Below are 41,297 nucleotides of genomic sequence, written 5' to 3' on the forward strand. Positions count from 1 at the left end.
TCCGGTGTCTCGGGACCGGCTACGGGCTACGCCCTCCGCCAATCCCGAGACACCGGATTCTCATCTTGATCGTCGCGCTCTCTCATCCAGATCGCCGCGCGACAGGAGACGGACTTCAGCATCCTCGATAGCCTGACGATATTCCGCCAGGACAATATGATGGGCAGGATGGTCGAACTGCAAAACAGCCAGCCACCGGTAATGAGCACGCGTCCATGGCTTGCGCCCGGTGTAGACCCGCCCGTGACGCAGTAGGAAGGACTGGAGCTGCTGCCGAGCCCGCTTCAGCGCCTCACCCGCCGCTTCGCGAGCCCTCACCAGATCGCGCGCCGCTTCATGCGCTGCGTCGGGAACCCATACCGCAGTCAGCTCGCCGGCGCGATGTAGTCGCGCCAAGCTCACCGCGTCGCGGCGATTGGTCTTAACCCGGTCGCCCGGCCGCTTCGGCACCAACGATGGAGCCACCACCACACACTCATGGCCGAGCTCGATGATCTGGCGATGGAGATCGTACCCTGTGGGGCCAGCCTCGTAACAAAAGTGAAGCTTCGACCCGCGCTTCTCCAGCTTCGCCACCAAGCCTGCAACCGATGCTGGTTCAGACGAAATGTCGCCGTGAAACCGGACATCACCGGTTCGCTCGCCATCTGCCACCGCAACGGAAATCTTTAACTTCGACGTATCGAGTCCGATAAAAAGTTCACTATATTCGTCCATGGCTCGTCCTCGCCTATGCTTGGGGCAAGGCTCTGGACCATCCAGAGCAACCCCCGATTTCAGCATATTGCGAGGGCGGGCTTTTCTCATCCCGCGAACATACAGTCTAAATGACGCTCCATCAGCCTTAGGTTGCTGCACGACGTCCAGAGCTGCCGACAAACTGGCGCGCCAAATTGCGCGGAGAGCTGCAGACCTGCTCCATAGCGACGCCAAGCGCAGCCTTGTACTTGATCCCAGGCGCGCTCTCGAGCAGCCGGGCGGCGTCCTCTATGCTGACGACCTCGCTCATCTTGTGCGGACGGCGCATCGCCACCAGGCCGCGCACAAGATCGCGCCGCCTGAGAGTGACCGTATGGTGATCCCGGCACAACACTCCATGGCTGTTCCTCTCATGATGCTTGGGGCCGGTCACTCGGACCTCATTTTCAACACCATCATTCTGAGGAACAGCCACTCAGGTGGCATCAGCAAGAGACGCCGGCCCATTAGGGCATCTAATCCCGAACGGCTTTCCAACTCGACGTTGACGCGGAGCCAGCGGAGTCAGCCGAATCAGGGAACCAGGACCAAGGAGCCAACCGTTTCACCGCTCTCCAGTTCAACGTGCGCTTGCTTCACTTCGGATAAAGGATAAACGAGATGATTTCCAAGCTTAAAGACACCTGCCTGAATGGCGGCCATCGCATCGCGGGCGCGGGCTTGGTATTCGTCAACATGCTCATTGAAGGTACCGCCGCTGAACTTCGTGAGATAGAGCCCCTCAAACTGAAGATCGACCGGCGCGATCGGTTCCATCATCCCCGACGCCTGGCCGAACGAGACCATGAGACCGTAGCGGCGGATGGCTGCCAGCGACCTGTGAAACAGGGCGATGCCGACACCGTCGTAGCAGACGTCGACGCCTTTTCCGCCTGTCAACTCGCGTGTACGGGCGACGAAATCTTCCTCCGTGTGCACAATCACATGTGCACAGCCGTTGGAGATAGCCCGCTCCACCTTATCGCCGGCGCTCACCGTACCGATCACGGTGGCACCCAGATGCTTTGCCCATTGTGACAGGATCGAGCCCACGCCGCCGGCGGCCGCGTGCAGCAGAATGGTCTCGCCGGGCTTCACGACATGGCACTGGCGGATCATACCCTGCACGGTGATGGTGCGGTAAAGGAGGGCGGCGGCGTCGACGTCGCTGATTCCTTCCGGGATATGGAAGCAGCGATCGGCGGGGAACAGCCGCGCTTCCGTGTAGGCGCCCCAGGTATAGGTCGCGGTGGCATAGCCAATGCGGTCGCCGACCTTGAAGCCGGTCACGCCTTCGCCAATCGCCTCGACATAGCCTACCGCCTCAAGGCCAGGCGAGAAGGGCATGGGGAGCTTTTCCTGGGAGTGGGGCGGTGCGGTGCCGCGGCGATAATGGACGTCGGCGAAATTCAGGCCAATGGCTGTCTGCCGCAGGAGAAGCTCGCCGGGACCGGGTCTACCAGGGTCGATGTCGACCATTTCCATGACCTCGGGGCCGCCGAGGGTGCTAACAAGAACTGTCCTTGCCACGATATTCTCCTTTGTCAGTTCAGAATGGGGGTAGCGACGAGTATGGGAGGGCCGCCTTCCGACAGCACCTCCCAATTCAAGGTGACCCGACTACCGGACCGCGGTGCTCCCGGGCGGTCGGGCGCATGGACATGCGCCTGAAGACGGGAGCCGCAGTCCAGCGCGACCATCGCGATTCCGTAGGGTAGCCGACCGGCGAATGCCTTCTGAAAGGGCCGGCGATAGATGACGCTCGCCAGCACCGTGCCGTGTGGATCGACTTCACGCCATTCAACAGCGCGGCCGGCGGGGTAGGGACTGATCGGGCTTGGCGGCCAGAAGGCCGCTCCCGTGGCCGCGCAATGGGGCAGGATCAAACGACCTTCGGCTGCGCCGTCCCAGAAAGGACGGTTGAGATCGTTGACAATGGGATCGGCGCTCTCGCTCATGCCTTCAGTTCCGTTCCAGCACCAGAGCGTCGCCGCCGATGGTAGCCCACATAGCGGTACGCGCCTTTTGGACCTGACGCGCGCCGGCCTCGCCGCGCAATTGCGTCACCAGCTCACGCACCTGGCCCCAGCCGTTGAGCTGCGCATGCGAGAGCTGGCCGCCGTTGAGATTCGTCGGCCGTTCACCGCCAAGGCCGATGCGCCCGTCCTGTATCCAGTCGAGTCCCTCTCCGGCGCCGCAGAAGCCGAAATCCTCGAAGGTATAGAGCGCGAGCGGCGAGAGGCTGTCATAAACGCCGAGCACGTCGATCCGCTCGGGCGTTACGCCCGCCATTCGATAGGCGGGATGGCCCCGCGCCTCGCGCATGTTCAGGCGCTTGCCCGATTGCTGGCCGACGCCAAGGCCAAGGGGACCGAAAATATAGCTCTCGCGGCTCGCGCGCACGCCCTGCACGCCTGTTATGGCGACGGGTCGCTGCGCGACGGTGGCGAGTCCTGCTTGCGAAATGATGAGGCATACCGCACCGTCGCCCACCAGCGAACAGTCGAACAGGCGGATGGGATCGATGATCGGACGGCAGGCGAGATAATCTTCCTGCGTCATGGGATCGCGCGCCACGGCGTCCGGAGTCAGGCGGGCATGCGCGCGGAACGCCACAGGAATCGCCCCAAGAAGCTCGCGATCCTTGCCATAGGTGCGACAGTAGAGGTCGAGCGCCATTGCCGCACCCGCGACGGGAGAGGCCATGCCGATATGGCCTTCCTCTCCATGCGGGCCGCCATTCTCGCGGAACTGCTCGTAAAAGAAGGGATTGTTTGCTTCCCCGATCCGGCCGAGATCGCTGTTCTTCATGGCAAGGATACAGGCGACGCGGGTGGCAAGCCCGCTTGCAACAGCCATGGCGGCGTGGGTGATGACAGTGGCGGTGAAGCGCCCGTGCGGCCAAGTCTGGCTGGCGTAGCGCACGTCGAGACCAAGTGTCAGCGCGAGCGTGTCATAGTCCGCTCCGCGCGGTGAGCCGATTTGTACACACAGCCCGTCTATTGCGCCGCGCTCCAGCCCCGCATCGTCGAGCGCGCCCATCAACGCGTCGCCCGCCATGGAGAGGACCGATCGCTGCGGATCCCGCTCAAGGCTGCTCGCGCCGACGCCGACGATTGAGGCCTTGCCGGACAGCGTCATGTGATACCGAGCTCGGCGCGCGCCGTTTCCGCCAGCTTCACCTTGGCGATCTTGCCAGAGGCGAGGCGCGGCAAGTTCTCTTCGCTGTGGAAGAAGATGTGATGCGGAACCTTGAAAGAGGCGGCACTCTCTTTGACGAAAGCCTTGAGACTATCTTCCGAAACGTTCTGGAACCGGTCGACGAAAGCGACGATAAGTTCCCCGCGCACGGCATCGGCGACGCCAACCACATGCGCGTCGCGGACATCGGGATGGGTCACGAGTAGCTGCTCCACCTCCGCCGGCGAGATGTTAATCCCGCCCGATTTTATGACATCCTTGAGACGCGAGTGGAAAATCATCCGCCCCTCCGCATCAATGGAGCCGAGGTCGCCCGTGTCGAAGAAGCTGTCGGGGCGCAGCGCCTTGCTGGTCTCAACGGGATTATCGAAATAACCGGGCGTCGTGTGGCCGCGCACTAGGATGAGACCAGTCTCGCCTTGGGCAAGGGGGCGGCTGCTGTCGGGATCGACGATCAGCAACTCCATGCCGGGGAGAGGACGGCCATTGGTTGCCATCTTGACGTCGAGCGGGTCGTCCACCTCGCCTACCGTGGCATTGCCGTACGTCTCGGTAAGGCCATAAGCCGGTACGGCGCCGGTGATGCCCATCTCCACGAGGGTCAAGCGCTTATACTCTGCACCGAGCCCCGCATTGCCCTTCTTGAGCGTACCGATCCGCGCCTGCCGATAGTCGGCCTGGTCGATGATCGCACGGCTCATATTGCCCGTACCGTAATAGACGGTGGCGCCCGCGCGCTCGATCACCTCGATGGCGCGGCCCGCTTCGAAGGCATCCATCAGGACGAGCGAAGCGCCGGCCGTCAGCGTGGCGGGTAGCGCGTTGGTCGCGCCCAGAGCATAAAAGAGAGGCGTACCGAGGAACACGCGGTCTTCCGGCCCGATGGCGCGCCGCTGGCCGAGATCAAATCCGTTCTCCACCACGCCGCGGTGGCGCAACATTGCGCCCTTCGGATCGGCAGTGCTCCCGGAGGTGTATAGAATATAGGCGATGCTTTCCGGATCGACGGCGGGCAGCGGCGCACCGATGGCGTCGCCCCGGCCAAGGAAATCCTCCCAGCCGATCGTACCAGGCACGGCCTCCCCCATCAGAATGACGGAGCGCAGGGCTGGCATGTGGGCGCTCCGGATCGCGCCGGGCGGGCTTTCCGTCAGCTCGGGCACGATCGCGCTAAACATCGCGCCGTAGTCGGTCTTGAGGAAATGGCGCACCGCAATGACCATACTGACGCCGCAATGGCGCATGGTCCAGGCCAGCTCATTTTGTTTGTACCAGCTATTGAAGGGTACAAAAATTGCGCCGGCGGCCGAGGCGGCCAGTGCAACGACGACCCACTCGGGCGCGTTGCCGATCATCGCAGCAACCCTGTCGCCAGGGCGCACTCCCCCTGCAACCATGGCACGCGCCGCCCGGCTTGCCTGTTCGAGCAGATCGGCATAGCCAATGGATTGCCCATTATAGAAGATCGCCGGATGGCCGGGATCGGCGACAGCCTTTTCGGCGACCACCTCGTACAATGTCGTGGCAATGGGACGGGTGATCATTGGCCGTTGCTCCGCGTTGCTCCGCGGCGCGGCTGTCCCGCCAGATCGTCCGCGAGATTCCAATAATCGGTCATCCCGGCGATTTCGGCCAATTCGGGCCGCATGCGCTCTAGGAGGGCGTCGGGTTGTTCTATCCGGCCAGACGCGTGAAAGCCGGTCCACAGTGCCGACACCGTTTCCGCGATGGCGGCAATAGTATTGAAGGGATAGACCGCAATGACAAAACCGGCCGCTGCCAACGCTGCCCTGTCGGGCACCGGCGGCACGACCCCGCCGATCCATACCAGCGGTACGCCGGGAAGCGCGCGCCGCGCCTCGGACATTTGCTCCGGACCGAGATCCAGGATCATTACGGCATCGGCACCCGCACTATGATAAACGCGTGCGCGCACGAGCGCCTCGTCCAGGCCCGAGCCGCGGAGTGCGTCTGTGCGCGCAATTAACAGGAAGTCCGTATCGAGCCGCGCCTCGACCGCAGCACGCAGCCGCTGCTGCATTTCCGCAATCGGCACCATGCCCCCCTCGCCCCGATGGTAATCTGGGCTCTTAGGGTAGGGTTGGTCATCGATATGAAGAGCGGCAGCACCGGTGTGTTCGATTTCACGCACGGACCGCAGAACATGGAGCGGCGATCCGAATCCGGCTCCGCCGTCAACAATCAGTGGCAACCCGGTCGCCAGCACAATGGCGCTTGCATGGGCGCAGGTTTCCGTCAGTGTGACTATCGGCTGCCCCTTGGCAAAGCTCAGCCCGACCGCGTTCCCCCCAAGGTAGAGAACGTCAAACCCTGCGCGGGCGATAAGCCGTGCGGTGAACGGATCGCAGGCGCCGGGCGCCGCGATCATCCCGCTAGCCATGGCCGCGCGCAATCGCGCTGCCGACGTCATCACGCCGACGCGCCTCGCCGGTCCAGGACGATGTCGAACTGACCGCGATAGCCGTCGCCGTCCACCTCCAGCGCCACGATGAGATCGTCCGATACCGCGCCCTCGACATAGTCAGTTTTGAGGAAGTCGGACGTCGGCATGAAGATCTGGGTGGTGAGAAGGACGCGTCCATCGATGCTGGCCTTCAGGTGAATATGCGCGGCTCGCGTGTTGTGCTTCCCCATGGCGCGGAAAAGCTCCCCGATCGGGTCATTGTCATGTTCCGAGTAATCGTTGGGCAAGACCGTGTGCACGACATATCGCCCGTCCGCATCGGTGGTCACGATGCCACGAAGATGGTTGCCGGCCCGGTCGTACGTTCCGTTGGAATCGGCCTGCCAGAAATCCAGCCGAGCGCCCGGCAGGGGCTCTCCCGTCTCCACATCGCGCACCCGTCCCGTCATGAGGAGGGAGGGCATGCCCGCCGGCGCGCCACCTTCGCAGAGCACGCCGTCCGCGCGATGGGGATGAGCGCGGTGATAGGGGCCCTCCAGATTCTGCCGCGTGCCCCTGCTGGAGCCGCCCGTCGCGTCGACGCTGGTCATCGCCAGTGCCACGTCTATCAGGCTGCGGCACATGGAGGACTGGCCGAGGCGGTTCAGATAGTCACCCGCCGTGTGCAGCTCGCGCTGCGTGATCGAAAAATCCCGCACGACCTGCTTCATGTCGGATACGATCCGCTGCCAGATCGCGTTCAACCGCGCCTGTTCATCCATGCCGGTCATTGTCTATCCTCTCCTTCTTTCCATGGCGCCAAGACAATTCGGCCAGTTTCCGTGGCGGCCTCGACCAGGAAATGAGCCTCGGCGACATCGGCCAGCGGCATAACGCGCGCGATGCGGGGCGTGACGATACCTGCGGCCGCCATCTTCACGGCATCTTCCAGTTGGGCACGGCTGACGCTGCCGACGCCCAGGAGCTGCGCGCGCTTGAAGAAGATGCGTGCCGGATTGATGCTGATTTCCTGGTCGGTGAGTTGGCCAACGAAGCAATAGCGACCATGCGGCGCCAGCGCATCGAAAGCGGGCTGGAATGCTTGGCTCCCGACCGTGTCGATTACGACGTCGACACCTTCGCCCCCCAGCATGTCGCGCAGTTCGCGGCCATAGTTTTCCCCTACGCGTTGAATGACGACGTGATGCGCACCGGCTTCGCGAAGGGCGTCGGCCTTTGTCTCGCTGCGGGTGACCGCATAGACAATGGCGCCGGCGTGACGGGCGATCTGCACGGCAGGAAAGCCCACGCCGCCGGTCGCGCCGGTCACCAGAACAGCTTCGCCTACTTGGACATGCGCCGTGTCGCGCACGGCGTTCAGCGCGACGCCCGCGCCGGGCCCGAGCACGCACGCAACCTCGAACGGCATGTCGTTCGGGATGGCCACCGCCGCATCCTGGGCGAGCGCCACATACTGGGCATAGCCGCCCTTGACGACGCGGCGCTGCCGGCAGGTGGTCTCTCGCCCCGTTCGGCAATAGCGGCACTGACCGCAACTCGAGAATGCCTTGGTGCACACGCGGTCGCCGACGGCGAACCGTTCGACGCCGCCGCCTATTGCCTCCACCGTGCCCGCAATTTCTATTCCCAAGATGGAGGGGAAGGTCACGTCGCGTCGATAGGTCCCGTTGCGCTCCACCACGTCGCGGTAGGATACTCCGCAGGCTCCAACCTTCACGATGATCTCCCCTGGAAGCAGGGGCGGAAAGGGAACTTCCTCGATCGTCAGGACAGACGGCGGGCCAGGTTCATGGACGACAGCAGCGAGCACTTTCAATCTCAATTCAACGTGGGAATTGCCACCTGATAGGCAAGCCGCTCTCAGCTTCCCACCAGGAAAGCTCGCGGGCCGCTGCAATCCATACAAACGGGTGCACTACTCCAATATTTGTGTTGAGGGCTCCTAGCCCGCGGCAAATCCCGCGTCAGAGCGGTTCCAATCAAGTTCAAGCGCGCCAGTTCTTGATCGGCTGCAGCTCAGTTTTCGAGTCGCCGAGTGCGTCCACTATCCGCACCAGATATGGCCGCGCACATGTAGAAGCGTGCCTCAAGGATGTCGGTGATCAAATTCCGTTACGCGGATTGGATACCAAATCTCGGTATACGCAGGAGCCGATCCAAACTTACAGCGGGCGTCGGCGATGTGGACCGCAACGCGTTTGACGGATATTCCCCCGCCGTGGTCCACCCCGCACCTCCGCGAGATCGCCGGAATGCGTGTCCCTTGCTTCGACCCTATCGGTTCACTGCGACTCAGGAACGCCGGGCACGGAAGCAATGCCATTTTTGAAAAGCAGACTTGCTGCCTCGAACAAGGTTTGCTCCCCTCCCGGCGCCGCAATCAGTTGAACACCGAGAGGCAGCGGCCCCGAATGCGCTAACGGAAGAACAATACTGGGCAATCCCATCAAACTAATGGGTTGGGTGTAGATCCCCAGATGGCTTCGCGCCGGCGTTCGGACACCATCGAATTCGATGAAGGGATCTTCGATCAGCGGCGCAAATCCGGGCGCGGCAGGCGTGATGAACACGTCGCAATGCTCGAACAGCTGTTGGGCTCGCGTACGGATCCATGTCTGAAATCGTATGGCCTGGAGGTAATCGTCTGCCGGCATCAGGAGTCCAGCCAGTAACCTGTCTCGCGTTGTCGCCCCATAGATCCCAGGATCATGAACGAGGCTGGCTCGATGCAGATTCGCCCCTTCTGCCGCGATGATCAGCGAAGCGGCCGCGCGCGCGAGGTCCACATGCTTAAGATCGAGACTCACACGCCCAAATTCTTCCCAAACGGGCTTCATGGCTGCGCGCATCGGATCTTCGACATTCTGGTCGAACCAGCCTTTCAGCCGGCCAAAGCGAAGTGGACCGCGCGGCACGGCGCTTCGTTCCGGCGCACCGTCGCGAAGAACATCGCGAACAAGTACAACGTCGTCGATTTGGCGAGCCACCGGGCCAACCACATCAAGGCTTTCCACTAAGGACTGCGTTCCCTCATTCGGGAAATCGCCATAAGTAGGAGCCAGTCCAATGACGCCACACAAGGCGGCCGGAATGCGGATTGAGCCATTGATATCCGACGCAAGGGAAATCGGCACTGTTTCGTTGGCAACCGCAACCGCCGAGCCACCGCAAGCACCGCCCGCCAGGCGATCTTTGTCATGGGGATTGGGCGTGGTGCCATAATGCGCGTTGACCGTGACAAACCCGTAAGTGAATTCGTCCATATTCTGCCGGCCGACCAGCACTGCCCCCGCCGCCTCAAGCAGCATGATCGCTTTGGCGTCCCGGTGCGCGAACGGCCCCTCCGCGCTGAGTCGAGAACCCGCCGTTGTGGGCTGCAAGGCGACGTCGAAATGATCTGCGACGCCGAACGGCACACCCGCGAGCCGCCCCGGATCCAGGCCCGCCTGGACAATCTTGTCGACGGCCTCGGCGCGAAGGAGCGCGCGCTCCCGAAAAATCTTTATGAAACCGCTGTCGGGCGAGCCGATACGCTCAATATGCGCCAGAGCGCTTGCGCAAATTTCGACGGCCTGGACGCGTCCTGCACGAACAGCGTTCGCGATGTCGACAGCGCTTTGGCGATGGAGTTCAGCCATAACGCCCTTCCATCATCCAATGATGGCTCTTGGCGTCAAACTGATCAAGTGTTGCCGCATGAACCTGCAATACGACCAGATTGCGGATAATTCCTTCTAGAAGTTCATCATTCACGTCGAGACCAGCCTCTTGAAGCCGTGCCTTTCCCGTTTTGACTGTCGGGCGGCTTCTCTCACCGCGGCTCAGCACGCCCATGGGGATTCTCCATAAGATAGAACAAACAAGTGCTGATCAGCGCTTCATCATTTCGCCTAAGGCACCCTAGTCGTTGGGCAGCCGGTGGTCCAAGGGATTTTCCTTTCTCCGGCTTCGCCCGCTTTTAGCGAGGCTCTTTGAGAGGACCTTGAAAACGGAAGCCGGCCTTGTGCGGAATGGGATGGGCGTGAAATTCACGGGACGATGGAGGCGAACAAGGCGTCGGCAACAAACCCGTGCCCCGTGCGGCTCTGGCAAAGTTCAAGCACTGCTACGGAGCAACACGGGAAAGATGCGAACAGGCAACAATGCAACGTCGATCGGACGCTCCACCCTGGGCAGTCCGGCTGCGACCATAAAAAGGAGGCACGGGTGCGCCGCGCCTCCCGTTTTACTGCAGAAAGATTGCTTCAGTCGTGCGGACGCAGCGGCGTGTCCTTATGGTTTACGTCGATGCTGACGGGCATCCAGTCAGCCAGATCCCGCGCCTGCGCGCTCAATTGATGGCCATGGTAGTAGATGGCGTCGCTGCCCAGCAGCAGACACATTGGCGGTTTCTCGGCGTCGGCGGCGCGCAGAATTGCGGCTGCCGCCCGCGCCGGATCGCCAGCCTCTGCACCGGCGCCGGCGTTCATTGTGTCCCAAGCGAAGCCCGCGGTGTCGGCATAGTCATCAATAATCGTCCCGCTGCGGGTCAGCGCATGATTGAAGTCCGTCCGGAAGGCTCCGGGCGCGACATTGGTCACGTTGATGCCGAGTCCGGCCACCTCCTGCGCCAGCGTCTTTCCAATCGCCTCAAGCGCGTGTTTGCTCGCACAATAATAGCCATTCCCCATCCAGGCGGCGATCCCGCTGATCGATGTGATGTTGAAGATGTGCCCCGCGCGGCGCCTTCGCATATGCGGCAATACCGCCTGCAACACGGAGACCGCGCCGAAAAAGTTCACCTCCATCTGCGCGCGGATTTCGTCCAAATCCGCTTCCTCAATCCCACCAGCAAGACAATAGCCCGCATTGTTCACGAGCCGGTCAATCCCACCTGTCTCTGCATCGGCCTCATTGACGACGCGCTTGACCGCGACCGCGTCACGCACGTCAAGCAGCCGGCCGCGCGCCTGCCCCGGGGCCAACGCCTCAAAACGGCGCAAATCCTCGTCTTTGCGGACGGTGCCGACCACAATGTCTCCATGCGCGAGAGCCGCCTGCGCAATGGCACGGCCAAAGCCGCTACTGACCCCGGTAATGAACCAGTTTTTTGATGCAACCATGTTCGCTGCCTCCTTTCTGAATGTTGGACCGGGAGTGCTTAAAAGGGCTTGTCCCCCTTGGCCCAAAGCCGGTAGGCCACGCGGTAGCTATTGGCATCGTCATATTTGGTGCCGGTGTGGAGCGTGCAGCGATTGTCCCACACCAACACGTCGCCCACTTTCCATTCGTGACGATAGACAAAGCGATCCTGCGTCACGAACGCGATCAATTCGTCGATCAGCGCGTCCGCCTCGGCCTTTTCCATTCCGACGATGTCCTTGACCGTGCCCGTGCTGACCCAAAGAGCTTTGCGACCGTCTGCGGGATGTGTGCGGATCAGGGGATGAAAAACATCGGGATTTTCGGCTTCCAGTTCCGGGCTCAACTTCATCCGCCCGAACTCCCGGGTTTCCATGAAGTATTTGTAGCTGTGATGAAGGACAAGCTTGTCGAGCTTCTGCTTCATTTCTTCGCTCAGCGCGTCATACGCCGCGCAAAGATCGGCGAGCAGCGTGTCCCCGCCCCCCGAGGGCACCTCGATCGAATAGAGCATCGTGCACTTCACCGGCTCTTCCTTGTAGGAATAGTCGGTATGCCAGCCCACGCCGTCATAGTGAGAACCCTTACGTCCACCGACCTCGCGATTGGACAGGATATAGATGTTCGGGTAGCCCTCGAGCGTGAATTCCTTGAGGGTATGCTCCTCGGGCTCACCGAAGTGGCTGATATAGCGGAGCAGATCGTCCGGTTCGAGCTTTTGGCCGCGCACCAGCAAGGCGCCGTGGTGCTCGAAGGCATTCACCAGGGCGTCAAGGGTTGAGTCATCTGCATTCGCCAAGTCCACGCCGCGGGCTTCGGCGCCGAACCCCTTATCCAGCTTGCGAATGTCAAGTTTTACCTCAGTCGCCATGTCGTGCACCTTTTACCCATACTGCCATTCACAGCATCTGAACTGTGCTGAGCCGCAAGCAAAGTCTTGCACTCTAATGCACGATCATTTGTTGCATCCAGAAAGTATCGGAAGGAAATTTGTAAAGGTGCTAAACCTTGCGAGTCTGTCTTTGTGCAACGACCAAGTGGCCGTGCACCTCCGGGCAAGATTTGTTGTAGGTTATGGGGAATTCTTCCTTTCAACATCAGGGAACATTGTCAGCGCGGTGCGGCGACATCACGTGACGCAAGGGAGAGCCCCTTTCACCATGAACCAGAACATCTTCAGCGACGTTTTTTTTGCAGGACTCGCGGATTCCGCCCTTTCAGTGGAACAGGCGGTTTCGTTACCTCCCGAATGTTACATAGATGCGAGCTTTTTCGAGTTCGAGAAGGAGGCGGTGTTCAATCACGAATGGCTGTGCGTGGGTCGGGAGGAGTGGGTAACGAAGCCCGGCGACTATTTCACGACCTCGATTATTGGTGAACCGATCGTCGTGTCGCGCGATCTGAAGGGAGCGCTGCATGCCCTCTCCTCAGTATGTCAGCACCGCTCGATGCTCGTCGCCGAGGGGACTGGCAACTCACGCGCCTTTGTCTGCCCCTATCATCACTGGACTTTCGCTCTCGATGGCAAGCTCGTGAATGCGCCAGCTATGGGCAAGACTTGTGAATTCCACAAGAGCGACATCGCGCTGCCGTCGTTCAAGATTGAGATCTGGCACGGCTTTATCTTCATCAACTTCGACAAGGACGCGCCGGCCCTCGCGCCCCGTTTGACCGCGGTGTCCGACATCATTGCCCATTACGATCTGGCCACTGCCGAGGGGCCGCAGCCCGAACTCGGTCCGCAGCGCCCGTGGAATTGGAAGGTGATGTTGGAGAACAATAATGACGGCTACCACGCAAGCCGCCTCCACCAAGGCCCCCTTCATGATTTTGTGCCCAGCGGTGAGGCCGTTTTTCCCGAGCTTCCGGCGGATACCGCCGGCTACTACCGGACCAATGGCACGCTGCATCAGGACGCCAGTTTCAACGCGACGCAGAAGGCGTTGCTGCCCGTTTTTCCCAAGCTGACGCTGGAAGAACGCAACCGTATGACCTTCGCCAACATTCCGCCGACCTTGTCGCTGGTGATGATGAGCGACATGGTCATCTACATGATTCTGCGAGCCGATGGACCCGAGACGCACTGTATGGACACGGGCGTGCTTGTGGCGCCAGGGGCAATGACGAATGCTTCGTTTGAGCATCGCATGAACATGAACATGGCCGCTGCCATGGAGATCATCGCGCAGGACTTCCATGTCGACGAGATGATCCAGATCGGACTGAGATCGCGCTTCGCCAAGCGCAGCAGCTATTCGTGGCAGGAAGGCGCGCAGCAGGCGTTCAACAGTTGGCTTGTGCCGCGTTACCAGGATGCCTGGGCACGCATGAAGCGGGAGCGGGCTTGACATGCAGCAGACCTCCAAACGGACTGAGCGGATGCCCGTCGCCTTTTTCGGTCATGGCAGCCCCACCAATGTTTTGGAAGACAATGAGGCGACGCGGACTTGGGCGCTGATGGCCAAGCGGATTGGCCGCCCGAAGGCGATCCTTTGTATATCGGCACATTGGTGTACTCGTGGTGTCCACGTCACCGCGATGCCGTCACCGCAAACTATTCACGATTTTGGGCCATCCCTGCCAGCGCCATTGTTCTCGCAGCAATATCCTGCGCCAGGAAGCCGCGCGCTCGCCGAACGAGTGCAAACGCTGATCGCCCCCACACCTGTAACGCTCGATGAGAGTTGGGGGCTAGATCACGGCACATGGTCGGTGCTACAGAAAGCCTATCCGGATGCGGACATTCCGGTTGTGCAGTTGAGCATGGATGTCACCAAGGACGAGGCATGGCACTACGAGCTCGCGACGCGGCTACGCCCGTTACGCCACGAGGGGGTTTTGATCGTCGGCAGTGGCAACATCGTTCATAATTTACGTGTGCTGAAATGGGCTGATGATGTCCAACCCTATCCCTGGGCCACCCGATTCAACGATTACGTGAAACAGCAAATTAGAACAGGCAATCATACCGCGCTGTTCAACGTGCACGAACAGGGCGAGGACGCACGACTTTCTGTTCCGTCGGAGGATCACTACTGGCCGCTGCTCTATGCTCTGGGCTGTATCGAACCCGAAGACCGGGTGACTTTCCTGTCTGATTATATCACGTTCGCATCGCTCGGGATGACGAGTTTGTTGATCGAAAATAGCGCGGTCGCGGAATAGGTCGTAGACAGCGCGATAATTACTGGGGGCCTCGAGGAGCGGATGTGAAGACCTGGAAATTCACGACCGATGAGATCGCCGCCGGTAAGCGCTATGACGCGTGGTGTAATGCCATGGGCCGGCTCAACCTGCCCGTCGGCTCCATCACCGATCCGAATGACTTCCACGGGGCGGTCTCTTGTCTTACTTCACCGCTTGGCATCGAATTTGCCCGTGTCGATGCAGCAGCGCAGGAAATTTCCGACCAATATCCCAAGCAGCCTTCCGCCATCTGGCTGGCGCTGCTTGTCGAGGGACGCGCAACGCTGGTGGATGGTGAGCGGCGCATTGACCTTGTCCCCGGCGACCTGTTGTTCGGCCCGACCGGGGCGCCCGCGCGCCTGCTGTTCTCCACGCCCTTCCGCCAGCTGTTTGTAAAGGTGCCGCATGTAGCGCTGAGCCCGCGGCTGCTCGCCCCCTTATCACTGCCGCTCGGCTATCTGCCGGGCCAGGGCGGAATAAACCACATTTTTTCGAGTATGCTCGGGTCGCTCGCCAATGCCATTGACGATCTGGTGGCAGATCAGTTGCGGCCCATTGAACTGTCCCTTACCGAATTTATGCTGACTTGCCTGACCGGGCAGAGCTCCACGCCGCTCATCGGATGCAGCGCCAATGCAAGGGCGTCCAATCTGCACAGCTTCTGCCAGACGATCGAAGCCAATCTCGCCGACCCTGATCTTAGCCCGGCCAAGGTCGCCGACGAACATGGCGTCTCGCTGCGTTATCTGCAAAAGCTGTTTTCGCAATCAGGCAAGACGTTTAGCAATTATGTGCGGATGCGTCGTCTGGAACGTTGCCGTGCAGACCTGATGAGCCCGGTCTACGTACAAATGTCGGTGACCGAAATCTGCTTTCGTTGGGGCTTCAGCGACTCGGCCCATTTCAGCCGCGCCTTCCGCAGCCAATACGGCGTGCCACCCCGGGACTGCCGTCGGCTAGCCAATGAGGCTTCGGAAATGAACAGTTTCCGGCCAATTCGGACTTTTGCCCGCGCGACCTGATCCGGGAGGGCGACATCCCGGGGCAGGCAAGCCCCGGGAAGCCTGGGCCGAAAATTGGGGATCGGTTTATGCCTCCCCATGCAGCGGAAGTCCGCCAGTTCTCGTGATGAAGCCGACGATCTCCGGAAGCCCGATACCGTCTTTCAGATTGGTAAAGAGGAATGGCCGCGCATCGCGCATCTTCCGAGCATCACGGTCCATAATGTCGAGGCTCGCACCCACTAGCGGCGCTAGATCGATTTTATTGATGACAAGTAGGTCGGAGCGCGTAATGCCCGGGCCGCCCTTGCGCGGGATCTTGTCGCCTGCCGATACATCGATCACGTAAATCGTTATGTCGGCCAGTTCCGGGCTGAAGGTGGCGGCAAGATTATCTCCGCCACTTTCAACGAAAATGACGTCAAGCGCAGGAAAGCGCATGGTCATCTGCTCGATCGCGGCAAGGTTGATGCTCGCGTCTTCGCGGATTGCGGTGTGTGGGCAGCCACCGGTCTCAACCCCCATGATCCGTTCGGGAACAAGTGCGCCCGAGCGGACAAGGAACTCGGCGTCCTCTCGCGTGTAAATGTCGTTGGTGATGGCCGCGATGTCATACTGATCCCGCATCGCCTTGCAGAGCCGATCGGTAAGCGCTGTCTTGCCTGAGCCGACCGGCCCGCCGATGCCGACCCGCAGCGGGCCGTTCAGGGAAATTGTCATGAGCGGAAGAGCCTCGTGTAGAGCGTTTCGTGATGAAAGGAAGCCAGCTCGAGCAGCGGCGAGGCGCTGCCGAGATCCTCGACGGGCGTGAGCATGGCACGTGCGGCGACGGTCTCGATATGGCTGGCCAAACGCGCCGTCGCGATCTGACCATCGGTTTGCCCAAGCGGCACCAGCCGAACGCCGGCCGAAACGAGATTGGCGGCGGTCGCGTGCAGATAGGCGTGGGTGGCGGGATTGAGCGCTATGTCATGGACCGCGCAGGCGAGACCCAGTATCGCGCAATGCGCTATTGGGCGATTGCCCCAGCGGCCAGCGAAGGCGTCCAGCACAGGGTGCGGCCAGGCGCGGCGGGTGACGGAGAGGAAGGACCGGCCCTGTTGATAGCTCTCGAGTGCGGTTTCGCTGCTGCTGCGGAAAGCGGTTGCGAGCTGGGCGATGCCATCAAAATCCTCGTTGTCGCTGGCCGTGCGCCATGCGTGAATGAAAAGCACGGCGTCAATCCAACCGCCCCCGTGGGCAAGCACGGCATCGACATAGCTCACGAGACTGTCCAGATCGTGTACGCGGCCGTCGCTCACCGCCGTCTCGAGCCCATGGCTGTAGGTAAAGGCGCCGACAGGATAGGAGGGCGATGTCCAGGCAATCAGCCGCTGAAGTGCGGATTCAGTCAGCATGATGGTGATGGTGACCGTGATTCTGTTCTTTGTGCTCATGTTCGCGGCCGGCCGCATAGGCGCCCTGTTCCGGCACAAACGGGGCTTCTATGGTCACCACCCTAGCTCCCAGGCCTGTCAGCATCGCCCGGATGACGTGATCTTCGCGCAGGCGGATGCAATCCTCGTGCAATTCGGCGGGAAGATGACGGTTCCCGACATGCCAAGCTATGCGGACAAGTCCAATTCCGGGGCCCGCGCGCACCTCCATCAATACTTCCGAAGCCGCGCCAAGCTCGATCAATCGTCCGTCGGATAACCGCAATGCATCGCCGTGCTGCAATATCGCGGCGCGGGGCAGGTCAAGCAGGAACTCGGTGCCGTGATCGGCCACATAGGCAAAGCGACGGCGATGACGCTCGTCATAGTCCAACGCGATGTGGTCACATGCGGGGCCAGTCCATTCTCCTGCAGCCAGAACTTCGCGCGCGGTCAGCATGGCAGTAACATCCTCAAAAAAGGAAATAACGTTGGGCAAACGGCAGCTCGGTTGCGGGTTCACAAGTCAGCAACTGCCCATCGGCACGTACTTCGTAAGTCTCCGGATCAACCTCTATATGCGGGGTCGCATCATTCAGGATCATTGCCTTCTTCCCGATTTGCCCGCGTGTGTTGCGTACCCCGACAAGCTCGCGTGAAAGCTCCAACTGGTTTGCGATCCCCTCCTCGATCGCCGCTTGCGACACAAAGTGAAACGAGGAAAGCGTCCGAGCGCGGCCATAGGCACCGAACATCGGACGGTAGTGCACCGGCTGGGGCGTCGGGATGCTGGCGTTGGGATCGCCCATTGGCGCCGCCGCGATGCTGCCGCCCTTGATAACGAGATCGGGCTTGGCAGCGAAGAAGGCCGGGGACCAGAGTACGAGGTCAGCAAGCTTGCCCACCTCGACCGATCCCACAACATGTGCGATGCCGTGCGCTATCGCCGGGTTGATGGTGTATTTGGCGATGTAGCGACGCGCGCGGAAATTGTCGGCGTCCTCGTCAGCGCCAAGCGGACCGCGCTGCCGCTTCATCTTGTCTGCAGTCTGCCAGCACCGGATGATCGTCTCACCTACGCGCCCCATCGCCTGACTGTCTGATGACATGATCGAAAAGGCGCCAAGATCGTGGAGGATATCTTCTGCCGCTATCGTCTCCCGCCGGATACGGCTTTCGGCAAAGGCGACATCCTCGGCGATCCTCGGATCAAGGTGATGACACACCATGAGCATGTCGAGATGCTCATCGAGTGTATTGACGGTGTAAGGCCGGGTCGGGTTGGTCGAGGACGGGAGAACGTTGGGAAAACCCGCCAGCTTGATGATGTCGGGTGCATGGCCGCCCCCTGCCCCCTCAGTATGGAAAGCATGGATGGTCCGTCCCTTGAACGCCGCGATCGTACTCTCGACGAAGCCGCTTTCGTTGAGCGTATCGGTGTGGAGCCCCACCTGAACATCGAACCGGTCGGCCACGTCGAGGCAAGTATCGATCGCCGCGGGAGTTGTGCCCCAATCCTCGTGCAGCTTTAGTCCGCATGCCCCTGCCCGTACCATTTCCTCGAGCGCGTCGGGGCGGCTGGCGTTGCCCTTGCCGAAGAGACCGAAATTCATCGGCAGATCCTCGAGCGCCTGAAGCATACGGCCGATGTGCCAGGGACCGGGGGTACATGTGGTGGCAAGCGTGCCATGCGCAGGGCCGGTGCCGCCGCCAAGCATGGTGGTTACACCCGAGTAAAGTGCATGCTCAACCTGTTGCGGACAGATGAAATGGATGTGCGGGTCGATCGCGCCCGCGGTCAGTATCTTGCCTTCACCGGCAATGATTTCGGTTCCCGGGCCTATGACAATGTCGATGCCCGGTTGGACATCCGGATTGCCTGCTTTGCCAATCGCCGCGATGCGACCGTCGCGGATCGCGACATCGGCTTTCACCACACCCCAATGGTCGAGAATGACGGCATTGGTGATGACCGTATCTGGTGATCCCTCCGCGCGAGTGGCCTGGCTTTGACCCATTCCGTCGCGGATCACCTTACCGCCGCCGAACTTCACCTCCTCACCATAGACCGTCCGGTCCTCATCCACGCGGATCAGCAGCGTTGAATCGCCCAGGCGGATGCGGTCACCAACGGTGGGCCCGAACATTCCCGCATAGGCACGGCGCGAAAGAGTTACGGGCATCGCGTCAATTCTCCAGAGCGCCCATGACGTTCGCCCGGAAGCCGGTCACGATGCGCCTTCCAGAAAAAGGGATCAGGGAAATCTCACGGCTCTGCCCCGGCTCGAAGCGGACTGCGGTTCCCGAGGGGATGTCGAGCCGATACCCGCGCGCAGCAGCGCGGTCGAAGTCCAGCGCCGGATTGACCTCCATGAAGTGGTAATGGCTTCCGACTTGGATCGGGCGGTCACCTGAGTTGGCGACGGTCAGCGTAATCGGCACGCGATCAGCGTTGAGCACGATGTTTCCCTCAGCCGGCAGAATCTCGCCCGGGATCATCGGATCGGCCTGTTCACGGTGACGAGCTTTGTGCCGTCAGGAAAAGTCGCCTCGACCTGGATGTCATGGATCATCTCTGCGACGCCTTCCATCACTTGCGCGCGCGTCAGGACGTGGCCGCCACTCGCCATCAGTTCCGCCACGCTGCGTCCGTCGCGTGCGCCTTCGACAACATGCTCCGTGATGAGTGCGACCGCTTCCGGGTGATTGAGCTTTACTCCGCGCTCGCGCCGGCTACGCGCGACCATCGCCGCCATCGCGACCAGCAGCTTGTCCTTCTCGCGTGGGGTAAGGTTCATCTCAGCAATACCAGACTGCAGGCAGCCGGTCCGGCAGACCGAGCGTCGCTGCGCGCAATGCTGACGCGGCCCGCATCACCCGGCTACGCAGCAGGCGGGAATCCGCATCGATCAGCCGAACCAGAAGCAGTTCGCCAAAACAAGTTGCGCAGCCATCCGACATTTCGCGGGCGAGAGGCAAATGATCCGCCGCGTCCGCGCCGGCATAGACCATTGTCGCAAGTGCACGTGCGGGTCCAAGGCAGAAGGGCTGCGCCGCGATTTCAGCAAATTTGCCGTCGATGTGGAGCGCATCGGCCCAGATCAACTCGTCCGAGCGCCAGATGCGCCATTCGTCGTGAATCAGCCCCTCGGCATAAACCTCCCCCATGGCGGCGCGTCCGAACACGATCGTCTCGACAGCCAACAGCCGCGCATCGGCGGCGAGATGCGCGTGGAGATGACGGCGCACCTGGCTGCGGTCGAACAGTATCGCCTCCTGCGCCAGCCATTCGCAGCGACCACCTTCGGCAATATTGATCCGGGTCTCTATGTGGATGGCGGGATCATCCGGAAGCACGCGGTAGAGCTTCTCGGCAGCTTGTGTGGAAACCGTGGCACATGCGCCCGGTTCGATGCTGATGTCGAGCACGACACGGTCCCCGCCGGTCAGGCCGCCGCTCGTGGTGATGGAAACCGCCTGCGGAAAATCACCAGTTTCGATATCTGGGAACAGAAGGCGGCAGGGAGCTTTCTGATAGAGATCGCTCAGCCCTGCCGGCCCGAAGGCGACCCGCGCTGCACCATCGACGCGCTGGTGGCGCGGAGGCAGCAGCGACTTCTCGGCCGCTTCATGGGCCTGTTCCGTCACCTCACGCAATGGCAGGGTTCCAAGCAAGGTCAAGCTATTCCCATGACGACAACGCGCTGGACCGTCCAGAATGCCCCAACCGCGCCAGTAAGATACAGGGCAGCGGTTCGCACCGGTTGCACCAACGAAATCGTCCGGAGGCCTGCCAGCTGTACGGTGAGGAGGCCCACGAAGACAAGTTCCCCCAGCGCAATGCCAAGATTGAAGAATGTCAGGCTCCATAAGGGCCCGTCCGGTGCGACACCGACCCCGTGCAGCGCGCTGCCAAAGCCGAGCCCGTGAAGCAGGCCAAACAGCAGGACCGTAAGCAGGTGTCGGTTCAAGGCATTCGGGATGTCGATCACACCGGTGGCATGGAGCGCTTCACGCGCCATGACGGCGATGGATAGGGCAATCACGATTTCTACCGGTGGAGACGGAATGTTCACCAGCTGATAGAAGACCAATGCAAGCGAGATCGAATGGCCGATGGTGAAAGCGGCAACGAGGGCGATGAGTTGCTTGCCGGACGCGAGCAAGCACAGGCAGAGCAGGAAGGCGAGGTGATCCCATCCCGTCCAGATGTGAAACACACCCTGCCTCAGCGCTTCGACGGTGATCTCACCCATTGGTCGTTCCGATCGGTTTCGACATCATCATTTCCTCGCTCTGGTACACAGGCGCATCACCGCTGCATGCGCTCAAGTATGGAGACGTAGTTGGCGACGGCCGTCCCGCCCATATTGTAGACCCCGGCGAAATCCGCGTTCGGAAGCTGCATGTCGCCCGCTTCTCCGACCAATTGCATGGCGGCCATGATGTGCATCGATACGCCGGTAGCACCGACAGGATGGCCCTTCGACTTCAGTCCGCCGGAGCGATTGACCGGAAGCTTCCCATCTGCCTGGATCCAGCCTTCAAGGGCCGCTTGCGCACCCTTCCCGCGCTGAGCCAGCCCCATGACCTCATATTCAATGAGCTCGGCGATAGTGAAGCAGTCGTGCGTCTCCACAAGGGACAGATCGTCGATCGAAACTCCGGCGGCATCGAGCGCACGGACCCAGGCCTGGGCACCCGCTTCGAACCAGGTCGGGTCGCGGCGCGAAAGCGGCAGATAATCGTTCACCTGAACCGCCGCCCGAAAGCGGATCGCGCGGCGTAGCGTGCGCGCCGTGTCGGCGTCGGCGAGCACCACGGCGGCCGCTCCATCGCTCAACGGAGAACAGTCAGTCCGCTTCAGCGGCGCGGCGACAAAGGGATTTTTCTCCGACGGGGTACGGCAAAATTCATAGCCAAGGTCACGACGCATATGCGCGAACGGATTGTCGAGACCATTTCGATGATTTTTGGCGGCGATTGTCGCAAGTGCGTCCGACTGGTCGCCAAATCGCTGGAAATAGGCGCTGGCGATTTGGCCGAAAACTCCTGCGAACCCTGCCTCGATTTCCCCTTCTTCCCTGCGATAGGAGGCGCCGAGCAGATTCTCGGCTGCCGCAGCCGTTGTAACGCCGGTCATCTTCTCGACGCCGACAACGAGGGCAATTCGCCCACGCCCCGCAGCTATGAAATCGCGGGCCGCATAGATCGCAGCCGCGCCCGAGGCGCACGCGTTTTCAACGCGAACGGCAGGCTTGCCATGAAGCTCAGGCACAGCATTCGCGACAAGCGAACCGGGGAAATTCTGACGGCTGAACCCCGCGTTGAACTGACCGACAAAGACGGCATCCACGTCCTGTGTTGGGACCCCGGCGTCCTCCACCGCCGCGCCCGCGACGCGAGCGATCAGCGCTTCGGTATCGGGATCATCCAGCCGGCCGAAGGGGCTGTGCCCCCAACCGACGATCGATGCTTCACTCATGTCAAATCTCCTGGAGTGACGTGTCACCGACGGTAAATGCCGATCAGCTGATCATCTGGCCGGTTTTCTGCCAGTCCGCGAGAAAGCCCTGAATTCCCTTGTCGGTGAGCGGATGATTAAATAGGTTCTTGATGACGGCATGTGGCGCGGTCACCACATCGGCGCCTATCTTCGCTGCCTCGAGGACATGCACGGGGTGACGTACGCTCGCCACGAGGATCTCGGTATCGAAGGCGTAATTGTCGTAGATCTGGCGAATGTCGGCGATCAGCTTCATGCCGTCAAAGCCGACATCGTCGTGGCGGCCGACGAAGGGCGAAATGAAGGTCGCGCCGGACTTGGCCGCGAGCAGCGCCTGATTGGCCGAAAAGCACAGCGTGACATTGACCATGGTGCCGTCACCCGTCAGCGTCTTGCAAGTCCTGAGGCCATCAAGGGTAAGCGGGACCTTGATCGCGACATTGTCAGCGATCTTTCTCAGCACCTCCGCCTCTTTCATCATGCCTTCATGATCAAGGGCGATGACTTCCGCCGATACAGGCCCGGGCACGATCGCGCATATCTCCTTGACGACATCGAGGAAGGCGCGGCCTGACTTGTGAATTAACGAAGGATTGGTGGTTACGCCATCGAGCAACCCCGTTTCCGCCAGCTCGGCGATTTCCCTGGTGTCGGCAGTATCTACGAAGAATTTCATGCGCGTCCTTTGTGGAAGAGGTACGTTGCCAGACTCAGCGGATGATCGGCCATGGCGACTGGAGATGCAGGCCGGTACGGGCCACAAGTGCATCGCCGGCCGCCTGCGCTTCCCTGAACAACGCATCCTCATCAATGCGGGTCGAACGATAGTTGTCGATCAGGCACTCGCCATCGACCCACACGCTTCGCACGCCACGGCCATCTGCGGACCATACCAGCTGGTTGACGGGATTGAGCAGGGGCCGCAGTTCGGGCCGATTGGCGTCGTGGCAAACGAAATCCGCGCGCTTACCGGGCTCGATCGATCCGATCTCGTCCGCCAGCCCCAGGGCACGGGCGCCATTGATCGTAATCATTTCAAGCATCTGGTGCGCGGGGAACACGCTTAGATCTTCTCGCGCGTCCTTGAATGTGCCTGACGCCATCGGCATCAGCCGCATGATGTCGCAATCGTAGCCATCCGTGCCGAGCAAGAGGTTGATGCCCGCAGCCGCCAATTCGGGGTAACGGCCCGAGCGCGCCACACCGAACGCGCCCTTGAGCGCGGCGAGCGGGCAATAGACCACATTGACACCGCTTTGAATGAGTAACTCGGCTTCTACGTCGGCCAGATGCGCAAGATGGGTCAGCGTCACATTGTCGCCCAATACGCCCAGCCGCGCCAGATGCTCTATCGGACGGCAACCGGTGTTTTCGAGATACCACTCAGTGTCAGAAAGATACGGGCTCATATGCGCCGACACGCCCAGGTTCCGAGCGTCCGCGATCGCCTTTGCGGCTTGCCACACGGCATCCGAATTGGTGTTGTGCCCAACCAGCAGCGGCCAGACTGCAATCCGCGCGTTTTCGTCGGGCGGGTAAGCGGTTACTGCAGCCTCCATCGCCGCGATGGCGGCATCGCTTGCCTGTACCGAGCCAACATCATCGCCAGCCCCGCGCCCTTCGGTCCAGAGGCCGATCCGGGCGCGGATGCCCAACTCAGTTAGGCCCGCTGCCGCTTCGTCGATATGACGGATCGTGCCCGCCTCGAGAAAGCAGGTGATGCCGCACCGCAGCATCTCAAGGGCAGCAAGCTTTGCGGAGACATGCTCGTCCTGCGCGGTATGTGACAGATAACGCGGCAATACCCAGTGCAGGAAGGCCTCACTGTCGCGATAGTCGATCGTGTCCGGCATGAAACCGCGCGTAAGCGGATCACCCGTAATGTGGACATGGCCGTTTATGAAACCCGGCGTGACGATCAGATCGCGCCCATCGATGGTTCGCCGCGCCGAGAATTGCTCCGCCACTTCGCCGCGCGGCCCGACCCCGACGATGCGGCCTGCATCAACGGCCAGCGCGCCGTCCAGAAATATCCGCCGCTCACGGTCCATGGTAATGACCGTCGCGCCCTGCACCAGCAATTCGATCGGCTTAGCGGTCACTTTCAGCGCCCTCCTGCCCCTTGGTGTGATCCTTGGGCACTGGAAGGACTTCAATCCCCATTTGCTGGCAGTAGCTCAGCCCATCCCAATAGTCTGCACGCGCGCTGACAAGCCCATCATGAACGGTGATGAGCATTATCCCGTCTATTGATATTGGCCGGCCTTCATCCGTTGCGGTCATGACATAGGGGACCACCACATGCCTGCCTTCGCTGACAGTCGCGCCAGGCGCATAGCGCAGGCCGCGAAAACGGCCGAGGAAAGCCCCTAGTCTTTCTCGATATAGATCGCGACCTTTGAACCGACTTCCCAGCACACCCATCTGGTTATTGGCAAAATCATCGGTGACCCACGCGGCAACGCGCTCAGGATCCCCACTTGAAAAGGAAGCAAGATACGCGAGCGCGACTTCAGTCGGCGTCACTGCCCCACACTTTCCGGGCCGTTTCGTAGACGCCCTGATCGTATGAAAATTCGACGGTATTGCCGTCCGGATCCTTCAGAAAGCAGATATATCCCACTGGCGCCGGCATCTGCACCGGACCGTGCACGAGGCACCCCTCTTCCTTGCCCCTGGCCGCCAGCCGGTCGACCTCCTCACGGGAGGTGGTTTCTATGCCGATATGGGCAAAGGGGCCCAGCGTGCCGTGCTGCGTCGGCGCGAATGGATCCATGCCATCAAAGAACTGAGCCAGAACCAGTACAAAGGGGGAGTCGGCCTGATTGCGATCACCCATCCAGGCGCCATAGCCTTGCGGGTCTTCAGTGCGCGACAGCAACTCAAGGTGCGTATACCGTTCGTACCAGGCGATCGTCGCGTCGATGTCCTTGACGAGAAGTGCCAAATGCGTCCAGCGCTGACTTGGCGGATGAAGAGAATATGTCGTCTCGGCGTCAGCCATCAAATCGCTCCCAGACCCAAAGATCATGCTATTTTGCTAATGGCGCAAGCTATCGGCTCGCTAGATGCACGGAGTCTATTGAAAAGCAGGCTCAAGCGTCTTGACCCAATGTGCACGCCGATATGTCAAAGCTTCCGGGGGACTGGACAAGGGGCGATCTCCGCCCCTAGCCAGATAGAAATCTGAAATGACACACAAGCACAGAGTGGGTGATGAGAACAAGTCCGCAAGAATTTCGCGCCGTACTGGGGAATTACGCCACTGGCGTCGCGGTGGTCAGTTGCCGTGATCGCATGGGGCGCAGTGCTGCGATGACCATCAACAGCTTTGCATCGCTCTCACTCAATCCCCCTTTGGTGCTTTGGAGCATTGACAAGGAGTGCGACCAAGCGCCGTTCTTCGCCGAGGCGACGCATTATGCAATCAATATCCTTGCTGAGGGGCAGCGCGCACTTTCGGTCCATTTCGCGACCCCTAGTCAGGATAAGTTCTGCGGGATCGAACATGAAGCGGGACTTGAGGACATCCCCCTCCTCCCGGGGTGCTGTGCGATACTGCAATGCCAGATCGTGGATCGGTATGAGGCGGGCGATCATGTCATTTTAATCGGCGAGGTGCTGGATATGCGCCGGACTGATGCCAAGCCTCTGGTCGTCCACGCCGGCCAGTATTGCAGCTTAGCCTGATTGGGCGGGCTTAAAAAGTGCCAGTGAAAACCGGGAGGTTTGCTGAACAATTTCCTGGTCATCTGAGTACAAGAAGTGCGGGCGCAGATTGCTCCATTACGGGCCGATCCCGCCAGAGAGGCGGCGAATCCTTGTACTTCAGGAGACAGTGCGCATGGCGTATCCGAATACACTCATTTTCGTTGACCTAGCGTCGGACGATCCCAGTGCGGCGGGCAAGTTCTATGCCGAAGTCATGGGCTGGACCAATGAAGGCCGTCCCGAAGGGCTTTTCCACCGCCTCGTGCCGGGGCAGAATTTCCTCTCTTCGGATGGCGAGCAAAGCCCGATCGGCAATCTGCACATCGGCATCTTCAACAGCGCCAATCAGCGCCCCCACCCCAAGGAGGCCGGCGCGGGTCCACGGGAATTGGCGATCGCGCAGTCCAAAGCTCGTATTTGGGTTCTGGTGAGCGATGACGACAGCTCGGATGACGTCATCGAGCGTGCTGTTGCCCGTGGCGCGGTCGAACTTTGGCGCAATCATTATTGGAAGGAATTCAACGGCTATAACGCCGCCTTCCGTGATCCCTGGGGTAACGAAATCGTGCTCTGGACCAAGGCTGGCTCCAATCCGACCATTCCCGAAAACTTCACGCGAGAATAGGCATCCCCAGCGGCGCGTTTAGTGGTGGCCTGTTGCAGATGCCTTCTAAGTGGCATGTCGGGTGCAGTTTCTGAATTCGACGTGACGGGAAGTACCGATTCAGGCTTGCCATGCTACGCCAAGTTGCGTCTGCGGAGCGCTCATGTGGGGTTTCGCAGACGCCCCTTTAGTTTGGCGATTTATCTTCCGATGCGTTCCGGTGGAACGAGTAATGCGGCAGGAAGAGTGAACTGATGCCCGCTGCCTTGGGCGGCTTTCTCGTAGGATTGCCGTGTGGAGGCAAGGTTATAGATGGCGAGGATCTTGAAGGCAGGGATGCCCCTCGCTGAAGCCCGACGATAAATGTCAGTATTTTCGGAATGCCCATGCGGCACAACATCGATCAGCCACTCGCCCGGTGGGCGCACCAGCCATCAGGATGGATCATGTTGATCTCCGCCCAGGTCCCGACGGTGGCGACCATGCGGCTCGGACCTGCAGTCTCCACTTCGACCGCGCCTGCGACCGCCAATTGGGGGCCTATGGCGGTTCTTGGCAATGAGCGTCTCTATGGGACGGTCAGCCCTCCGCCTCAGCGTCGAGTTGGATATCGGTGCTTGAGAGGGCAACGGGTAAAATCGATCAATGGGTTGGTCATTCGCCCGCCGGCATGCCAGGCTCATGTTTCGATCACCGATCTCCAGAAACCGACCGCCGAACACATAATTGTCCTCGATCAGCATGTCGGCGGCTGCCGTCACCCGGAAACCGCTATGGCAAATTGTTGCGCGACTCGCCTATCGAGCCACGCGCTATTTGCCAGGACGACAACGGCGACAGATGTAATGTGACGAACAATCGACGGATCAGTGCTGAGTGTTGAGCGCAGGCACTGGCGGGGCCGAACAGTCTGAATGGTCTAGCAGTTCCAGGTTGGATAAGGGAAATCGCTAGGTGACCCCGGCGGCCGTTAGGCCAGCCGCGCTTCGGTACGTGCACGAACCTCGTCCGCGCTGATGCCGGGCGCCAGTTCGACAATCTCGAACAGTTCGCCAAGCGCCGTTCGTTCCAAGACGCAGAGATCAGTGATCACCATGTCGACCACGTCGCAGCCCGTCAGCGGTAACGAACAGTTGCGCTTGATCTTTGGCGAACCATCCTTTGCGTTATGCTCCATCGTGACGATAACCCGGCGCACGCCGGCGACCAAGTCCATGGCGCCGCCCATGCCCTTGACGACCTTGCCCGGGATCATCCAGTTCGCGATGTCGCCACGTTCCGACACTTCCATGGCGCCCAGAATAGTGAGGTCGATATGGCCGCCCCGGATCATCGCGAAGCTTTCAGCGCTCGACATATAGCTGGACGATGCCAGTTCGCTGATTGTCTGCTTTCCGGCATTGATCAGGTCCGCATCCTCCTCGCCCTCGTAGGGAAACGGGCCGATGCCAAGCATGCCGTTTTCCGACTGGAGCGTAACCGGCATGTCAGCCGGAATGACATTGGCGACGAGGGTCGGGATGCCGATGCCGAGATTGACATAATAACCGTCGCGCAATTCGCGCGCAGCGCGCGCCGCGATTTCGGTCCGCGTCCAACCCATCATGTAGCCTCCCTCTTCCGTACGGTTCTGAATTCAATATGCTTGGCCGGCGTCGGATCGACGATCAGGCGATCGACGAATATCCCGGGCAAATGTACCGCGTCGGGATCAATGGTGCCTAGCGGCACAACTTCCTCGACCTCCGCCACGCACAGCGCACCGGCCGTCGCCATCGGGTGATTAAAGTTGCGGGCGGTCTTGCGGAACTGAATGTTGCCGGCGGCATCCGCGCGCCACGCCCTGATCAGCGAGATATCGGCTCGCAGCGCTTCTTCCATGATGTAAGCAACGCCGCCAAACTCGCGAACCTCCTTTCCCTCTGCGACGACGGTGCCGACGCCTGTGCGCGTGAAGAAGGCCGGAATGCCGGCCCCGCCCGCCCGGCAGCGTTCCGCCAGCGTGCCCTGAGGGCAAAATTCCAATTCCAGTTCGCCTGCAAGATATTGCCGCTCGAACTCCTTATTTTCCCCGACATAGGAAGAAATCATCTTCCTTACCTGCCGCGTGCGCAGGAGCCGTCCCAGTCCAATGCCATCGACGCCGGCGTTGTTCGATATGCAGGTCAGATCACGAACCCCAAGCGCTTCGATCGCCAGGATTGATTTTTCAGGTATCCCGCACAAACCGAAGCCGCCCACCATGAGGGTCATGCCGTCGGCCAGGATATCGCTGAGCGCGCTGGTTGCGTCCGAATAGATTGGTTTCATCGTCTTTCCACTTCAACCGATTGTCACGCTTCGCCGGGATCGACCTCATTCCGGAGGACGACGGCGCCGGGCGGCCCTAGGTAAGGGTCGCCCCCCCACAATCACTCTCCGAAGCCGCCGCCGCCGGGCGTTTCGAGAACCACGACGTCGCCCGGATTCATCGCCAGCTTGCGGACCGAGTTGACATCCTCGCCGTTGACCCGGAAGCGCCCACTGGCGCCGCTGTGTCCGCCGTCGATGCCGTCCGGCCCCTTGTCGAGCCGGCTAGGTACCGCGTTGAGCCACCAGGGGGCCTCGGTATTCAAGCGGAACTGGATGATCTGACCGTCGCCGCCGCGCTCTCGCCCCGCCCCGCCTGAGCCACGGCGCAGCTCCTTGCGGTCGAACACGATCGGCATGGCGGATTCCAGGATTTCAATCGGCACCGCCGCAACACCGGTCGGGTAACAGGTAGCGCTGAGACCGGGCTTGCGGGCGCGCGCGCCCATTCCGCCGGAATAATTGAACATCGCTGACGTAAACGCCTCGCCCGACGCCCGGCTACCCTGCACCTGCATCGTCCACACCGCTCCGGATCCTTCGGCCAGCACACGATCCGGCACCACTTGGTGCAACGCCTTCAGGATCGGCATCGGCACATACATGCCGACAACGTGCCGTGCGTTGACAGGGGCTGGATAGCTGCAGTTGAGGATCGATCCCTCCGGCGCGCGCACCTCGATCGGCGCGAGGCTGCCGGTATTGTTGGGCAGATCGGGATTCAGCGAAGAACGCACGGCGAACGTCGAATAAGCGTGAGTGTAGTTCTTGACGACGTTGATGCCGACGTTCGTCTGCGGCGAGCTGCCGGTGAAGTCGACGATGATCGTACCGCTGTCGGCATCGACGGTCACCGCGCTCTTCAAGGTTATCACGTCGCCGCCGGGGACGTCGAAGGAGCTTTCGCCATGATAGGTTCCGGGCGTCAGCTTGCGAATCGCACCGCGCATGGCCTCTTCGGATCGACGAATGACTTCGTCCGACAGTGCCTCGATATCCTCGAGACCGTAGCGTTCGCACAGCGCGATCAGGTGGTCGGCCGCTGCCTGTCCGCTGGAAACCTGGGCGGAAAAATCGCCGAACACGGCATCGGGCGTGCGGACATTCTGACGGATGATCGCGTGCAGCGTCTCGTTGGGTTTGCCCTTCTCGTAGAATTTCAGCGGCGGGATCCACAACCCTTCCTCGTGGACGTCGCGCGCACCCGCACCGATACCATATCCACCAATATCGGTGTGGTGGATCGTTGAACCAATATAGGCGAGCAATTTGGCGTCCCGGAAGATGGGCGTCAAAATGGTGATGTCAAAGAAGTGCCCGGCAGATAGCCACGGGTCATTGGTGATGAGAATGTCGCCGGGTTCACACTTGCCGTCGAACAGACTGACCAGATGCTTGCCCGCAATCGCCAGTGAATTGATATGGCCTGGGGTGCCGGTGTTAGCCTGCGCCACCATACGCCCCCGCTGATCGAACAGCGCGCAGGCAAGGTCGCCGGCCTCGCGCACCACCGGGCTGAAAGCGATCCGTTGCAGCGCCTTCGCCCGCTCGGTGACGATGCCGATAAGGTTCGACCAGAGAATTTCGAGTTCAATGCTATCCATCTTGATATCCCTTTCTCAGTCTCTTGAGGCGACGATGCAGCCGACTGCATCGATCGTGGCGTTCCACCCCGGCGCGATCGCAGTTGTGGTCTCGCGCTCCTCTATGATCGCTGGCCCCTGAATGATCTGCCCTGGCGCCAGATCGGCGCGATCGTAGACCGGCGTCCGCTGGTCATCGGCCCAGGCGGAAACCAGACGATGCGCCTTCGGCGCGCCCGGTTTGGACGCCCGACGCCGCTGAACCTCTGTTTTCACCAGCGGGCCTCGCGCTGTGAGGCGCCATGTGACGAGTTCGACCGAGACGTCGGACGGGTTGAGCCCGTAAAGGCCGAGATACGCGTGCTCGAACGCCGCCGTCAGCGCCGCCGGATCCCGCAGGAGGCGTGGATCGAAATCGAACGTGACGGTCACCTCATGCTGCTGGCCGACATAGCGCATGTCTGCACTGAAGATCATCGTCACGTCCTGCGCCGCGCAGCCGGCCTCGCGCAGCGCAGCCGTACCTTCCGCCTCCAGCTCGTCGAGCGTGCTCTGCACGCGATTCCAGTCAATGCTATCGACGCGAGTAAGATCGCTGCGCACCAGGTCCAGCCGGACAGGCGTGACCAACGTGCCGAACGCAGACAGGACGCTCGATTGCGGCGGGATGATCACAGACGCACTTTGCAGCAATTCGGCGACGGCACAGGCATGGAGTGCCCCCGCCCCACCGAAGGCAAAGAGCGGCAGCCCGCGGTAATCGACACCTCGATCGGTCGCGTGCGTGCGCGCCGCCGACGCCATGGCTTCGGTGACGACACGATAGATGCCGCGCGCCGCGTGCACCCGATCGACTGCCAATTGTTCGGCCAGTCTTTCCATCGCGGCATCCGTCGCAGCGCGATCAAGCGGCATCTCGCCGCCAAGGAAGTTGTCGGCGTCGATCAGCCCAAGAACCAGATCCGCGTCGGTTACCGTTGGTTCTGTGCCGCCGCGGCCATAGCAGACCGGGCCAGGGTTCGATCCTGCGCTTTCCGGGCCGACCTTCAGCAGTCCAAGATTGTCGACATGCGCGATTGAACCACCGCCGGCACCGATTTCGATCAGGTCGATCGAGGGCACAGTCACCGGCAGCCCGCTGCCATCCTTGAAGCGATAGCGACGATCAACCTCGAACAGGCCAGTGACAAGCGGAGTCTGATCCTCGATCAGGCACGCCTTCGCGGTCGTGCCTCCCATGTCGAACGACATCAGTCGGTCGATGCCAAGCAGTGAAGCATAATGGCAGGCGGCGAGCACACCGGCCGCAGGCCCGCTTTCGATCATCCGGGCCGGACTGCGGCCAGCAGTCTCAGCCCCGACAATGCCCCCCGAGGACAGCATGATGAGCGGCGAATTCGGGAAGCCTTCCGCCCGCAATCGTTCGCTGAGGCGGCGCAGATAGGGTTGCGAAATCGGCATGGCATAGGCATTGACGGTGGTGGTCGATGCGCGTTGATATTCGCGAATTTGGGGCGCAATCTCCGACGAAGTGCAGATAAACAGGCCTTCGACCAGCCGCGCCAACTCATTCGCGACCAGCGTTTCGTGCGCGGAGTTCGCAAAGCTGTTCAAAAAGCATATTGCGACCGCCTTGACGCCGCTATCGCGGATCTTTCCGGCCAATACAGCGATATCGTCCATATCCGGCGCAAGCTCGACCGTCCCGTCGGACAGGATCCGCTCACGAAGGCCGAACGTGGCGTCGTCAGTCACCAACGGGGCTGGATATTCGATCTGTGGGTCGAACATGTCATAACGATGCTCGTTGCGGATGGTGAGCACGTCACGGAAACCCTCGGTCACCACCAGCGCGGTCGGGAATCCCTTCCGTTCGATAAGCGCATTCGTCACGACCGTGGTGGCGTGGACGACCACGCCATCCACCGCGGCGCTGTCGATCTCGGCCTTGCCGAGCACCGAAGACACTCCACGGAAGAACCCGCTCAAAAGATCGTCGTGCGTGGTGAGCGTCTTATCAACGACGAGCCGGCCATCGGAATGCCGCAGCACAATGTCCGTGAAAGTCCCACCGATATCCACCGCCAACGAATAAGCCATACCTTATGTCCGCCTATATTTCATTTATTGAAATGTCGTTTCGATTCGTGAAATATTGACGCGGAGGTCGATTCTTGTCAAGCCGGCTGGCCAAATTGCGACCCTTTTTCTATCATTTGCGATGTTTCCTGAACAATTTCCGACGCCTTCTGCCCTCGCCTTGCATCCGGAGAAATCTTAAGGCATGCTGCTTTAATGAAACGAGGTTTCGAATGATGAACAACGATCATCCGGCGACAAAGGCCGACGGCGGTCGGGCTGCGGGAACGAGCACGCTCGACCTCGCGCTGCGTGTGCTGGAGTTTCTTGCGCTTGCCAGCGAACCAAAGGCGCTGGCCGAAATCGCGGCCGAATTCGCGGCCTCCAAAGCGACGATCTATCGCCATCTCGTCACCATGCAACGCCATGGCTTCGTCCGTCAGGACAGCCGGACCGGGCGTTATAGCGCCGGTATCAAGCTGATCGTTTTGGGCGAAGCCCAGCGTGGCCGGCTTGACGTGGTCACCGCCGCGCACCCGCACCTCATTCATCTGCGCGATTCAACCGGGCAAGCAACGACATTGTCGGCACTGGTCGACGATGATCTGGTCGTGCTTGAACTGATCGAGGGCAGGTCGATCATCGACTTTTCCACCCGACCGGGCACGAAGCTTGCTCTTCATGCCAGCGCGCACGGAAAAATTTGGCTGGCCTTCGGACCCCTCGGCCTATTGGAATCCACGGTAAGTAGCCCGCTTGACAGCTGGACGAGCGCGACCCTGACCAACCCGGCCGCCCTTCGACGTGAAATAGGCATGGTGCGGTCGCGCGGCTGGGCATCTGCCCCCGAGGAGGTGATGCCCGGCGTCAATGCCTTGTCGGCCCCCGTGTTTGACCATCGCTCCCAACTTGTGGCGGCTGTCGCCATCGTTGGATCGACGCAGGCCATTTCGGCCCGGCCGAATCGCGAGTTAGTCGAGCAGGTGGTCGCCTGCGCCCGCACCATTTCGTTGGAGTTAGGCTGGCAGGGATGACCGAGCAGAAACATCCGCCGCGCGAAACCGCCGGTGACATAGGAGTAGACGATCATGGATCCGCAAACGGTAGATTGGGACGAAATGCCTTGGACGCGCGTGCGTGAAGGCGTGGAGAGAAAGGCGTTTTCGGGTGACGGCGCGACAATCGCGCTCAATCGGCTGATGCCCGGTCACGAGCCGCGGCCCCACGCGCATCCGCACGAGCAGATCGCGTATATCCTGAGTGGCCGGATCCGCTTCTGCGTCGGCAGTGACGAGCATTTGCTGGGGCCGGGCAGCGTGCTGCGAATTCCGCCGGGCATTGAGCATTGGGGCGAGGTCGTCGGTGACGAGCCGGTTCTGAACCTCGATGTATTCACGCCGCGCCGGGCCGAATACGCATGAACCTTCCGGCCCCGACGTCCCTGCGGGACCGGCTCGGCGGCGCGGTGATCGGGACGTTTCTCAAGAGCCCGTCCTATCACAATGCCGAAATCCTCGGCGAAGCGGGCCTCGACTATATCGTCGTCGATGCCGAACATGCCCCCTTCGGCCCGGCGGCACTGGACATGATATCGCTCGCCGCGCGCAGCGTTGATCTTCCCATGCTGGTGCGGATCGCAACGCTCGATGCGGCTGCGATCAATACCTGCCTGGATCTGGGCGCGCAGGGCATCATGGTGCCACATGTCCGTTCCCGGGCCGAAGCCGAGAAAGCCGTCGCGGCGACGCGATATGGCCTCGGTCGAGGCTTCTCCCCTTCCACACGGGCAGGCGGGTACGGCTCGCTAGGGGCACGCGCGTATCGTGACAGGGCTGCGGCGACAACCACAGTGTGGGCGCAAATCGAGGATGGCGAGGCTTTGGCGGCGCTGGACTCCATAGCCACGGTGGACGGCATCGACTGCCTGTTCGTCGGCCGTGCCGACCTTGCTTTGTCGCTGGGCGTGCAGGATCCAGCCGATCCGCTAATACTGGACGCGCTACACCGCGTTGCGGACGCCGCCGGCCGGGCAAATTGCGCTGCGGGCATCTTCATCAGCACTCCTGGCGAAATCGCGGCGCTCAAGGCAATAGGCTACACTGCCTTCGTCTGCGGATCCGACCAGAGCTTGCTGATGGAACAGGGCAAGCGCCTCCGCATCCAGATTGAAACCATGCGTCCCTGACTCATTGATCAGGTCTGAACGATGGAACGCAGCCGCGGTTCGTGGGCAAAGTTGGCCGGGTCGCCCCCCAACAACCTCTCGACATTTCTCGCCTGCTTCGCTGTGCTCTGCGGGCTCTGCTGCACAGGCCATTGCTTCAACCGCGCTGATGCGCAAAACAACCGCCCGGCTCTAATCCCAGCTGGAGGCAAGCTGGGGGTCATGTCACATGCGCCGCCTGATCTTCCACGAGCGACGGGCCGCAATGGGATAGCTGCGTCCGAATATCGGAATAAACTGCGGCAAACGCTAGAATCGAGCGCCAAAAGCCCTGCAATTATGCCAAGTTCGGCGCCCCAGGCCCAAATCCGCTCAGACCATCGGGTTGTTGGAGGCGACCAGATGCTCCCCATTCTTGCCAGAATGGGGAGCATATAGGTTTACCATAATAAAACATATATAATGCAAAGTATTACGCCCACCCGCACACAGAACCGTAATACCAAGGCGCGATGACCGGAGCCCATTGAACCCTCTTCCCTTTAGGGAGGGGTGGAAGAGGGGAACGTGTCCCCGCTCCTCTTCGGCTGGGCAGAGGAGAGCCGCCGAGCCTTCGTATCTCTCGGCCCTGGCGGGTTGGAGAGCAACTATGGGTCAAATTCATCGCGCCTTGGTACCCGGGGGGCAGGATCTTTGGCACCTTCAAAATTTGAATGTGCCAGTCACCCGGAACGTGCGACCCGCTTCGGGAATGATGCCGACTTCCTCATAAACGCCTTGCAGCGGCGTGAAATACTCCTTGTCAAAGAGATTTTCGATAGTCGCGGTGATGTTGAATGACTTGTATTCGGCAAACACGGCCGCACGGGCCGAGAAGTAGCCGGGGATTACGATGGCGTCGCGAATCTTGCCGCCGGTCTTGGAAATATAGGTTCCGCCAAGAGTACCCCCGAAAGTCCCGTATTCGGTCTCAGGTGAAGTATATGTGAGATAGGCAGAGTAGACCTCTTTCGGGATGGTATTGCGGCGATAGCCGTTCTGGAGCTCGGGCAGGCAGCTGGCATTAAGCGCTGCGAATATGCCGCCATAACCATCTTCCCCGGAAATGCCGAACCGCGATGGCGGCACCACGACGAATTCGCCATTGCCCGATCCGCAAGCACCCGGCGGTGCGATCGTGAAGTCCTGCACCGTGGCGGCGCCGGTCAGCGTCAGATGATCGTTGATCAGGTAACGCATCTCGAATTCGACGCCTTCGCCCTTTTCGCCGCTAATATTGCCGAACGGGTCCTGCCGCGTGCGATGCTGCTCGTAATAGGCCAGAGAGCCCACCAGCGTGTCTCGCAGCAGCGAGAATTTGACGCCCGCTTCGAGCAGGTCCGACGCGCCGAGTATATTGCCAGCGGCGATCACTTCAGGGCTGATGCCGCCAACGCCATTGGTCTCCACAGCGGATCCTTCGGCATAGGTGATGTAAGGAATGATGCCGAAGCCCGTGTCGAAGTTCCCGCTAATTGAATAGGAAAAATCGCCCTGCTTTGCACGCAGAAGCACATCCTTGAGCGCTGGGTTGAATACTGTATTACCGGTGTTAATCGACCGCGCGCGATAATAGTCATATCGACCATTGGCAATCACGCTCAGCTTGTCCCAGAATTTGAGGTCGACCACGAGTGCGCCGCCAGTGTCAGTCCAGCGCGAATCAAAGATGCTATCCCAGCCAATCCCGTTACCGCCGGGTTCGATCGAAAAGGGGCTGTCGAAGATGTCGGAACCGGTCGCCCCGCGCGAAAGGTCGCGACGGTCGACGACGAGATAGCCCGAAAGGAAGTTGGTATGGAGTATCGAGTCGTAAATGCGGTGTGATGCGGTGGCGTAGAACTCGGCCTTCACATCGTCGCTGAACTCGGTCTCCAACTGGTAGGATGCCCGCAACTCTAATGTCGATGCCTCATGCTGTGCCGCGAAGCCGGAAGACACATACACTTTGCCATCCAGTCTGTCGTAGAAGCCCTGTAGCTTCAGCTTGGAATCATCGAACTCCTTTACCAGGTCGACATAGGCCGTGATCGTTTTGGCACGCTGTATTTCGCTGTCGGGGTCGAGGAACGCGGTGCGGCGATCAAGCTTCGTCGTGCCGACGCCTTCGTCGAGATCGAATGCCGTGTTGGGGCCTGGAGGGCCAAAGAAGAATTCAATAAACTGACGGATATTGGAAGTGCCGAAGAAGCTCCCCACCGCGGCATCGACCTCATCGGGCGTCAAGCGGCCGTTGCCATCCAGATCCGTCATGTCGGTGTCGCGGCCGGTGATATAGGTGCCGTTGTCGATCAGGTCCTGGGTGACACGGTTCCATCCGAGCGTCTGGTAGTAACCCTTCGATCGGAGGTACATGCCGCCCAGTTCGATCGACAGGCTATCGGACAGATCGTGCGTAAACGACGTTTGAACGAGCTTGTGATTGGGCTTGCGCCCGCGAATGAAGTGGCCCGAATCCTCAAGTTCACCATAAAGCGACAGACCGGCGTAGCGTCCCCCCAAATAGAACGGCACTTGCAGTTCCGCAGTATACTTGTTTTTGTCATAGCTGCCGGTGGTGTAGCTGACCTCGCCCGATAGCGCTTGGCCCTTCTCGGCGGTCCTTGGATAGAAATTAAGCAGGCCGCCGATCCGGCTCGCCCCGTAGATCGCCGGAGCCGGGCCACGGATCAGTTCGATACGCGAACTGGCACCGATAGGCGCGGGAAACATGCCGTCGTTCTGCACGCGCTTGAAGCCGCGGAAATAGGTGTCCGAAATGCTGCCGCGGATGCTGACGGCACCGGGAACCCCAAAGAAGCTACCGCCAAAGGTGCCCGGCGACGTTGTGACAAAATCATCGACGTCCTCGATCGAGTAACGATCCATGGTCGTGTCGCTGACGATGCTGATCGACCGAGGCGTTTCAACGAGCGGTCGCGTAACGCCAAGGACCGAATCCGTTCTCTGCAGCTTGAGAAGTCCAGCGGGGTCGGCGGTTACGATGATCGCGTTTGCCTCTTCGTGTCCGTCCGGGGCGACCGTCTCGGGCGGCTGCGCTGCACCGTCCTGGGCCTGCGCTGCGGTGGCAAGCATCAGGGGGGAAAACGCGGTCGCCATCAGTGCCGAACGCAATACTCGGGTAAGCCGAAGTTGGCACTCCGGCACGGCAACCGCCGTAAGGGCAGGATTGGTGTCTTGCGGCCCCGTCGCGGCACTGAAATTCCGAATCATTTTAGGCTCCCCGAATGTGTAGTGTCAGGCAGCAACTCGTTTGCGACACCCTTGCGGGGCGTCCCGGCTGCAACCCTCTACGAGCTGTCTTCACTTAATCGTTAAAGTAACATCCGCAAGAATCTGGATGTTGTCAAGAGGGGTTCGCGACTGCTGAAAAATGCGTCGCAAAAGGCCATTCAGCTAATCAGAAACGCCAAGCAGATCAGTTGGATAGATTTCTAAGTGAGCCGCGCTGGGACAGGTGCATGTCAAGTGAAAGGCTGATCCTCGGCGCATTGTCGCCCTCGACTCGCCGCAGCAACAGCTCAATTGCCTGCTTGCCAAGGGGCGCGAAGGGCTGCCGGACGGTAGCAAGCCCGGGGGTCGCAAGGCTAGCCCAACTGATATCGTCGAAGCCGACCACCGACACTTCATCCGGCACGCGCGCACCTTGTCCGTACAGAAAACGCATAACCCCGAGAGCTATGAGGTCATTGGCGCAGATGATGGCCGAAGCGCGATTTTTGCAGACTGCTTCGCGCACGTCCGCACAAAGGTTGATCGAGAAGGAATTCTCCATCTCCCACGCAATCGTGCCCGCTTTTGAGAAACGGTCGACAAAACCGTCGCGGCGCATGCGCGCGCTGGAGAGCGACATCGGCCCGGTCACCATGCCGACACTGTGGTGCCCCAGGGCAAGCAGGTGCTCGGCCAATTGGCGCGCGCCCCCATAGCTGTCGGCCGAGACGGAATCATAATCGGGAAGAGGACGGTCTATTGCAACGATGGGCACCTCGCCCTTTAGCGTGGCCAAACTGTCAACCTCCGTCGCCGGGCACCAGATGATCCCGTCGACCCCGCGCGCGAGCAGGTCTTCCGCACCGCTGCGTTCCCAATCGGTATTGCCATGCGAATCGATCAACAGGACGGCATACCCCGCTTCGTATGCGGCCATCTGAATGGGCTGGGCCAACAAAGGGAAGAAAGGATTGGTCAGATCGGGCAGGATAAGCCCCACTGTTCGTGTCTTGCCTGTACGGACCGCCTTGGCGGCCTGGTTTGCGCGGTATCCAAGCTGCTTGGCTGTCGCTCGTATCCGCTTGCTCATCTCTGCACCGACCGCGCCGGTTCCGTTAAGCACGTAGGATACCGTCGTTGCCGAGACGCCCACTTGCCGCGCTATATCTTGAAGGGTGGGTCGTTTGGCACTCGGGTTTCGCTTTGTCATGTGCCCATTAGATCCTTTGTCTGTGCAATCGGAAAGCCGTGCATCGGGCGGCGTCTCCATTCAATGCAATTGATGTCGCGGCTTGCAAAAGGCTCCCGCATCACTTAATCGATAAACTACGCCAACGCCATTCGGAATGCTACCCTCCACAAGCCGTTCTGATGACTGTTGGACTCGCAGGTCAAGGTGAACGGGTTCATATGAAAATCGCTATCGTCGGCAGCATCAATGCCGATATCGTCATCAATGTCCGCGAGTTTGCGGCACCTAACGAAACTGTCATCAGCGAGCAGGACTATGTCCTGTCGGATGGCGGAAAAGGGGCGAACCAGGCAGCGGCGGTCGCAGCGGCGGGGGCCGAGGCAAGTTTTATCGCGCGAATCGGGGACGACGAACTCGGAAATCGGGCGATCGCAAACCTGGTGCAGGCTGGAGTAAACTGCGAATTCGTTTCAAAAACCCCGCATGCCGCGACTGGCCTTGCTGCGATATTGGTCAACCGGCACGGCGACAATATTATCAGCGTCGCCGCAGGTGCCAATGCGCACCTTACTGCTGCGGATATATCGGCAGCTGAGTCTTCGATTGCGCAAGCGGACGCGATAATTGTCCAACTCGAGGTCCCGCTCCAAGCGGTCGAGGCTGCAATCCGCGTGGCTCGCGCCCATGGCGTCAAGGTCGTACTCAATCCGGCACCTGCACCCGAGGCGGCGCTTACCTTTCTGGGCGATGTCGACGTTCTCATACCCAATGAGAGCGAGGCGCGCTATCTGGCGGCTCTTCATGGCGCTGAGGATGCGAGCTTGGAAAACGCTGCCCGCGCGTTGCTGTCGGCTGGCGCGCGCAATGTTGTAGTGACACTGGGCGCCGATGGGTGTCTTCTCGCCACTGCTGAGGGGCTCCGCCACATCCCGCCCTATCCAGTGGAGGCTGTCGACACGACAGGGGCGGGCGACGTTTTTTGCGCATTTCTGACAGCAGCCCTCATTCGGGGTGCCCCGCTGGCGGCCGCAGTGGATGAAGCGTCGGCTGCAGCGGCACTTTCCGTAACGCGCCCACAAGCGCGCAAGCATTTGCCGACCGCAGCGGAGGTGATGGAATTCAAGACCGCGCGTCCCTGACCAACTCGCCGACGCCTGTCACCACACACCGGACTAGCAGGTTAGCCCTTGCCACAATATCGCGACCAGCGAGAGCTGCGGCGACGTAGGGCGTGGCATCCCCACCCCGCCAGTCCAGTGCTGCCTCGGTCGAATCTTAGGCGGCCTATTCTGAGCACCAGATGCCAATGCTCTCAAGGTTCATCAGAGCTGTCGGAATGGGCACCCCAGTGTGGTTTCGGTCAAGCTCGCCAGAATCTGCGTCGAGAGAAGTGAGCGGCGCACGCGATCATCCTGAGCTGGACGCGGAAGTTCGCGAAGCCACACGCACGGTTAAGGTCAAGGGGTGTCCACCTCCGCCACAATTGCTGCCCTGATTTTTCGCGGGCCGCGCGCCTATCTCAACTGCGCTCGAAAAATCCCCATATTCACGCGGAGCTCTGAGGTGCTGGAGCGTTTCGTAGTAGCCATCCGCCGAACCTTGCTCTTACCCACAAGTGGTCGCGGGCGTGATTCCGTTTATCGCGCGCCCATTGCCTGGCTGGAGTCGGTCATGATTCATTCTCCGGCACCTTCGGGCAGCGAGGTGCGGAGATGGAACAGAGCTGGGTGGAAAAGGAAACGGCTGAATCCAATTTGGGTGATGCGCGGC

Annotated in this window: 40 protein-coding genes and 1 pseudogene; 9 read left to right on the forward strand and 32 right to left on the reverse strand. The window is 60.7% G+C overall.

Going from position 1 to position 41,297, the window contains the following annotated elements; genetic code table 11:
- Positions 1-108: 108 nt before the first annotated feature.
- The 13 genes and pseudogenes from IEX32_RS16835 to IEX32_RS16895 form a co-directional block, all read right to left on the reverse strand.
- Positions 109-717: pseudogene (locus IEX32_RS16835) on the reverse strand (IS110 family transposase); the annotation flags it as partial.
- Positions 718-844: 127 nt separating this feature from the next.
- On the reverse strand, positions 845-1,132 hold the full coding sequence (locus IEX32_RS20735) for a hypothetical protein (protein WP_229736444.1): 288 nt from the start codon (positions 1,130-1,132) through the stop codon (positions 845-847).
- A gap of 140 nt (positions 1,133-1,272) precedes the next feature.
- On the reverse strand, positions 1,273-2,268 hold the full coding sequence (locus IEX32_RS16845) for a quinone oxidoreductase family protein (RefSeq protein ID WP_188772710.1): 996 nt from the start codon (positions 2,266-2,268) through the stop codon (positions 1,273-1,275).
- Positions 2,269-2,282: 14 nt separating this feature from the next.
- Positions 2,283-2,696 (reverse strand): Zn-ribbon domain-containing OB-fold protein, encoded by a 414-nt coding sequence (locus IEX32_RS16850; RefSeq protein WP_188772711.1) that lies wholly within the window; start codon positions 2,694-2,696, stop codon positions 2,283-2,285.
- A gap of 4 nt (positions 2,697-2,700) precedes the next feature.
- Positions 2,701-3,879 (reverse strand): thiolase family protein, encoded by a 1,179-nt coding sequence (locus IEX32_RS16855; RefSeq protein WP_188772712.1) that lies wholly within the window; start codon positions 3,877-3,879, stop codon positions 2,701-2,703.
- The gene (locus IEX32_RS16860; protein ID WP_188772713.1) at positions 3,876-5,483 is read right to left on the reverse strand and encodes a class I adenylate-forming enzyme family protein; all 1,608 of its coding nucleotides are present in this window, start codon (positions 5,481-5,483) and stop codon (positions 3,876-3,878) included. Before IEX32_RS16860 ends, IEX32_RS16855 begins: the two co-directional genes overlap by 4 nt.
- Positions 5,480-6,328, reverse strand: coding sequence for an isocitrate lyase/PEP mutase family protein (locus IEX32_RS16865; RefSeq protein WP_188772714.1), 849 nt, complete (start codon positions 6,326-6,328; stop codon positions 5,480-5,482). The genes IEX32_RS16860 and IEX32_RS16865 overlap by 4 nt, the downstream gene beginning before the upstream one ends.
- A 41-nt stretch (positions 6,329-6,369) precedes the next feature.
- The gene (locus IEX32_RS16870; protein ID WP_188772715.1) at positions 6,370-7,134 is read right to left on the reverse strand and encodes a dioxygenase family protein; all 765 of its coding nucleotides are present in this window, start codon (positions 7,132-7,134) and stop codon (positions 6,370-6,372) included.
- Positions 7,131-8,174: a quinone oxidoreductase family protein gene (locus IEX32_RS16875; protein ID WP_268236758.1), complete on the reverse strand. Its 1,044-nt coding sequence runs from the start codon at positions 8,172-8,174 to the stop codon at positions 7,131-7,133. Before IEX32_RS16875 ends, IEX32_RS16870 begins: the two co-directional genes overlap by 4 nt.
- Positions 8,175-8,646: 472 nt before the next feature.
- Positions 8,647-10,002, reverse strand: coding sequence for an AtzE family amidohydrolase (locus IEX32_RS16880; RefSeq protein WP_188772717.1), 1,356 nt, complete (start codon positions 10,000-10,002; stop codon positions 8,647-8,649).
- Complete coding sequence (locus tag IEX32_RS16885) at positions 9,995-10,198, reverse strand: hypothetical protein (RefSeq protein ID WP_188772718.1); 204 nt, start codon at positions 10,196-10,198, stop codon at positions 9,995-9,997. The genes IEX32_RS16880 and IEX32_RS16885 overlap by 8 nt, the downstream gene beginning before the upstream one ends.
- Before the next feature lie 410 nt (positions 10,199-10,608).
- Positions 10,609-11,466, reverse strand: coding sequence for an oxidoreductase (locus IEX32_RS16890; protein WP_188772719.1), 858 nt, complete (start codon positions 11,464-11,466; stop codon positions 10,609-10,611).
- A gap of 38 nt (positions 11,467-11,504) precedes the next feature.
- Positions 11,505-12,356: a TauD/TfdA dioxygenase family protein gene (locus IEX32_RS16895; RefSeq protein WP_188772743.1), complete on the reverse strand. Its 852-nt coding sequence runs from the start codon at positions 12,354-12,356 to the stop codon at positions 11,505-11,507.
- Positions 12,357-12,645: 289 nt separating this feature from the next.
- Here IEX32_RS16895 and IEX32_RS16900 point away from each other — a divergent pair, with 289 nt between their 5' ends.
- Genes IEX32_RS16900 through IEX32_RS16910 form a run of 3 tightly spaced genes read left to right on the forward strand, consistent with a single transcriptional unit; the run spans position 12,646 to position 15,693 of the window.
- Positions 12,646-13,833: an aromatic ring-hydroxylating oxygenase subunit alpha gene (locus IEX32_RS16900; RefSeq protein WP_188772720.1), complete on the forward strand. Its 1,188-nt coding sequence runs from the start codon at positions 12,646-12,648 to the stop codon at positions 13,831-13,833.
- 1 nt (position 13,834) lies between these two features.
- A complete protein-coding gene (gene ygiD, locus IEX32_RS16905) occupies positions 13,835-14,650 on the forward strand; it encodes a 4,5-DOPA-extradiol-dioxygenase (protein ID WP_229736446.1) in 816 nt (271 codons plus the stop codon).
- Positions 14,651-14,694: 44 nt separating this feature from the next.
- A complete protein-coding gene (locus IEX32_RS16910) occupies positions 14,695-15,693 on the forward strand; it encodes a helix-turn-helix domain-containing protein (protein WP_188772721.1) in 999 nt (332 codons plus the stop codon).
- A 66-nt stretch (positions 15,694-15,759) separates the two neighbouring features.
- Here IEX32_RS16910 and ureG read toward each other — a convergent pair whose 3' ends face one another.
- The 13 genes from ureG to IEX32_RS16975 are packed head-to-tail and all read right to left on the reverse strand — an operon-like array spanning position 15,760 to position 25,597.
- Positions 15,760-16,392: an urease accessory protein UreG gene (gene ureG / locus IEX32_RS16915; protein ID WP_188772722.1), complete on the reverse strand. Its 633-nt coding sequence runs from the start codon at positions 16,390-16,392 to the stop codon at positions 15,760-15,762.
- Positions 16,389-17,108 (reverse strand): urease accessory protein UreF, encoded by a 720-nt coding sequence (locus IEX32_RS16920; RefSeq protein ID WP_229736447.1) that lies wholly within the window; start codon positions 17,106-17,108, stop codon positions 16,389-16,391. The genes ureG and IEX32_RS16920 overlap by 4 nt, the downstream gene beginning before the upstream one ends.
- Positions 17,059-17,547 (reverse strand): urease accessory protein UreE, encoded by a 489-nt coding sequence (gene ureE / locus IEX32_RS16925; RefSeq protein ID WP_188772723.1) that lies wholly within the window; start codon positions 17,545-17,547, stop codon positions 17,059-17,061. The genes IEX32_RS16920 and ureE overlap by 50 nt, the downstream gene beginning before the upstream one ends.
- 13 nt (positions 17,548-17,560) lie before the next feature.
- On the reverse strand, positions 17,561-19,270 hold the full coding sequence (ureC, locus tag IEX32_RS16930) for an urease subunit alpha (protein WP_188772724.1): 1,710 nt from the start codon (positions 19,268-19,270) through the stop codon (positions 17,561-17,563).
- Between the two features lie 4 nt (positions 19,271-19,274).
- Complete coding sequence (locus tag IEX32_RS16935) at positions 19,275-19,586, reverse strand: urease subunit beta (RefSeq protein WP_188772725.1); 312 nt, start codon at positions 19,584-19,586, stop codon at positions 19,275-19,277.
- Entirely contained in the window at positions 19,583-19,885 is a 303-nt protein-coding gene (locus IEX32_RS16940) for an urease subunit gamma (RefSeq protein WP_188772726.1), read from the reverse strand. Before IEX32_RS16940 ends, IEX32_RS16935 begins: the two co-directional genes overlap by 4 nt.
- Before the next feature lies 1 nt (position 19,886).
- Entirely contained in the window at positions 19,887-20,768 is an 882-nt protein-coding gene (locus IEX32_RS16945; RefSeq protein ID WP_229736448.1) for an urease accessory protein UreD, read from the reverse strand.
- Entirely contained in the window at positions 20,765-21,343 is a 579-nt protein-coding gene (locus IEX32_RS16950; protein ID WP_188772727.1) for a HupE/UreJ family protein, read from the reverse strand. The genes IEX32_RS16945 and IEX32_RS16950 overlap by 4 nt, the downstream gene beginning before the upstream one ends.
- A gap of 56 nt (positions 21,344-21,399) precedes the next feature.
- The gene (locus tag IEX32_RS16955) at positions 21,400-22,572 is read right to left on the reverse strand and encodes an acetyl-CoA acetyltransferase (RefSeq protein ID WP_188772728.1); all 1,173 of its coding nucleotides are present in this window, start codon (positions 22,570-22,572) and stop codon (positions 21,400-21,402) included.
- A gap of 43 nt (positions 22,573-22,615) precedes the next feature.
- Positions 22,616-23,269: a fructose-6-phosphate aldolase gene (gene fsa, locus IEX32_RS16960; RefSeq protein ID WP_188772729.1), complete on the reverse strand. Its 654-nt coding sequence runs from the start codon at positions 23,267-23,269 to the stop codon at positions 22,616-22,618.
- 34 nt (positions 23,270-23,303) lie between these two features.
- Positions 23,304-24,644, reverse strand: coding sequence for an amidohydrolase family protein (locus IEX32_RS16965; RefSeq protein ID WP_188772747.1), 1,341 nt, complete (start codon positions 24,642-24,644; stop codon positions 23,304-23,306).
- Positions 24,645-24,684: 40 nt separating this feature from the next.
- Positions 24,685-25,119 carry a nuclear transport factor 2 family protein gene (locus IEX32_RS16970; protein ID WP_188772730.1) on the reverse strand — a complete coding sequence of 145 codons (435 nt, stop codon included), beginning with the start codon at positions 25,117-25,119 and terminating at the stop codon, positions 24,685-24,687.
- Complete coding sequence (locus tag IEX32_RS16975) at positions 25,106-25,597, reverse strand: VOC family protein (protein WP_188772731.1); 492 nt, start codon at positions 25,595-25,597, stop codon at positions 25,106-25,108. The genes IEX32_RS16970 and IEX32_RS16975 overlap by 14 nt, the downstream gene beginning before the upstream one ends.
- A 212-nt stretch (positions 25,598-25,809) precedes the next feature.
- Between IEX32_RS16975 and IEX32_RS16980 the strand changes: the two genes are divergently transcribed.
- Entirely contained in the window at positions 25,810-26,283 is a 474-nt protein-coding gene (locus IEX32_RS16980) for a flavin reductase family protein (protein WP_188772732.1), read from the forward strand.
- A 154-nt stretch (positions 26,284-26,437) separates the two neighbouring features.
- Positions 26,438-26,929: a VOC family protein gene (locus tag IEX32_RS16985; RefSeq protein ID WP_188772748.1), complete on the forward strand. Its 492-nt coding sequence runs from the start codon at positions 26,438-26,440 to the stop codon at positions 26,927-26,929.
- A 949-nt stretch (positions 26,930-27,878) separates the two neighbouring features.
- Here the strand turns inward: IEX32_RS16985 and IEX32_RS16990 are convergent.
- The 4 genes from IEX32_RS16990 to IEX32_RS17005 all read right to left on the reverse strand — a co-directional run bounded on the left by IEX32_RS16990 (position 27,879) and on the right by IEX32_RS17005 (position 32,940).
- Complete coding sequence (locus IEX32_RS16990; RefSeq protein ID WP_188772733.1) at positions 27,879-28,511, reverse strand: 3-oxoacid CoA-transferase subunit B; 633 nt, start codon at positions 28,509-28,511, stop codon at positions 27,879-27,881.
- Entirely contained in the window at positions 28,511-29,218 is a 708-nt protein-coding gene (locus IEX32_RS16995; protein ID WP_188772734.1) for a CoA transferase subunit A, read from the reverse strand. The genes IEX32_RS16990 and IEX32_RS16995 overlap by 1 nt, the downstream gene beginning before the upstream one ends.
- A gap of 101 nt (positions 29,219-29,319) precedes the next feature.
- The gene (locus IEX32_RS17000; protein WP_188772735.1) at positions 29,320-30,861 is read right to left on the reverse strand and encodes a hydantoinase B/oxoprolinase family protein; all 1,542 of its coding nucleotides are present in this window, start codon (positions 30,859-30,861) and stop codon (positions 29,320-29,322) included.
- A 15-nt stretch (positions 30,862-30,876) separates the two neighbouring features.
- Positions 30,877-32,940, reverse strand: coding sequence for a hydantoinase/oxoprolinase family protein (locus IEX32_RS17005; protein WP_188772736.1), 2,064 nt, complete (start codon positions 32,938-32,940; stop codon positions 30,877-30,879).
- A 212-nt stretch (positions 32,941-33,152) separates the two neighbouring features.
- On the opposite strand from IEX32_RS17005, the gene IEX32_RS17010 reads away from it, so the two are divergent.
- The 3 genes from IEX32_RS17010 to IEX32_RS17020 are packed head-to-tail and all read left to right on the forward strand — an operon-like array spanning position 33,153 to position 35,104.
- Positions 33,153-33,953, forward strand: coding sequence for an IclR family transcriptional regulator (locus tag IEX32_RS17010; protein ID WP_188772737.1), 801 nt, complete (start codon positions 33,153-33,155; stop codon positions 33,951-33,953).
- Positions 33,954-34,007: 54 nt separating this feature from the next.
- On the forward strand, positions 34,008-34,340 hold the full coding sequence (locus IEX32_RS17015) for a cupin domain-containing protein (protein WP_188772738.1): 333 nt from the start codon (positions 34,008-34,010) through the stop codon (positions 34,338-34,340).
- Positions 34,337-35,104, forward strand: coding sequence for an HpcH/HpaI aldolase family protein (locus IEX32_RS17020; RefSeq protein ID WP_188772739.1), 768 nt, complete (start codon positions 34,337-34,339; stop codon positions 35,102-35,104). Before IEX32_RS17015 ends, IEX32_RS17020 begins: the two co-directional genes overlap by 4 nt.
- A gap of 681 nt (positions 35,105-35,785) precedes the next feature.
- Here IEX32_RS17020 and IEX32_RS17025 read toward each other — a convergent pair.
- Positions 35,786-38,335 carry a TonB-dependent siderophore receptor gene (locus IEX32_RS17025; RefSeq protein ID WP_188772740.1) on the reverse strand — a complete coding sequence of 850 codons (2,550 nt, stop codon included), beginning with the start codon at positions 38,333-38,335 and terminating at the stop codon, positions 35,786-35,788.
- Positions 38,336-38,540: 205 nt separating this feature from the next.
- Positions 38,541-39,605, reverse strand: a complete 1,065-nt coding sequence (locus IEX32_RS17030) for a LacI family DNA-binding transcriptional regulator (protein ID WP_308421065.1) — start codon at positions 39,603-39,605, stop codon at positions 38,541-38,543.
- 140 nt (positions 39,606-39,745) lie between these two features.
- On the opposite strand from IEX32_RS17030, the gene rbsK reads away from it, so the two are divergent.
- Positions 39,746-40,666 (forward strand): ribokinase, encoded by a 921-nt coding sequence (gene rbsK / locus IEX32_RS17035; protein WP_188772742.1) that lies wholly within the window; start codon positions 39,746-39,748, stop codon positions 40,664-40,666.
- Positions 40,667-41,297 lie beyond the last annotated feature (631 nt).

The organism is Novosphingobium endophyticum, from assembly GCF_014640675.1.
GTDB classification, from domain to species: Bacteria; Pseudomonadota; Alphaproteobacteria; order Sphingomonadales; family Sphingomonadaceae; genus Novosphingobium; species Novosphingobium endophyticum.

Coding starts and splice junctions, on each gene's coding strand:
- IEX32_RS16985 (WP_188772748.1), top strand. CDS start 26,438: ATGGCGTATCCGAATACACTCATTTTCGTTGACCTAGCGTCGGACGAT.
- IEX32_RS16890 (WP_188772719.1), bottom strand. CDS start 11,466: ATGGTTGCATCAAAAAACTGGTTCATTACCGGGGTCAGTAGCGGCTTT.
- IEX32_RS16865 (WP_188772714.1), bottom strand. CDS start 6,328: ATGATCGCGGCGCCCGGCGCCTGCGATCCGTTCACCGCACGGCTTATC.
- IEX32_RS17000 (WP_188772735.1), bottom strand. CDS start 30,861: ATGGATAGCATTGAACTCGAAATTCTCTGGTCGAACCTTATCGGCATC.
- IEX32_RS17020 (WP_188772739.1), top strand. CDS start 34,337: ATGAACCTTCCGGCCCCGACGTCCCTGCGGGACCGGCTCGGCGGCGCG.
- ureG (WP_188772722.1), bottom strand. CDS start 16,392: ATGACAATTTCCCTGAACGGCCCGCTGCGGGTCGGCATCGGCGGGCCG.
- IEX32_RS17030 (WP_308421065.1), bottom strand. CDS start 39,605: ATGGAGACGCCGCCCGATGCACGGCTTTCCGATTGCACAGACAAAGGA.
- IEX32_RS16920 (WP_229736447.1), bottom strand. CDS start 17,108: ATGAGCACAAAGAACAGAATCACGGTCACCATCACCATCATGCTGACT.
- IEX32_RS17005 (WP_188772736.1), bottom strand. CDS start 32,940: ATGGCTTATTCGTTGGCGGTGGATATCGGTGGGACTTTCACGGACATT.
- IEX32_RS16980 (WP_188772732.1), top strand. CDS start 25,810: ATGAGAACAAGTCCGCAAGAATTTCGCGCCGTACTGGGGAATTACGCC.
- IEX32_RS16950 (WP_188772727.1), bottom strand. CDS start 21,343: ATGGGTGAGATCACCGTCGAAGCGCTGAGGCAGGGTGTGTTTCACATC.
- ureE (WP_188772723.1), bottom strand. CDS start 17,547: ATGCTGACCGCGCGCGAAGTTCTGGCTGCAGGAGAATGGACTGGCCCC.
- ygiD (WP_229736446.1), top strand. CDS start 13,835: ATGCAGCAGACCTCCAAACGGACTGAGCGGATGCCCGTCGCCTTTTTC.
- IEX32_RS16935 (WP_188772725.1), bottom strand. CDS start 19,586: ATGATCCCGGGCGAGATTCTGCCGGCTGAGGGAAACATCGTGCTCAAC.
- IEX32_RS16955 (WP_188772728.1), bottom strand. CDS start 22,572: ATGAGTGAAGCATCGATCGTCGGTTGGGGGCACAGCCCCTTCGGCCGG.
- IEX32_RS16995 (WP_188772734.1), bottom strand. CDS start 29,218: ATGAAACCAATCTATTCGGACGCAACCAGCGCGCTCAGCGATATCCTG.
- IEX32_RS17015 (WP_188772738.1), top strand. CDS start 34,008: ATGGATCCGCAAACGGTAGATTGGGACGAAATGCCTTGGACGCGCGTG.
- IEX32_RS16855 (WP_188772712.1), bottom strand. CDS start 3,879: ATGACGCTGTCCGGCAAGGCCTCAATCGTCGGCGTCGGCGCGAGCAGC.
- IEX32_RS16965 (WP_188772747.1), bottom strand. CDS start 24,644: ATGGACCGTGAGCGGCGGATATTTCTGGACGGCGCGCTGGCCGTTGAT.
- IEX32_RS17025 (WP_188772740.1), bottom strand. CDS start 38,335: ATGATTCGGAATTTCAGTGCCGCGACGGGGCCGCAAGACACCAATCCT.
- IEX32_RS16860 (WP_188772713.1), bottom strand. CDS start 5,483: ATGATCACCCGTCCCATTGCCACGACATTGTACGAGGTGGTCGCCGAA.
- IEX32_RS16885 (WP_188772718.1), bottom strand. CDS start 10,198: ATGGGCGTGCTGAGCCGCGGTGAGAGAAGCCGCCCGACAGTCAAAACG.
- IEX32_RS16870 (WP_188772715.1), bottom strand. CDS start 7,134: ATGACCGGCATGGATGAACAGGCGCGGTTGAACGCGATCTGGCAGCGG.
- IEX32_RS17010 (WP_188772737.1), top strand. CDS start 33,153: ATGATGAACAACGATCATCCGGCGACAAAGGCCGACGGCGGTCGGGCT.
- IEX32_RS16975 (WP_188772731.1), bottom strand. CDS start 25,597: ATGGCTGACGCCGAGACGACATATTCTCTTCATCCGCCAAGTCAGCGC.
- IEX32_RS16850 (WP_188772711.1), bottom strand. CDS start 2,696: ATGAGCGAGAGCGCCGATCCCATTGTCAACGATCTCAACCGTCCTTTC.
- IEX32_RS16895 (WP_188772743.1), bottom strand. CDS start 12,356: ATGGCGACTGAGGTAAAACTTGACATTCGCAAGCTGGATAAGGGGTTC.
- IEX32_RS16940 (WP_188772726.1), bottom strand. CDS start 19,885: ATGAACCTTACCCCACGCGAGAAGGACAAGCTGCTGGTCGCGATGGCG.
- IEX32_RS16900 (WP_188772720.1), top strand. CDS start 12,646: ATGAACCAGAACATCTTCAGCGACGTTTTTTTTGCAGGACTCGCGGAT.
- fsa (WP_188772729.1), bottom strand. CDS start 23,269: ATGAAATTCTTCGTAGATACTGCCGACACCAGGGAAATCGCCGAGCTG.
- IEX32_RS16990 (WP_188772733.1), bottom strand. CDS start 28,511: ATGGGTTGGACGCGGACCGAAATCGCGGCGCGCGCTGCGCGCGAATTG.
- IEX32_RS16880 (WP_188772717.1), bottom strand. CDS start 10,002: ATGGCTGAACTCCATCGCCAAAGCGCTGTCGACATCGCGAACGCTGTT.
- rbsK (WP_188772742.1), top strand. CDS start 39,746: ATGAAAATCGCTATCGTCGGCAGCATCAATGCCGATATCGTCATCAAT.
- ureC (WP_188772724.1), bottom strand. CDS start 19,270: ATGCCCGTAACTCTTTCGCGCCGTGCCTATGCGGGAATGTTCGGGCCC.